Origin of the sequence: Microbulbifer sp. THAF38, assembly GCF_009363535.1 — a bacterium.
Taxonomy (GTDB): domain Bacteria; phylum Pseudomonadota; class Gammaproteobacteria; order Pseudomonadales; family Cellvibrionaceae; genus Microbulbifer.
Map to the genome: position 1 here is coordinate 1,375,001 of NZ_CP045369.1, position 57,671 is coordinate 1,432,671.

Annotated in this window: 41 protein-coding genes, 1 tRNA gene, 2 rRNA genes, 1 pseudogene and 1 riboswitch (2 of these 46 running past the window's edge); of the genes and pseudogenes, 26 read left to right on the top strand and 19 right to left on the bottom strand. The window is 51.3% G+C overall.

What is annotated here, in order from left to right; translation table 11 throughout:
- The 3 genes from FIU95_RS05830 to FIU95_RS05840 all read left to right on the top strand — a co-directional run.
- Positions 1 to 1,085, top strand: a 23S ribosomal RNA gene (locus FIU95_RS05830) (it extends 1,797 nt beyond the left edge of the window).
- Between the two features lie 204 nt (positions 1,086 to 1,289).
- Positions 1,290 to 1,405: ribosomal RNA gene (gene rrf, locus FIU95_RS05835) — 5S ribosomal RNA — on the top strand.
- Positions 1,406 to 2,276: 871 nt separating this feature from the next.
- Complete coding sequence (locus tag FIU95_RS05840; RefSeq protein ID WP_152452372.1) at positions 2,277 to 4,484, top strand: hypothetical protein; 2,208 nt, start codon at positions 2,277 to 2,279, stop codon at positions 4,482 to 4,484.
- A 187-nt stretch (positions 4,485 to 4,671) separates the two neighbouring features.
- Here FIU95_RS05840 and FIU95_RS05845 read toward each other — a convergent pair whose 3' ends face one another.
- Positions 4,672 to 6,330: an acetolactate synthase large subunit gene (locus FIU95_RS05845; RefSeq protein ID WP_152452374.1), complete on the bottom strand. Its 1,659-nt coding sequence runs from the start codon at positions 6,328 to 6,330 to the stop codon at positions 4,672 to 4,674.
- Positions 6,331 to 6,575: 245 nt separating this feature from the next.
- On the opposite strand from FIU95_RS05845, the gene FIU95_RS05850 reads away from it, so the two are divergent.
- Positions 6,576 to 8,126, top strand: coding sequence for a thioredoxin domain-containing protein (locus FIU95_RS05850; protein WP_152452376.1), 1,551 nt, complete (start codon positions 6,576 to 6,578; stop codon positions 8,124 to 8,126).
- Positions 8,127 to 8,219: 93 nt separating this feature from the next.
- On the opposite strand, the gene FIU95_RS05855 is transcribed toward FIU95_RS05850, so the two are convergent.
- A complete protein-coding gene (locus tag FIU95_RS05855) occupies positions 8,220 to 9,146 on the bottom strand; it encodes an SGNH/GDSL hydrolase family protein (protein ID WP_152452378.1) in 927 nt (308 codons plus the stop codon).
- A 273-nt stretch (positions 9,147 to 9,419) separates the two neighbouring features.
- A riboswitch (TPP riboswitch) is annotated at positions 9,420 to 9,518 on the top strand.
- Between the two features lie 85 nt (positions 9,519 to 9,603).
- Here FIU95_RS05855 and thiC point away from each other — a divergent pair.
- The 7 genes from thiC (at position 9,604) to FIU95_RS05890 (ending at position 16,754) form a co-directional block, all read left to right on the top strand.
- On the top strand, positions 9,604 to 11,514 hold the full coding sequence (thiC, locus tag FIU95_RS05860; protein ID WP_152452380.1) for a phosphomethylpyrimidine synthase ThiC: 1,911 nt from the start codon (positions 9,604 to 9,606) through the stop codon (positions 11,512 to 11,514).
- 107 nt (positions 11,515 to 11,621) lie between these two features.
- Positions 11,622 to 12,698, top strand: a complete 1,077-nt coding sequence (thiO, locus tag FIU95_RS05865) for a glycine oxidase ThiO (protein ID WP_152452382.1) — start codon at positions 11,622 to 11,624, stop codon at positions 12,696 to 12,698.
- On the top strand, positions 12,698 to 12,898 hold the full coding sequence (thiS, locus tag FIU95_RS05870; RefSeq protein WP_152452384.1) for a sulfur carrier protein ThiS: 201 nt from the start codon (positions 12,698 to 12,700) through the stop codon (positions 12,896 to 12,898). Before thiO ends, thiS begins: the two co-directional genes overlap by 1 nt.
- A gap of 5 nt (positions 12,899 to 12,903) precedes the next feature.
- Entirely contained in the window at positions 12,904 to 13,710 is an 807-nt protein-coding gene (locus FIU95_RS05875; RefSeq protein WP_152452386.1) for a thiazole synthase, read from the top strand.
- Between the two features lie 7 nt (positions 13,711 to 13,717).
- Positions 13,718 to 15,271 (top strand): thiamine phosphate synthase, encoded by a 1,554-nt coding sequence (gene thiE / locus FIU95_RS05880; protein WP_152452388.1) that lies wholly within the window; start codon positions 13,718 to 13,720, stop codon positions 15,269 to 15,271.
- Positions 15,265 to 16,014 (top strand): HesA/MoeB/ThiF family protein, encoded by a 750-nt coding sequence (locus tag FIU95_RS05885; protein ID WP_152452389.1) that lies wholly within the window; start codon positions 15,265 to 15,267, stop codon positions 16,012 to 16,014. The genes thiE and FIU95_RS05885 overlap by 7 nt, the downstream gene beginning before the upstream one ends.
- Before the next feature lie 269 nt (positions 16,015 to 16,283).
- Positions 16,284 to 16,754, top strand: coding sequence for a Dps family protein (locus tag FIU95_RS05890; RefSeq protein WP_152452391.1), 471 nt, complete (start codon positions 16,284 to 16,286; stop codon positions 16,752 to 16,754).
- 40 nt (positions 16,755 to 16,794) lie between these two features.
- Here the strand turns inward: FIU95_RS05890 and FIU95_RS05895 are convergent, their stop codons facing one another.
- Positions 16,795 to 17,709 carry a LysR family transcriptional regulator gene (locus FIU95_RS05895; protein WP_152452393.1) on the bottom strand — a complete coding sequence of 305 codons (915 nt, stop codon included), beginning with the start codon at positions 17,707 to 17,709 and terminating at the stop codon, positions 16,795 to 16,797.
- A gap of 190 nt (positions 17,710 to 17,899) precedes the next feature.
- On the opposite strand from FIU95_RS05895, the gene FIU95_RS05900 reads away from it, so the two are divergent.
- The 4 genes from FIU95_RS05900 (at position 17,900) to FIU95_RS05915 (ending at position 26,439) form a co-directional block, all read left to right on the top strand.
- Entirely contained in the window at positions 17,900 to 19,879 is a 1,980-nt protein-coding gene (locus FIU95_RS05900) for an acetoacetate--CoA ligase (RefSeq protein WP_152452395.1), read from the top strand.
- Between the two features lie 128 nt (positions 19,880 to 20,007).
- Positions 20,008 to 20,400, top strand: coding sequence for a hypothetical protein (locus FIU95_RS05905; protein ID WP_152452397.1), 393 nt, complete (start codon positions 20,008 to 20,010; stop codon positions 20,398 to 20,400).
- Between the two features lie 220 nt (positions 20,401 to 20,620).
- Complete coding sequence (locus tag FIU95_RS05910; RefSeq protein WP_152452399.1) at positions 20,621 to 22,426, top strand: autotransporter assembly complex family protein; 1,806 nt, start codon at positions 20,621 to 20,623, stop codon at positions 22,424 to 22,426.
- A complete protein-coding gene (locus FIU95_RS05915; RefSeq protein WP_152452401.1) occupies positions 22,426 to 26,439 on the top strand; it encodes a translocation/assembly module TamB domain-containing protein in 4,014 nt (1,337 codons plus the stop codon). Before FIU95_RS05910 ends, FIU95_RS05915 begins: the two co-directional genes overlap by 1 nt.
- A gap of 631 nt (positions 26,440 to 27,070) precedes the next feature.
- Here FIU95_RS05915 and FIU95_RS05920 read toward each other — a convergent pair.
- The 4 genes from FIU95_RS05920 to FIU95_RS05935 all read right to left on the bottom strand — a co-directional run bounded on the left by FIU95_RS05920 (position 27,071) and on the right by FIU95_RS05935 (position 29,988).
- Positions 27,071 to 27,673, bottom strand: a complete 603-nt coding sequence (locus tag FIU95_RS05920) for a hypothetical protein (RefSeq protein ID WP_152452403.1) — start codon at positions 27,671 to 27,673, stop codon at positions 27,071 to 27,073.
- A 355-nt stretch (positions 27,674 to 28,028) separates the two neighbouring features.
- Complete coding sequence (locus FIU95_RS05925; RefSeq protein ID WP_152452405.1) at positions 28,029 to 28,607, bottom strand: HD domain-containing protein; 579 nt, start codon at positions 28,605 to 28,607, stop codon at positions 28,029 to 28,031.
- 107 nt (positions 28,608 to 28,714) lie between these two features.
- Positions 28,715 to 29,572, bottom strand: a complete 858-nt coding sequence (locus FIU95_RS05930; protein WP_152452407.1) for a zinc-dependent peptidase — start codon at positions 29,570 to 29,572, stop codon at positions 28,715 to 28,717.
- Complete coding sequence (locus FIU95_RS05935) at positions 29,569 to 29,988, bottom strand: DUF4440 domain-containing protein (RefSeq protein ID WP_152452409.1); 420 nt, start codon at positions 29,986 to 29,988, stop codon at positions 29,569 to 29,571. The genes FIU95_RS05930 and FIU95_RS05935 overlap by 4 nt, the downstream gene beginning before the upstream one ends.
- Before the next feature lie 339 nt (positions 29,989 to 30,327).
- On the opposite strand from FIU95_RS05935, the gene FIU95_RS05940 reads away from it, so the two are divergent.
- A complete protein-coding gene (locus FIU95_RS05940; RefSeq protein ID WP_152452411.1) occupies positions 30,328 to 31,092 on the top strand; it encodes an ABC transporter substrate-binding protein in 765 nt (254 codons plus the stop codon).
- A gap of 236 nt (positions 31,093 to 31,328) precedes the next feature.
- Here FIU95_RS05940 and FIU95_RS05945 read toward each other — a convergent pair.
- A tRNA-Arg gene (locus FIU95_RS05945) sits at positions 31,329 to 31,405 on the bottom strand.
- A 371-nt stretch (positions 31,406 to 31,776) separates the two neighbouring features.
- Here FIU95_RS05945 and ftsH point away from each other — a divergent pair.
- The 3 genes from ftsH to FIU95_RS05960 all read left to right on the top strand — a co-directional run bounded on the left by ftsH (position 31,777) and on the right by FIU95_RS05960 (position 38,037).
- Positions 31,777 to 33,729 (top strand): ATP-dependent zinc metalloprotease FtsH, encoded by a 1,953-nt coding sequence (ftsH, locus tag FIU95_RS05950; RefSeq protein ID WP_152452413.1) that lies wholly within the window; start codon positions 31,777 to 31,779, stop codon positions 33,727 to 33,729.
- A gap of 792 nt (positions 33,730 to 34,521) precedes the next feature.
- Positions 34,522 to 36,816, top strand: coding sequence for a TonB-dependent receptor (locus FIU95_RS05955; RefSeq protein ID WP_152452415.1), 2,295 nt, complete (start codon positions 34,522 to 34,524; stop codon positions 36,814 to 36,816).
- 243 nt (positions 36,817 to 37,059) lie between these two features.
- Positions 37,060 to 38,037, top strand: a complete 978-nt coding sequence (locus tag FIU95_RS05960) for an NAD(P)H-quinone oxidoreductase (RefSeq protein WP_152452417.1) — start codon at positions 37,060 to 37,062, stop codon at positions 38,035 to 38,037.
- A 24-nt stretch (positions 38,038 to 38,061) separates the two neighbouring features.
- On the opposite strand, the gene FIU95_RS05965 is transcribed toward FIU95_RS05960, so the two are convergent.
- Positions 38,062 to 40,377, bottom strand: a complete 2,316-nt coding sequence (locus tag FIU95_RS05965; protein ID WP_152452419.1) for a transporter substrate-binding domain-containing protein — start codon at positions 40,375 to 40,377, stop codon at positions 38,062 to 38,064.
- Between the two features lie 70 nt (positions 40,378 to 40,447).
- A complete protein-coding gene (gene xseA / locus FIU95_RS05970) occupies positions 40,448 to 41,800 on the bottom strand; it encodes an exodeoxyribonuclease VII large subunit (protein ID WP_152452421.1) in 1,353 nt (450 codons plus the stop codon).
- Between the two features lie 172 nt (positions 41,801 to 41,972).
- Between xseA and guaB the strand changes: the two genes are divergently transcribed.
- Together guaB and guaA are read left to right on the top strand one after the other, a co-directional pair.
- Entirely contained in the window at positions 41,973 to 43,460 is a 1,488-nt protein-coding gene (gene guaB / locus FIU95_RS05975; RefSeq protein ID WP_152452423.1) for an IMP dehydrogenase, read from the top strand.
- An 87-nt stretch (positions 43,461 to 43,547) separates the two neighbouring features.
- Positions 43,548 to 45,125 (top strand): glutamine-hydrolyzing GMP synthase, encoded by a 1,578-nt coding sequence (guaA, locus tag FIU95_RS05980; protein WP_152452425.1) that lies wholly within the window; start codon positions 43,548 to 43,550, stop codon positions 45,123 to 45,125.
- Positions 45,126 to 45,509: 384 nt separating this feature from the next.
- On the opposite strand, the gene FIU95_RS05985 is transcribed toward guaA, so the two are convergent.
- The 7 genes from FIU95_RS05985 to FIU95_RS06015 form a co-directional block, all read right to left on the bottom strand.
- Positions 45,510 to 46,286: an RNA methyltransferase gene (locus FIU95_RS05985; RefSeq protein ID WP_152452427.1), complete on the bottom strand. Its 777-nt coding sequence runs from the start codon at positions 46,284 to 46,286 to the stop codon at positions 45,510 to 45,512.
- Positions 46,283 to 47,152, bottom strand: a complete 870-nt coding sequence (locus FIU95_RS05990; protein WP_152452429.1) for a Rossmann-like and DUF2520 domain-containing protein — start codon at positions 47,150 to 47,152, stop codon at positions 46,283 to 46,285. The genes FIU95_RS05985 and FIU95_RS05990 overlap by 4 nt, the downstream gene beginning before the upstream one ends.
- Positions 47,152 to 47,910 carry a pyridoxine 5'-phosphate synthase gene (locus FIU95_RS05995; protein WP_152452431.1) on the bottom strand — a complete coding sequence of 253 codons (759 nt, stop codon included), beginning with the start codon at positions 47,908 to 47,910 and terminating at the stop codon, positions 47,152 to 47,154. Before FIU95_RS05995 ends, FIU95_RS05990 begins: the two co-directional genes overlap by 1 nt.
- A 3-nt stretch (positions 47,911 to 47,913) precedes the next feature.
- Positions 47,914 to 48,507 (bottom strand): peptidylprolyl isomerase, encoded by a 594-nt coding sequence (locus FIU95_RS06000; RefSeq protein ID WP_152452433.1) that lies wholly within the window; start codon positions 48,505 to 48,507, stop codon positions 47,914 to 47,916.
- A 123-nt stretch (positions 48,508 to 48,630) separates the two neighbouring features.
- Positions 48,631 to 49,311, bottom strand: a complete 681-nt coding sequence (locus FIU95_RS06005) for a TIGR04211 family SH3 domain-containing protein (protein ID WP_172975330.1) — start codon at positions 49,309 to 49,311, stop codon at positions 48,631 to 48,633.
- Between the two features lie 26 nt (positions 49,312 to 49,337).
- Positions 49,338 to 49,637 (bottom strand): YciI family protein, encoded by a 300-nt coding sequence (locus FIU95_RS06010; protein ID WP_152452435.1) that lies wholly within the window; start codon positions 49,635 to 49,637, stop codon positions 49,338 to 49,340.
- 46 nt (positions 49,638 to 49,683) lie between these two features.
- Entirely contained in the window at positions 49,684 to 50,403 is a 720-nt protein-coding gene (locus FIU95_RS06015; RefSeq protein WP_152452437.1) for a VC0807 family protein, read from the bottom strand.
- Between the two features lie 249 nt (positions 50,404 to 50,652).
- On the opposite strand from FIU95_RS06015, the gene FIU95_RS06020 reads away from it, so the two are divergent.
- The 5 genes and pseudogenes from FIU95_RS06020 to rluB all read left to right on the top strand — a co-directional run bounded on the left by FIU95_RS06020 (position 50,653) and on the right by rluB (position 55,504).
- On the top strand, positions 50,653 to 51,567 hold the full coding sequence (locus FIU95_RS06020; RefSeq protein WP_253868889.1) for a PHP domain-containing protein: 915 nt from the start codon (positions 50,653 to 50,655) through the stop codon (positions 51,565 to 51,567).
- A gap of 117 nt (positions 51,568 to 51,684) precedes the next feature.
- On the top strand, positions 51,685 to 52,308 hold the full coding sequence (locus tag FIU95_RS06025; RefSeq protein ID WP_152452439.1) for an L-threonylcarbamoyladenylate synthase: 624 nt from the start codon (positions 51,685 to 51,687) through the stop codon (positions 52,306 to 52,308).
- Between the two features lie 54 nt (positions 52,309 to 52,362).
- A pseudogene (locus FIU95_RS06030) lies at positions 52,363 to 53,259 on the top strand (ScpA family protein); the annotation flags it as partial.
- 212 nt (positions 53,260 to 53,471) lie between these two features.
- Complete coding sequence (gene scpB, locus FIU95_RS06035; RefSeq protein WP_152452441.1) at positions 53,472 to 54,650, top strand: SMC-Scp complex subunit ScpB; 1,179 nt, start codon at positions 53,472 to 53,474, stop codon at positions 54,648 to 54,650.
- The gene (gene rluB / locus FIU95_RS06040) at positions 54,647 to 55,504 is read left to right on the top strand and encodes a 23S rRNA pseudouridine(2605) synthase RluB (RefSeq protein WP_152452443.1); all 858 of its coding nucleotides are present in this window, start codon (positions 54,647 to 54,649) and stop codon (positions 55,502 to 55,504) included. The genes scpB and rluB overlap by 4 nt, the downstream gene beginning before the upstream one ends.
- A 73-nt stretch (positions 55,505 to 55,577) precedes the next feature.
- Here rluB and FIU95_RS06045 read toward each other — a convergent pair whose 3' ends face one another.
- Positions 55,578 to 56,297: an SRPBCC family protein gene (locus FIU95_RS06045; protein WP_152452445.1), complete on the bottom strand. Its 720-nt coding sequence runs from the start codon at positions 56,295 to 56,297 to the stop codon at positions 55,578 to 55,580.
- Positions 56,298 to 56,387: 90 nt separating this feature from the next.
- On the bottom strand, positions 56,388 to 57,671 hold the 3' portion of the coding sequence (locus FIU95_RS06050; RefSeq protein ID WP_152452447.1) for an ATP-binding protein. 93 nt of this gene lie beyond the right edge of the window; only the last 1,284 of its 1,377 coding nucleotides appear in the window; its start codon lies off the right edge, out of view; its stop codon occupies positions 56,388 to 56,390.

Here is a 57,671-nt window from a genome sequence, read left to right on the forward strand (position 1 = left end):
TACGGTGTGACGCCTGCCCGGTGCCGGAAGGTTAATTGATGGGGTTAGCTTCGGCGAAGCTCTTGATCGAAGCCCCGGTAAACGGCGGCCGTAACTATAACGGTCCTAAGGTAGCGAAATTCCTTGTCGGGTAAGTTCCGACCTGCACGAATGGCGTAACGATGGCCACGCTGTCTCCACCAGAGACTCAGTGAAATTGAAATCGCTGTTAAGATGCAGTGTACCCGCGGCTAGACGGAAAGACCCCGTGAACCTTTACTACAGCTTTGCACTGAACTTTGAGCCTACTTGTGTAGGATAGGTGGGAGGCTTTGAAGCAGTAACGCTAGTTACTGTGGAGCCGTCCTTGAAATACCACCCTGGTATGTTTGAGGTTCTAACTCTGGTCCGTTATCCGGATCGAGGACAGTGTATGGTGGGTAGTTTGACTGGGGCGGTCTCCTCCCAAAGAGTAACGGAGGAGTACGAAGGTGCACTCAGCATGGTCGGAAATCATGCAATGAGCATAATGGTATAAGTGCGCTTGACTGCGAGTCAGACATGACGAGCAGGTACGAAAGTAGGTCATAGTGATCCGGTGGTTCTGTATGGAAGGGCCATCGCTCAACGGATAAAAGGTACTCCGGGGATAACAGGCTGATACCGCCCAAGAGTTCACATCGACGGCGGTGTTTGGCACCTCGATGTCGGCTCATCACATCCTGGGGCTGAAGCCGGTCCCAAGGGTATGGCTGTTCGCCATTTAAAGTGGTACGCGAGCTGGGTTTAGAACGTCGTGAGACAGTTCGGTCCCTATCTGCCGTGGGCGTTGGAGATTTGAGAAGAGTTGCTCCTAGTACGAGAGGACCGGAGTGAACGAACCTCTGGTGTTCCGGTTGTCACGCCAGTGGCATTGCCGGGTAGCTATGTTCGGACGGGATAACCGCTGAAAGCATCTAAGCGGGAAGCCTCCTTCAAGATAAGATCTCCCTGACTCCTTGAGAGTCCTAAAGGGCCGTGGAAGACTACCACGTTGATAGGCTGGGTGTGGAAGCGCTGTGAGGCGTTGAGCTAACCAGTACTAATTGCCCGTGCGGCTTGACCATACAACAGAGATGGTTACTAACGACTAGCTAAGCTAGCGGATTGTGAGCAAGAGACATACAATCGCTTGCGGTGTATTACTACAGATTTTTTCACCGACCTTATTTGGGTTGACTGTTAACTGAGAAAAACTCAGTGGCAAACGGACAGTCAAACGGCAGCGCAGGGCAAACGCCCATAAGACCAAGCCAACCCAAGCCAGTTTGCCTGACGACAATAGAGTTGTGGAACCACCTGATCCCTTGCCGAACTCAGAAGTGAAACGCAACATCGCCGATGGTAGTGTGGGGTCTCCCCATGTGAGAGTAGGTCATCGTCAGGCTTCTAATCCGAAAGGGCCACCCAATGGGTGGCCCTTTTTTTATGTGCGAAAAAATAGTTAATAAAAATAATAAAAGCAGAAAATAAAAAATAGAGTTGGAAGAAAAGTGTGCTCTGGAGGAAAAATAAAACTCCGGCCAACCTCCAACCGAATTTTTACTCGCAACACTCCCGCCGAAAAATCCAACTCTACGAAAACCCCAGAAAAACACAAAGCTTCCACAAAAGTTCGAACGGCTTCCAATCCTTTAAACAAGGTGTTTTTCTCAATATTTACGTAAGGTAAAAAATAAGAAATACAGAAAAATACGCCACGTTATTTAATCCGCATCTCACATACCGCAAAAAATTACTCCGAAATTAAAAATTAATTTCCAGTACATAAAAACCCTTGCACTAAAAAAACTGACACAGAAATACCAATAAAAAGTCCGGTGATTTTTTGCACGTTTTGGTGATCCCGAGCAACCACGGGCCCTGGCGCGGATATACCGCAGTTATACACAAGTCTATCCAGGCTTTCTGTTAGTAAAGCAAGCCTGTGCTGATTCATAGGGCTCTTATAAGAAATTTTTTGACCTAAATCTCATCCTGACCATATTTTTGTGGAACAGTCGTACGGTATAGGCATAAAGAACTTGATTTTATTACAGCGATTCAGGATAGTCGCTCGTTGCATTTTCTTGTGTGTTGAAGAGTTTTTTAACTGCTCTTATGCAAAACACGACAGACGTACCTTAAGGCTTCTCACTCGCAAGAGTGGTAGACGATAGCTAAAGACGTGTTCAGCCGTGTCGAGGAAGACTGTACATACCCAGTTGGACAACAAAGGCTGTTGCCATTGGGCGCTAAAGATATTGAAGGATAGTTAGATGCACATTCTTACGCTGTACCAATCAATTGCGCGATGGTTTCTATTGCTGACCATTGCAGTTTCACTGGCTGCCTGTGGTGGTGGAAGTGGTGGAAGCGATGACGATTCCACTCAGGATCCAACTTCACCAGAAGCAGATCCCTCTTATAGCATTAATGTAGAGCTGCGTGACCTGAATACCGATGAGTTGGTTGCAAATCCCAACCCTGAAGAACCGGTACGAGTTCATGTGACGGTTAAGCGTGACAATGGTGATCCTGTTGCCTCTGATAACGTAACTGTCACAACAACTTTGGGTGAGTTGACTCCTAAAAGCGGAATAGTTAAGACCAATGATAGTGGTGTCGCTACTCTGGAACTGAGTGTTGAAGGATTGGAAATAGGAAGTGCCGGAGAGGTTATTGTTGCCTACGATAGTGTTAGTACTGATCAGGCACCTTACTCGCCTCTGCGATTCAGTATCGAAGAGCCTTCTCTGAAGCTTGGTTACTTGGATAGCAATCAGCAGTTTGTGTCGGGGAAACTGGAGGTGCTTGCTCAGAATTTATCTTCTAAGGGTACTACGCCAGTTAGTGTCTATGTGCAAGGCCCTGACGGCAATCTTTATTCTAAGAAGATACAAGTAGAATTTTCCAGTAATTGCAGCTTGAGCCAACCAGCGGTTGCTACTCTTGATTCTCCGGTTACTACGACAGAGGGTAAGGCAACTTCCACATATACTGCGGAGGGCTGTGAAGGTCAGGATAGTATCACTGCAGCATTAGTGACTTACCCAGGTATATCCGCCAGCGGCCAGCTTACTGTAATGCCTCCAGAAGTAGGTTCCATTAAGTTTGTGAGCGCTGAGCCTGAGATAATCAATATTCAAGGTTCTGGAGGAAAGGAAACATCAGAAGTGCGTTTTCAGGTCTTCAGCAAAGATGGCTTGCCAATGAGTGGGGTGGAAGTTAACTTCACTTTGGAAAACGGAGACGGAAACGTCAACCTTGCTAGTAGCTCTGGAACGACCGATGCTAATGGTGAAGTAATCGCTTTGGTTTCTGCTGGAAGAGTAGCGCTGCCAGTTCGCGTTAAAGCCATAATTACTGATAGCAACGGGAACAGTTCTCATACCTTTTCTAGTGATTTAGTGGTTTCAGCAGGCATTCTTGATCAGGATTCGTTCTCTTTGGCTGCTAGCGTCCTTAGAGTGAATGGTGATGCCTATGATGGTGTCACGTCCGAAATCACTATTAGGGTTGGTGACGATGACAATACAATTCCAGATGGTACCGCTATCTCTTTCAAAACTGAGTATGGACGCATTGCCGGCTACTGTACTACTGTCGATGGGGATTGCTCAGTGGATTGGAATAGCCAGAATCCCCGAGCACCTCTGGATTATAAATTCATTGGTGATGATGGTGTGGAGCACTCTCTTCGGACTATCTTTAACACGACCTGTCCGGTTACTGGCCGAATGGGCGGCTTTCCATGTCCACAGTCGCTAGGCCAACCTTATGGCGGCCGCTCTACTATCCTCGCTTATGCGCTGGGGCAGGAAAGTTACACTGACGCGAATAGTAATGGGCAATATGACACCGGAGAAACGTTTATAGATTTACCGGAAGCATTTTTAGATCACAATGAAGATGGGGCCTTTGGGAACCCGGGGAGTATTGGTAGTTGCTCTCCCAATTGCCCACAAGTGGCCGGTGATGAAGAGCTATTTATCCCACTAAATAACAACGGAAAGTACGATAGTGGCAATGGTATTTATAACGGCCTTAACTGCTCTGAGGCAGCTGAAGCAGATGGTGCTTGCTCGAAAGAACTTGTCCATGTGCGTGAAGAGCTCGTAATTCTTGTGGCAGGAAGTGAACCCTACGGAATATTTAGAACTTTAGATGATGATTATACTTCCAGTCCTGAAGTTGAAGTTGAATTAGGGGGCGCGACTCACCTTTATTTTTACCTTTCCGACCTTTACAACGGGCTCTTGCCTGAGGGTACGACCGTAAAGACTAGCTCAGAAAACTGTAAAGTTAGTCACGGTTCTGATGAGATTGATTTTGGCCCGGAACTAGTTGAATTTACTATCGTCGCGGCCAATGACGCTGAGTTGGGTCCAGAGTACGTGAAAGTTGAGGTTAACGTCCCTGCTCCAGGCGGTGATTCGGATAGCGGTGTTACTAAGACCTGGCAGTTTAAGTGTACTGTTAAATAGTTTAGCCTGATCAAGTAAGAATCTAGGTTCTTGAGCTGATTTTGACACTTACCGGGCCACATAAGTGGCCCGGTTTCGTTTTGATCAGTAAATTTCAGGCTTGTCTACAGGTTGTTGTATGCAAGTAAAAGTGTGAGTGATACTTCCAACTAAGTTTGTTAACATCTTATAAATTCAAGTCCAGTGCTCAGAAATATTCGACAAGTTCACCCAAATGATCGGTCAACTTATCATTTTCAGAATAGTCTACAGGGCAGGCAATCACGGAAACTGTGTGCGCTGCCAAGGCTTGTTTTAGTGTTGGTAAGAGTTGATCGCTCTCTTCGATTAAATAAGCTGTTGCGCCAAAACTTTCAGCATATTTAACAAAATCTGGGTTCTGGAAGTCGACATGGCTGTGATGCTTGAGCTCTAGATCCATTTTCCATTTGATGAGCCCATAGCTGCTATCAACAAAAATTAAAATAACAATGGGAATACTCTCACGGATTGCGGTTTCAATTTCTTGAGAGTTCATCATAAAGCTGCCGTCACCCATCACCGCGAGTACCCTGCGCTCAGGATAGGCGAGCTTGACACCAATAGCGCCGGGTAGGGCAAAGGCCATGGTGGCAAGCCCGTTGGAGATCAGACAGGTATTGGGCTTGTATGCTGGATACAGGCGTGCCATCCACATCTTCACTGCACCGGTATCGGTGAGCACGATATCATCTGCCTCCATAGCTTCCCGAATATCTGCAACAACCCGTTGGGGTTTCATTGGGCAGGCATTAGACGCCTTACCGTTGTCAATCTCTTTGCTGAGTAGTTTTTGTATTTTGAAATCTTCGCTAGTCAGATTTGGCTTGGCTTTTACATGTTTGGTTAATTCTTTTAGGGAAAGGGTTATATCTCCTTCTATACCTTGTGCGATATTGAAATTGGCATCGACTTCCGCTGGAAAATTATGAATGTAGATGATTTTTTTGTCCGCCCTTGGATTTATACGTGCTGGTGGCATCTCCTGGAGTTCATAGCCTATACAGACAACAACGTCGGCGGTATCAAAGCCAAAATTGGCATAGTCGTGGACCATAAAACCCATCACACCCAGCGAGTTTGGGTGATTCTCTGGCATGGTACCCTTTCCATGAAATGTGCTGGCTACTGCTACATTTAAAGCCTCAGAGAATTGAACCAAAGCCTCCTGAGCATTAGCTCGGGCCGCCCCATGACCAACAAGAACAATAGGTCTTTGCGATTGGTTTAATATTTTTGCCGCACTCTTGATTTTCTCCATAGATGGAGCGGGGTTCTGCATGGTGTTAACAGGCAGTGGATGTTTATTAGTGGAAACTTCTATAGCCGCTATGTCTTCTGGAACACATAAGTAACAGGCTCCGGGTCGCTCCTCTTGAGAGATCTTGAATGCTGCACGTACCAGTTCGGAGGTGGACTCTGGATTTATGATCATCTTTGATGACTTAGTGACAGGCTCAAACATCTTTACTAGATCAATATACTGATGGGTTTCTTTATAAAGCCTATCGATACCTGCCTGGGCACTAATTGCTACGAGGGGAGTGCTATCGGCATTGGCATCGGCCACTCCCAGTAGGAGATTGATGGCTCCCGGACCAAGGGTTGCACAACACACGCCAGCTTTGCCTGTAACCCGGCCATACATATCTGCCATAAAAGCGGCAGCCTGTTCCGAGCGGGCAAGGATAAATCGTAAGCGGGAGCCATTTATGGCATCGATAAAGAGAATATTTTCTTCTCCGGGAATTCCAAATATAAATTCAACCCCTTCATTCTCAAGGCAGGAAACCACCAGTTCTGAAACATTTGTTAGAGTGTTATTCATAGATATTTCCTTGGCATGAAATTCGACTATCTATCAAATAAGCGGAGACTTTAGTCGAAGGCGTTACCAAGAATAGGTGGTAATTCATTTGTTTTGTTAAGCCGCTCCTTTTTAATGAAATTACTGTCAGAATACCAAAATAGGATCACAATTTTAGAGGGATTTTGGCGCTTATTCTTTATTTGTTAGGTTGCCTGCTAATCGCTTGTTAGGATCGCTATAAAAAGAAAAAGAGAGTTTAATTCATGTGGCAGTTAAAGCTTCTATTGAGACTAATAATTTTGTTTTCTCTTGGTTGTGTCGCCGTTGGGTGTATGGAAAAGGGAGAGGAAATAACATCTAAGCAAATGCAAAGCTCTTCTTATGAGGCGGCTGCACGCATTGATGGCCGGGTAATTACTCTTCAGGAGCTAGATAGCACTTTAGAGTTGGCTTTGTATGATATAGCAGAGCAGGAATATGAATTACGCTTGAATAAACTCAATGCTTGGATAGATAAAAAAGACGGCAACAATGCATCCGGTAAAAAAATTGAGATTCTTCTGACTGCCCCTGAGCCACCGAGAATTACTTTACCCACTGCTAATCAGAATCTTCGTGGTAGTAGGGAAGCCCCTGTTACTTTAGCCGTTTTCTGCTCCTTTCAGTCCCCACACTGTAAAGCTATACAACCGGTTATACGTCGCCTTATGTCGACCTATAAGGGGTGGGTAAGCCAGGTACACTTTGATTTTCCACTTAAGTTTCACAGAGAAGGTCTCCGGGCTGGCACGGCAGCACGCTGTGCAGCTGATCAAGGCAGATTTTGGGAGTACCACGATGCATTATATGTATTAACACCAGAAATTAATGGGGATACCTATTCCCAACTAATCGGGCAGTTACAATTAGATGCTCAGAAGTTTGAAATGTGTTTATCCAGTGATACCCCCAAAGCATCTGTACTTGAAAATAGGGACTGGGCACTAGGTCTAGGGCTTAAAAATGTACCTGTTGTCTTTATTAATGGCTTTTATCTAAAAGGGCCGCGTAAATTTGAGCAATATGCCTATTGGATAGAAAAAGAGCTACGGTCTATGGGCATAAATCCAAAAGAAACCTATGTTTGGAAAGATGATGAGACTATTGATGATCGAGATTTACCAATCACCGGTTTGTCACTTACTTTACTGGGGGTTAGTGAATCCAGTGTAAAGAGCAAATCAAAGGCGTTGATCCAAGTAAAGGAAGCTGCGGCTAAATATTTTAATGTAGGGCAAGAATTGATAGCTGGTGCCTCCTTGCTCCGTCTTCACTCTAGTTATGCAGTTATTGAAAGCAAAGCAGGTCTGGAGAAGTTACCTTTGAAAGGGAAGGGGGGCACTGATGTTTTACAGACGCATTCCTATGAACAGAATGCTGAATTAAAGCGGCGCATTGAGCAGCCTTTGGGGCCCGGGAGCCGCCAGCTGATAGCTTCTTCAGGAGTTCTTACCTTAGGGCAGTCTTGGCTGAGTAAGCAGTTGGAGCAACGGGAAGTTCTGGAAGCCAAATTTATCGAGGCCGAATTGGAGGTTGAGGGACATCACCTGATGCGACTCGAAGGTATCACAAATAATGAGTTCTTCACCGCCCTGGGTTTTCAAGAGAATGATGTCCTAATGAGAGTTAATGATAGCTGGGTACATAGTGGTCAAAATAACCTATGGGATGCTCTTACCAGCGGTCAGATTATCGATGTAGCTTTTATGCGAAAGGGGTTGCCCCAGCGAATACAATATGTTGTTGAAGAGCAGGGCTATTTTGAGAAAGATTGAAGATAGCTTAAGAGAGGTAAAGAAAGGTAAATAGTTATGGGCCCACTGAGGAAGTTTTCAGGAGGGCCCAATGTTCACCGAATGGACAGCTAGTTATTTATCTGGATTGCCCTGCCAAAGTAGATCGGCAACGATGTTTTGGCCCTGAATACTGGGGTGGAAGCAGTCTCCACCACCAATGTCATCTTTGCCAAACTGGAAGGTACCAGCATTTACCTCACCTTCCCCAGTATACTCGGCTATCACTTCAACACCGTTGGTGCCGTTATAGCTCTCCGCTTCCTCAACGAGAATTTCATTGTAGCGACGTTGAGCTGCAGTAATTGCGTTGTAGCGAGTGGCAAAGTCTTCTCCATTTAAACTGCCGCCATTAGTGGCTATTTTGCAAATCCCAAAGGTTGACCAAACATGTTCACAATTTACCCGGGAGTTGCTTGACTGCTTGGCTAAGCCGGCTGCTCGCAGATCCTGCACCCTTGGTACTGAGCCTAAAAGAATGGTAGATCCATTGGGAAGACCATCGACGAGTTTATCTAAGCCTGCTTGAATTGCTGAGCGCCACTCACTTTCTGTGTATAGAGGATCATCACAGTTATTGGGATCGGTACAATCCCGGTTACAAATATCGTTTCCTCCAAGAACAACTTCGACGTGGTCGGCGATATTTGATTGGGATAAAATTCGATCAGCCTGAACAGCAAAGTTCTTCTTTCCTCCACGCATTTCTGCCCCTGATTCAGCAGCTTTTTTATTCGCAGCCATGTTGGGTGAAATGATCTTGTACTTATCGTAAATACTCTCAACGGAGTTTTTATCACCATCAAACCAGGAGTGTTCCGGTTGGTCTCCACCGAGGAGACAAAACAAATCCCAGAAATACTTGTTACGGGTACAGTCTGCTCCGAATGCCATGGTAATACTGTCACCAGCAGCAACGGATTTAGAAGGGGCAGCTAAAGCTGTCGGTATCGACATAACACTTAAAACGAGTGCTGTTATAACTCCATATCTATTCCACATTGTATTTTCTCCCACACCGACTTTCGTCGTAGTTCATTATTGTTTTAAAACTGGATCGGTGAACCTGTGCAGTTTAGGTTGAGGTGGAATGAGTGCCGGTGGGAATGATATCGACCGCTGGGTCAGTTTCAAATAAGTTGAAGCGTGTTGAATTTTTGTCGCCTAGAACATCGAGATTTTTTTGGTCGTAGCACCATGGAGAGGGTTATTTAGAGTCTGTTGAAAGTTGAGATCGACAATCTGTTCATATTCGAGAGCTTCCACTATACTGCGCTCTACTTGTCGGAGTGCCTGTGGGCTGAGATCGCTATTGCGAGATCCGTTGAACCTGATCGGGGTAACCCCCGCGTAGGGAACAAGATCTGAAGTCGCCTGTTTTTTTACAGTTTGGCGGCTTTTCTCTTTGCGTGTGCCCTGGACGCTGCGACCTTTAAATCCTCAAGCTTTAAGGTTACGCATGTCCGAGATCATTGAACAATCCGGCAAAGCCGGAAAATCCACCCGCGCTGCCAGCCGCGATTCTGCTAAAGCATTTCTTGAGAACCTTACGGTTCAATCTTTTCCCAATTCACGAAAGGTGTATTTACCTGGGGAAACGCCGGATATTCAGGTTGGTGCTCGCCAAATCTGCCTGGGGGATAGCGTGGTAGGTGGAGATGCAGATAATCCCCTTCTGGAGCCCAATGAACCGCTCACCGTATACGATACATCTGGGCCCTATTCTGAACCTGGTTTCAAAGTCGATGTACGCCAGGGGCTACCCAAGTTGCGTCAGGGCTGGGTAGAGGCTAGAGGAGATACAGAGCTGCTGGATTCCCGCCAAGCCGCCTACAGCCAGAAACGTATGGCAGACCAAGGTCTGGATCATATCCGCTTTGAGAATCTTCCCAGCCCACGTCGGGCCAAACCGGGAAGTAATGTATCGCAAATGCACTATGCTCGCCGCGGTATCATCACGTCGGAGATGGAATTTGTTGCTGTTCGTGAAAATATGGGGCGCGCCAAACTCGCTTCAGAAATGAGTGAAAGCCAATATCAAAAAGCGCGCGATAGTATTTTTATTCCCGAGCAAATCACTCCCGAATTTGTTCGCAGGGAAGTCGCCGAAGGTCGGGCGATTATTCCCGCGAATATCAATCACCCGGAAGTGGAACCGATGATTATCGGGCGCAACTTCCTATGTAAGGTGAATGCAAATATTGGTAATTCTGCGGTGACTTCTTCTATTGAAGAGGAGGTGGAAAAGCTGGTTTGGTCCACCAAGTGGGGTGCCGATACCGTGATGGATCTCTCCACCGGCGCCAGTATTCACGAAACCCGTGAATGGATTTTACGAAATTCTCCGGTGCCTATTGGTACAGTACCGATTTATCAAGCGCTGGAAAAAGTGAACGGTATCGCCGAAGACCTGAACTGGGATGTCTATCGCGATACTTTGATTGAACAGGCGGAGCAGGGGGTGGATTATTTTACCATCCATGCTGGCGTGCTGTTGCGCTATGTACCGCTTACAGCGAAGCGTATGACCGGTATTGTTTCGCGGGGTGGTTCTATCATGGCCAAATGGTGTCTGGCACACCACAAAGAGAATTTCCTCTATACCCACTTCGAAGAAATCTGTGAAATCATGAAAGCTTACGATGTGAGCTTTAGCCTCGGTGATGGTCTGCGCCCAGGTTCCATCGCCGATGCCAATGATGAGGCACAATTTGGAGAGCTGCATACTCTTGGCGAGCTCACAGAAGTTGCATGGAAGCACGATGTGCAGACCATGATCGAAGGACCGGGGCATGTGGCTATTCACAAAATCAAAGAGAATATGGATGAGCAGCTAAAGCACTGCCACGGCGCGCCTTTTTATACCCTCGGCCCGCTGACTACGGATATTGCCCCCGGTTACGACCACATTACCTCCGGTATAGGCGCAGCATTAATCGGCACTTACGGTTGCGCCATGCTCTGCTATGTGACGCCTAAAGAGCATTTGGGTCTACCCAATAAAGAGGATGTTAAAGAGGGCTTGATGGCCTATAAGATTGCGGCTCATGCCGCAGACTTGGCCAAGGGACATCCACGAGCACAAAAGCGCGACGACGCCCTGTCAAAAGCCCGCTTTGAATTCCGCTGGGAAGATCAGTTTAACCTCGGTTTGGACCCGGAGCGGGCACGAGCCTATCACGATGAAACCCTGCCTAAAGAATCCGGCAAGGTAGCGCACTTCTGTTCTATGTGTGGACCAAAATTCTGCTCCATGAAAATTACTCAGGATGTGCGCGATTACGCGGCCAAACAGGAAGCAGAGCGGGGAATGGAGGAGATGTCGATTAAATTTAAGGATATGGGTAGCGAAATTTATCACAAGGGCTGATGCGATTCTGGGGGAGGGTAGCTCCCCCAATCTTTGTATGAGTGTGGTGGAGTAAAGGGAGTTTGCTATCGCCAGTATCTATTTGATTTTGTGAAGATAGGTGATCTGTGACAGGCAAAACCAAAGCCAGTATAGCTATTGCCGGTGGCGGTCTTCTGGGGCGGCTACTCGCCTGGCGGCTCAGTCGGCGAGACCTGGATATAACATTGTTTGAGGCCGGCGATTTGTCGGCATCGGAAGGGGGTGCCTGCTGGACGGCGGCGGGGATGATCTCGCCACTATCGGAGTTGGTGCACAGTGATAAGCGAGTCTACCAACTGGGACTGCAAAGCCTCGAGCTATGGTCTGACTGGTCCAGGCAACTGGAGCAACAGAGTGGGTGCAAAGTGGAGTACCGCAGAGCGGGCTCGATTCTGGTGGCACACGGTAAAGACAGGAGTGAGTTATTGCAATTCCTGAGGGAGTTGCAGGGTAAGTTGGGCGAATCCGCGGGGGAGCAGGTGCAACCGCTGGATGTCAATGCACTGGCTGAGTTGGAGCCTGCCCTGCAAAGCTTTGAGCAGGGGCTTTACCTGCGGGGTGAGGCGGATATCAATAATCAATGCCTGTTACCCATATTGCTGACCATATTGCGCCAGCAAGGTGTGAATTTAAGAGACCACAGTAAGGTGAGTTGTGAAGCGGGACAAATTTCTCTTGCTTCAGGGGAAGAGAAATTCGACTGTGTGATCGACTGTCGTGGCCTAGGTGCCAAGGGGCAGGTGGAGGGCTTGCGCGGTGTCCGCGGTGAGGTGATGGTCGTGGAATCCCGAGAGGTGGTTTTACAGCGTCCAGTGCGCCTACTTCATCCCCGTTACAAACTCTACGCCGTGCCCCGCAGTAATGGCCGCACTGTGATTGGCGCTACAGAAATTGAAAGTGAAGATCTGTCCCCGATTTCGGTGCGCTCTAGCATGGAACTCTCCTCTGCCCTTTATTCCCTTAATCCGGCATTTGCCGAGGCTCGTATTGTGGAGACTCGAGTGAACTGTCGCCCTGCCACTATGGATAATCTGCCATATATACACAATGAGGATGGGCTGGTGCGGGTAAATGGCCTCTATCGCCACGGCTATCTTTTAGCGCCGGCGATGGTAGAGCAGGTCGTGAATCAAGTAACGCAACAACGGTTACAGGTGGTTTGATGCAAGTATCAATCAATGGGGAAGCTCACAGCCTCGAATCTCCCATAAAACTCACTGCACTTTTACATCAACTGGGGTATCGCGGAGAAACATTTGCCGTTGCGGTTAACGGTAGTTTTGTCAGCCGCTCGGAATATGGTAATACACAGATTAATAGCGGCGATAGCCTGGATATTGTTGCGCCAGTAGTAGGGGGTTAGAAAAGGTGAGTGATCTATTAACGCTCTACGGAAAAACATTTAATAGCCGGCTTTTGGTGGGAACGGCTCTATACCCATCCCCTGCCATTATGCGTGAGTCGGTGCAAGCCTCAGCATCAGAAATTATTACTTTGTCTCTGCGTCGACAGAATCCAGCGCAGCAGCGGGACAATAGTTTTTGGAATTATATTCGCGAGTTTGGTTGCCAGTTGTTGCCCAATACTGCCGGCTGTAAATCCTCCCGTGAGGCGATCGAGCTGGCAAAAATGTCCCAGGAGATTTTCCAGACTGACTGGATCAAACTGGAAGTCATTGGCGATGACTACAACTTGCAACCTGACCCTTTTGGTTTGGTAGAGGCGGCGAGGGAGCTAGTTCATCTCGGCTTTAAAGTCTTGCCTTACTGCACTGATGACTTGGTCTTATGCCGCAAGCTACTAGATGTGGGCTGTGAGGTATTGATGCCTTGGGGGGCACCGATTGGCACTGGGCAGGGACTTCTGAATAAGTACAACCTGCAAACTCTGCGTGATCGCTTGAGTGATGTGCCACTTATTATTGATGCTGGCATCGGTGCGCCATCGCAGGCTGCCGAAGCTCTGGAGATGGGATTTGATGCGGTATTACTAAATACTGCTATCGCCAAAGCGCAAGATCCCGTACGGATGGCGCAGGCCTTTAAGTTGGCGGTGGAGTCTGGGCGCATCGCCTTTAATGCGGGCCTGATGCTCAGGAGACAAACTGCCAGCCCCAGTACCCCAACCCTGGATATGCCATTCTGGCAGCAGGCAGAGAGTATGCTGCAGGATTAGGATGTTTATGCGAGATCAATTTCTAACAAAAAAACCTATCACCTGGACCATTGCTGGCAGTGACTCTGGGGGAGGTGCCGGTATACAGGCAGACTTGCTGACGTTTGCCGATTTTGACTGTCACGGTTGTAGTGCTATCACCGCCAACACCGCACAAAATACGGTGGAAGTGACTGCGATTAATGCAGTTTCTTTAGAGGTACTGGATTCCCAGCTACAGACTTTACAGCGGGACTTATTCCCCGCTGCGATTAAAATTGGCCTGCTGGCCAATACCGGTCAAGTCTTGTTGGTTGCTAATTTTTTACGCAAATTAAAAACGATACAGCCGGTTCCCGTTATTTACGATCCGGTTGCCATTGCCACCAGTGGAGCAGGACTTACTGAGGATGATATTACTGCGGAAGTCTTGGCTCAGTTATTGCCGCAGTGTGACCTGGTGACCCCCAACTTACATGAATTGGAGTGGCTTACCCGGGCGAGTACCGGGGATGCGAAATCTATTTTAGAGGCTGCGCGACAGCTGCACGCCTTGGCAGGTACTGCGGTTTTGGTGACCGGTGGCCACACGCAGTTGCGGCCAGGTGAGGTTTCTGACTTGTTTTGGGACGGTGAAAAGGCCGACTGGTTTATTGGCAGGCAAGTGCCGGGTAATAATAGCCACGGAACCGGCTGCACCTTATCCTCTGCTATTGCCGCCTGTTGTGCTCTCGGTTATCCCATGAGAGATGCCTGTGTCGTTGGTAAGGCCTATGTACAACGTGGTTTACGCCTTGGGGAGAATTCCCATATCGGCGTTGGTGCCAGCCCGGTAGGGCATTGTGGTTGGCCACTAGACTTGGCGGATTTCCCAGAGATACTGGTAGCGGGTGAAGAGCGCGCGCAAGATTACGGCCTTAGCTCTACCCAGCCATTCGTTCAAGGATTTGCTGCAACCGATTCCCAAGCTTTGGGTTTATATCCGGTGGTGGACACTGTGGAATGGTTGCAACGCCTCGCTGAACAGGGCGTGCGCACCTTACAGTTGCGGATAAAAACACCCGGTGAGGATCTACGTGAGCAAATTAAGCGTGCGGTCGCTATCGGTAGGACTTATAACTTGCGCCTGTTTATCAATGATTACTGGCAGCTAGCGATTGAATGCGGTGCTTATGGTGTTCATTTGGGGCAGGAGGATTTACAAGAGGCGGATCTTGCTGCAATCCAATCTGCGGGCCTTAAGCTGGGTATCAGTACCCACGGTTTCTTCGAATTATTGCTGGCCTATCGATATCGCCCCAGTTATCTGGCGATCGGTGCTATTTACCCCACCAATACCAAGGATATGTCTGATCAGTTACAAGGGGTAGAGAAGCTGACGCGGATGGCTGCACTTCTACCCAATTACCCACTGGTTGCGATTGGTGGCATTAATCAGCAGTGCGCACCAGAGATTATTGCTACCGGTGTGGGCAGTATCGCTGTGGTCAGTGCAATTACCAAGGCAGAAAATTATAAGCGGGCGGTTGCCGAATTCAATGCCCTCCTGGAAGACAAGGGTACGGAAGTCGAGCCATGTTAAGCAGTAAGGAGCTACAGCGGTACAGTCGCCAGATGATACTGCCCCAGGTGGGAGAAGAGGGACAGGAAAAACTGGCGGCAGCACGGGTAATGATCATTGGTCTCGGTGGCTTGGGTAGTCCGGCAGCACTTTACCTCGCCGCTGCAGGCATCGGTGAATTGCACTTAGTAGATGGCGATCATATTGATCTTTCTAATTTGCAGAGACAGGTGCTGTACAAAACCAATCACCAAGGTAAATCAAAGGCGCAGGTGGCGGCACAGCAGTTAACCGCAGCAAATCCCAATATTCGAATTTATGCGCATCCTCAAATGGCCGATGAAATCTGGCTTAGAGATCATGTTGCACAGGTGGATCTGGTGCTGGATTGCACGGATAACCTCAAAATACGCTACCTGATAAATCGAGCTTGTCACGACATCGGGCGACCAGTAGTGATGGCATCAGCCCAGGGCTTTTCCGGACAGTTGATTAGTTTTGATTTTTCTAAGAATAAAAATCCCTGTTACGCCTGTCTGTTTCCACCCCAACAGCAGGAAGATGTTCATAATTGCTCAACGATGGGGGTGATTGGTCCGGTTTTGGGTGTTGTTGGAAGCGTTCAAGCTTTGGAGGCATTGAAAATTTTACTCGGTTTGCCGGCATCCAGTCTTGGTCAATTGTATTTAATTGAGGGGGAGACCCTGGCTATGCGGACACTAAAGCTAAATAAATCTGAGAATTGTCCGGTTTGTTCTGCATAGAAGTTGGCATAATTATGCAACAAATAATAATTTTTTAAATTTCTCAGGGTGTCGGATATTTTTTTTGTGGTTTTTTTTGAAGGAAAGTTTCGAATTTGGGGGGTAGGCGTGACACATCTTCCTGATATTGTTAATGTGTAATCGAAAGCTGTGTATTTATAGATGTTGAATTTTGTGTCTTGGCTTTCATAGGCTCAATATTTGTATCTTTTTCAATACATGGACTTTTTTACAAAAACCCAACTCTTATACACGAGGGGCGCGTTGTTATGAAGAAAATTGACATTGGTATTAGTGAAAGTGACCGGGAAAAAATCGCTGGTGGCCTCAAACACTTATTGGCAGACAGCTATACCCTATACCTGCAAACGCACAATTTTCACTGGAATGTCACAGGCCCGCTGTTTCGTGAATTACATCTGATGTTTGAGGAACAGTATACGGAGCTTGCAGAAGCGGTTGATGATATCGCCGAGCGTATCAGAACCTTGGGAGTTCCCGCCCCAGGCACTTACCAGGCATTTGCTCAATTGAGCTCAATTGAGGAAGTGGTAGAAGTTCCTGCAGCCGAGGATATGGTAAAAATATTAACCGAAGGCCACGAAAAGGTCATTAAGACTTGCCGGGAAGTATTAAAGTCTGCGCAAAAAGGGGAGGATGAATCCACCCTGGCATTAGTGTCTGATCGCATGCAGGTGCATGAAAAAACTGCCTGGATGTTGCGGGCTACCAGTCAATAAGGCTGTCTTCAGTGCGGGCGTTTCGCCCGCACTGAATAACTTATTTCGGTAAGTATCCAGGATGTAAGTTCCCAGGGTCTTGTTGAATACTTCGCAGAAAAGCGCTGGCCGCAGCAGAGAGCGTGCCACGGCTTTTCATCAATATACCGACCTCCTGATATACAACAGGAGCGGATAGAGGATGGCAGTGCAAACCGTACTCGCGCATCTGCCCTTCGCACAGACTCGGTACCGCACTTACCCCCATATTGGCCCGAATCAATTGCCCGATAGTACTGAGCTGATTGGCTTCACACAGGTAACGGGCCACCTTGCCACAGTCTGCAAAGGCCTGCTCTGTCCAACGACGCACAGCTGATCCCCTATTCATAGAAATAAACGGGTAGTCCGCCAGGTCGCGCCAGTGCAAGGCCTCTTTGCTGGACAGAGGGTGTTGCGGAGGAGTGACCGCGATAAAGCGATCCCGCTCCAGGGGGGTAAACTCTAAGCCGCCCAGATCCTCCGGGCGGAAACTGATGCCCAGCTCTACGCGCCCCTCCTGCACTGACTGCACAACACCCTCCATCACAATATCTTCCAGCACAATGTTGATTTGGGGATTGTCCCGGTGAAAGCTGGACAATAATTCGGGGAGGCGATTTAGGGCGAAGGCCGGGATTACCGCCAATAACAACTGCCCACGATTGAGGCGAAAACGCTGCTGAATGGCATCAAGAGACTGGTCCCAGTTGTTAAGCAACTGCTCTGCGCGGGTTAGGAATTCACGGCCCTCTGGGGTTAGCACGAGTTGGCGACCATCGCGACTGAACAGCGGTCCCCCGGTGGCGTCTTCCAGGTTGCGAATAGCCACCGACAGCGCCGGCTGGGAGGTATGTAGTTGTGCGCTGGCCTGCGCCAGGCTGTGGCTGCGCGCAACGGCTACGAAGGCGCGGAGCTGTTTTATAGTGGCACTCACAGGGGCTCCAGACTGATAACCGGGTTCCCGGCAGGGTTTCAGAAATACTTTCAAAAAAGTTAAGATTTTTTTAACAAACCTTCGAAAGATTAAAATAGTTTAAAGTTGTGGGGCAAGGCATGATTGCCCCTTTCGCCCAGAAAATGGGTGGAGAAACATCGAGAATAATGAACCCATAAGGCCTGCTGAAATGAAGGACAACACACAACCACTCTGGCAACCGAGCCTCGAGGCTATTGCCGCTACCCAGATGGATGAGTTCCGCCGCCTGATCAACGAAAGGCACCAGCTGCAGCTGCAAGACTACAGCGCGCTCTACCAGTGGTCTGTACAGGAGAGGGAAACCTTTTGGCGTGACTTATGGGATTTCACCGAAGTACAGGCCAGCGCGCGCGGTGAAGAGGTATTGGGCCGTGACAATATGCCGGGCGCAGAGTGGTTCCCCGATGCCCGTCTCAACTTTGCCGAGAATCTTCTGCGTTTCCGCGACGATAAACCGGCCTTGGTTGAGCGCCTGGAGAACGGCAGCCGCCGTCAGCTCAGTTATGCGCAGCTGCACAGCCGGGTAGAGCGCCTTGCCGCAGCCCTGGCGGATCAAGGGGTTTGCGAAGGGGATCGGATCGCTGGCTTTATGCCGAATGTGATCGATACCGTAGTGGCCATGTTGGCAGCCACCAGCCTCGGGGCGATTTGGACTTCCTGTTCGCCGGATTTTGGTATCAACGGGGTATTTGACCGTTTCGGCCAGGTGGGGCCAAAAGTACTGTTTGCCTGCGAAGGCTATTTCTATAACGGCAAGGTGATTGATTCCCTGCCGCGCCTGCGTGAAATTATCGCCCGTATCGATTCCATCGAGAAACTGGTGGTGGTACCGGTTGCCCGCTCCCAGGAGGAAACCCGCCAGGTATTGGTGGCGGAACCTCTGGAGAAGGCAGTCATACTGCAGGATTTTGAAGCAGCGGCCCCCGAGCGCGAACTCTCTTTTGTCCAGACTGCTTTCGATCACCCCCTCTACATTATGTACTCCTCCGGTACCACTGGGGTACCCAAGTGTATTGTGCATGGCGTAGGCGGCACGCTGCTGCAACACCTTAAGGAGCACCGCTTGCACTGCGATCTCCGTCGCGAGGATACGCTATTCTACTTCACCACTTGTGGTTGGATGATGTGGAATTGGCTGGTAAGCGGCCTGGCCTGCGGCGCCACCCTGGTCTTGTTTGACGGTTCACCTTTCTTCCCAGAGGCAGAGAGCCTGTGGGATATGGCAGATGAAGAAGGTATCAGTGTATTCGGTACCAGCGCTAAGTATATTGCCGCATTGGAGAAGAGCGGCTGTAAACCCCGTGAGAGTCATAAGCTGCAGCGTTTGCGCGCAGTTTTATCGACAGGATCGCCCCTGGCCCACGAAGGCTTCCGCTATGTGTATCGGGATATCAAGGAAGACCTGTGTCTATCCTCTATCTCCGGTGGCACCGATATTGTGTCCTGCTTTGCCCTGGGCAACCCAACCCTGCCGGTTTATGCGGGAGAGTTGCAATGTCGCGGTTTGGGTATGGCCGTGGAAGTTTGGAATGATGAAGGGCAGGCGGTCACAGAAGAAAAGGGCGAACTGGTGTGTGCCAAGTCTTTCCCCTGTATGCCAATTGGTTTCTGGAATGATCCCGACGGGAAGAAATATAACAGCGCCTACTTTGAAAACTGGCCCGGTGTTTGGGCCCATGGGGATTATGCGGAGATCACCGCCCATGAGGGTGTGGTTATTTACGGTCGCTCCGATGCGGTTCTGAATCCCGGTGGCGTGCGAATCGGCACCGCCGAAATCTATCGCCAGGTAGAGAAAGTAGAAGAGGTGCTCGACAGCATCTGTATCGGCCAGCAGTGGCATGACGATGTGCGAGTGGTGCTGTTTGTGGTGCTGCGTGAAGGAATTGAGCTGGATGAGGGGCTGGTACAGAAGATTCGCTCCACCATTCGAGCCAATACTACCCCGCGCCATGTACCGGCCAAGGTGATTCAGGTGGGCGATATTCCGCGAACCATTAGTGGAAAAATTGTCGAGTTAGCCGTACGCAATGTGGTGCATGGCAAGGCGGTTAAGAATAAGGAAGCTCTTGCCAATCCCGAAGCACTGGCTCTGTTCGAAAACCTTCCGGAACTGGAGGAAGACTGAGGCCTTCAGGGTACTGAGGAGCTACGCATTGTGGTGAGGGTACGTAGGCGGGCGTCATTTTGTTTATGCCGGTTCTGCGCTACTCTTGCCCTCTAGTAAAACCCATAAATTCACGGCGAAGAACAAGTATGGTTACATATCTCTATTGGGCAGCGGTTATTGCCCTGGTTATTCTCTCTCTCTTTATCGGTAGTCGTATGGGAAGCCTTAAAATTGGCGCCATCGCGGCCGCTGTTTTCTTCCTCGCCGGGTGGCTGGCGTATTACTTCCATTACGAGCAGGTTTTTGTGAAGCGTTTTGGCGGCGTAATGAGTATTTCTGTGCCCGAGGGCTTCCGTCATATCGGCGCCACCTGGAAAGAAGATAATCTATGGGTTGAGAATTACGACCCCAGAACCAACCAGTGTATTTTCACTGAGTATTCGAAGGGGAATATCCTCAAGGGGCGGGTCATTATCAAGGACTGTAACCCCCTACTTGGCAGCCCTAGCTCTAGCCCGAGTTCCAGCACCCAGCCATAAATCGTATATAGATTTTGGTCCGGCACGAACCTGAGAAAAAGCCAGCAGGTTCGCACACTTACGTCAGTATTTTGTGATCGACCATAAAATACCTCAGTTTATGAATTGTTTGTGCCGACAAATTTCCCCTGAGCATTGGTTGTTCGGGGAAAAACCAGATGTTAAGGGAATGGACTCCCGGTAGTAGGCGGAGTAACCGCTGTGGACAACGGATAAAATTTTGCGAATCCTCAGTACATGTCTGCTTGTCGCTTTTGTTCTGCTTCCCCTGCTGCAGGCGCAAGCGGTGACCATTCCTTTTTTTTCCAATCTGCCCAGTTTTACCCTTTCTGTACAAGGGGACAAAAAATTACAGGCCACCCTGCGAAAAGAGCTTGAAGAGCTGCGTAAAAATAGCAGTGCTCTCGAAAGCTACGAGTCCCCGCGCGATATCGCCCACTACGAGCGCGGCAACCTAGAAAAGTTGCTGCGCTCCGAGGGGTACTACGATGCTATTGTGCGTGAATCTGTAGAAGGTCGAGAGATAAATTATCAAGTGATACCCGGCCCTCGCTATTTAATAAAAAGCCTGGATATCATCATGCCTGCCGACTTAAGGGCGGGCTTCCCAGGATTGCCGATTGGAGTTGGAGACCCGCTGCAGGCAGATGAGGTACTTGAGGGCGTGCAGACTATTACCCAGTATCTCAATAACAATGCCTGCCTGCTCAACGTGGATGTCACCTATCAGGCCACAGTGATTCACCAGGAGGCCGCCGCTCGCCTGGAGTATCGGGTGGCCCCTAGCCCAGAGGTGATGGTAGGGGATGTACAGGTTCTTGGGGCGACTTCGGTAGAAGAGGATTACCTGCGGGATAAATTGAATATCAATCCCGGAGACTGTTTTAGCCGCAGTAAACTGGATGCGGCTCAATTACGGCTGCTGCGCACCAATCTGGTCTCCAATGTTACCAGTCAGGTATCTGAGCCATACGGTGGTATTGTTGATATTAATTTTATTGTACAGGAGCGCAATCATCGCACAGTGACTCTGGGCGTGGGCTACACCTCTGATGAGGGCGCCGGAGTTTCCGCCAGCTGGGAGCACCGCAACATATTTCACCGTGGTGAGAAGCTGGAAGTATCAAGCAAGGTGAACAAAGTAAAACAATCCCTGGAGAGCAAGCTCAGTATTCCGCGCTTTTTCAATGATAAGCAGCGTTTTACCGGTAGCGTGGGTTTGACTGGTGAAGATGTGGATTCCTACACTTCCAGGGCCTTGACGCTAAAAGGGTTGGTGTCCCGCAAGTTGAGTAAGCACCGCACCATCAGTGCAGGGGCAGAGTTGAAATTCAGTCGCGTCGATGAAAAAGTGGATGGCGCAGTGGAGGGTGGAGACCCGGATGAAAATTACCATTTGTTGGCATTTCCCCTCGGCTTTAAATTAAACACCACGGATAAACCCCTGGATGCCCGCCGCGGCGCTACCACAGCACTGGAAGTAAAGCCCTACCTGGACCTCAAAAATAACAGCACCTCCTTTGTCAAAAATATCCTGCAATTAACAGCCTATAAAACAGCGGAATCGGCGCGCTACGAGCCGACATTGGCGCTGCGTATCAAGGCCGGGGCTATTACCGGCGCCCCCAATTTGGAGCTGCCCGCGGATGAGCGCTTTTATGCCGGTGGCGGTGGCTCGGTGCGTGGTTATGGCTACCAGGAGTTGGGCCCAAGGCTCGTGGAAATTGATGCGAATGGCCAGGAAAGCCTGTCTGATGCGATTGGTGGCCGCGGTCTCAGCGAAGTTTCCATTGAAGGGCGTTTCCGCTTTAGTGAAACCTGGGGCGGGGTTCTGTTTCTCGATGGGGGCAACGCCTATGAAAACCCGCGCCCCAACTTTTCCAACCTCTTTTGGGGGGCGGGCTTTGGTGTCCGTTACAACACCTCCTTTGCACCCATCCGCTTTGATTTGGCTTTTCCCCTGGATCGACGCGACGGTGTAGATGATCACTACCAGGTTTATGTCAGTTTAGGGCAGGCTTTCTGATGTCCAAATTGAGAGGGGTTATTCTGGGCTTACTTCGTGCCCTTGGCGCTTTTCTACGGGGCTTGTGGCGCTCCCTCAGAGCAGGGGGGGCAGCAATCACGGGCTTGTTGCTATTTATTCTGCTTACACTGTTCTATTTTCTTGGCACCGAGCAGGGTAGGGTCAATCTGACCCGCACAGCTTTTTATGGTGCGGAGCAGGCGATTGATGGTCTGACTATTGAGGCCGAAGGAATTGCCAGTGAGCGCCTTGGGGCCTGGTTTTTTGAGCGTTTACGGATCAATTTTGATAGCAACACCCTAGCCGATGGAGAGCGGTTGGAATTCAAACTACAGAGTTTTTCCCGCAATCCCATCAATATTGAGCGCATCGCCGCTAAAGATTTTTTGTTGAACCTTGATGTGCTGGATGAGCTACTGAGCTCACTGGCACGGGCGGAAGAAGATGCAGTCCAAGTTGTGGACGAAAGTGATAGCGGCATCGCTAGCAGTTGGGAAGCTCTGTTACCGAGCTTTCGCCTGGGAGAATTAAAACTTGAGCGCTTGCAGTTAATCAGTAGCAAAGTACCCGATATTCCCACGGTTTCGGTGTTTGGTAATACTCTGTATCGATGGGAGGGACAGCCCACCCAGCTGCAATTGAAAATTCGCGAAATAAATGGTGGGGAACTGCAATTTGTTGCCGAGGGGCGCGAACAACAACCGGGCCGATTTGTTCTGGATTTTTCTGCCAGTGAGAAGGCTCAGGGATTTGTTGGCCGTCGGTTGCAATTACCACAAGGGCAGGCCCTGGATGCGCAAGGTAAAATTTCCCTGCGCCGCCACGATCAGCAGTTACTGGTAGATATTGAATCTCTTTCCACTCCACTTTCCCAGCATCAATTAGGATTGACCGGTAGCGTACAAATAGACCTTTTCCCTTGGCGTTTATACACAGAGGGTATCTGGTTACAAGTAGATGGCCGACGCAGCACTTTGTCTGGCAATGTTAGTGCCGATGATATTAATGCTGAACTCCACCTCAATCGCTTGCCGATCACTCTTTCTCGTCCATGGCAGGATGTACTAAATAGTGGTTGGCTCAGTGCAGAAGTCACCGTTAGCGGCGCATTTGCACGGCCTAATATCTCCGGTCAGGTAAAGCTTAACAGCAGCTACCGGGATCAGCCCCTGAACTTGGTAGGAGAAGTGAATACTACCCAGGGTGTTATCCAGCTGGAGTCTTTACAGCTGGAGTTTGCCGGTGCAGAGATTCGCACAGCGGGCACTATCGATACTGAAAATAAAACTCTGGATTTGGATGTGGCAGCGCAAGAGCTGGGCGTAGAAGAGATACGTCGGCTGCTGTCTTCCCTGCCGCAAACAGACAAAATAAATATCCCGAATGACTTTTCCGGCACCCTGCATCAGTTGCAGGCGCGAGTCAAAGGACCCTGGAATAAACCCGATTTTGAAGGGGACCTGAGCGCCGTTACCGCCTATCGGGATTTACACAATGAGTTGACGGCCAAAATCGATGGCAACTTGCAGGGACTAACAATTACAGATCTGAGCCTGGTGGGCGAAAAGCTGAATGTCCTCGGCGGTGGCACGGTGGATATCGAGGCGAAAACGCTAAATTTGCAGCTCAAACTGGATATTCGAAATCTCAATCCCTATGAAGATCTGGACCTGACCTCGGCGCAGGGCGTAACCCTGAGCCTGCAGGGCCAGGTCGGCGTGGAGGGTCCCTGGTCCAATCCACGCCTGAATGCCAGTCTGGAGTCTGATGGCTTGGTTCAAGAATATCGGTATAACTTGAAAGGCGATGCCAGCGGAGATCTGGAAAAAATAGACCTGCAGGGTTTGCGCTTGGAGCTCTTTGCCAACGGCACCTTAAACTATTTTGGCTCGAGACAGTTTCGCGGGCCCCAGTCGCCTGTGATTATTCCCGGGATTGAGAAGGGAGCTGTACAACCCGCACAGAGCGAGAGTCGACTGACTGCCTTGGCCGAGGAAGCTCAGCGTCTGGGGCGGCAGGGTGTTGTACTGGTAGAGGCGCAGGGAATAATCGAGCCAAAGAAAGACCGGCTCCAGGTGGGGGTAAATGTGCGCAACTTGCCCCTGAGCCTGGTGGAAGTGGTTGGGTTGCCACTACCCAATACCCTAGAGGGTGAGCTGAGCCTGGATGGTGAAGTTAACGGATCACTGACCAACCCTGAGGTGCGAGCTAGTGTGTTGGCCCAGGGTGGCTACCGCTATGAGCCCTGGAAATTACAGGGCGCATTGGATTATGCCGACAAGAGTTTGGTTGTCGAAGGCCTGGAGTTTTTGTGGGCGGGGCGCAACCAGTTGTGGATTCACGGCAGCCTAGATGAACAGCGCCTGGACTTACAAATTCAGGGCCGGGCCTCTCTGGAGGATCTCTCCCAGGAGGTGCCCTTTACTATGCCCAACCAAGGTGATGTCACTCTGCACGCGAGTGTCACTGGCAGTCCACAGCAGCCCGAGCTTGATGGCGATCTACGCCTCAGCGGCTATATGCCTGGTAGGGAGAAGGGGAGGGTTCAGGTACAGCCGCTCTCTATGGGCCTGGAATGGCATACCGAGGGTGGTGAGTTGCAGGTGTCCCTGGTGGCTGATCACGGTAATCGGCGTGCGATAGATAGCAGCGCCAAACTGCAGATCGCTCCAATCGTTGAGCGACTATTCGCCGATAACCCCACTGAGCCGATGAGCGAAGTACCTCTGCAATTGGTTAGTGGCGGTACTGCAGACTTGTCGGTGGTGGCGGAATTTATGGACCCCAGGGTTAATGTTTTGCGAGGGTTGTTGAGCTTTTCTGCTGATGGCACCGGCACTCTGGGCAATCCCCGTTTAAATGGCGAAATAGAACTGAGTGGGGCCAGCTACGAACACCGTCCCAGCTATACCCGTATATCGAATATTGATTTTTATGCGCGCCTGACTCCACAGGAGTGGCGCATTGAGAGGGGGAGTGCCACTGTTGTCGATGGCGGTAGCATTAATCTGGGCGGGGCCATATTTTTCCCTGGGCAGGTCCCGGCGAGGATGGACCTCAGCCTGAATTTAAAGCGGGCGCATTTACTGAATACTCCTGGGGTACGCGGCGCTATTAGCGGGCAGGCAACTCTGACTGGTACAACGGAGAGCGCCGAGGTTGCCGGCCGCTTCACTCTACGTCCTTTATCTGTACAAATTGAACAGTGGATCGGCAGTAGTGTGCCGGAAATACAGGTGACGGAAGTCCAAGTGGATGGTGAACAAGTGGAACGCGCACCGCCGCTGCTCAGTAAATTGGGTTTAGCTGTGGAAGTGATTTTGGATCAGCAGTCCTATGTGCGTGGCCTGGGGCTCAATTCTCAGTTGCGCGGCCAGGTAAATATTCAAGGAACTGCAGCCAAGCCTGAGGCCTCTGGTAAATTGACTATTGTGCGGGGCAGTTTCGATTTGCTCGGTAAGAAATTTGATTTGCAAGAAGGGGAGATACGCTTCGAGAATAACGAAGTCGCCGTTAATGTCGAAGGGGTATACGAACACAGTGATGGAGAGATTACCGCAACGATCTCCGGCAACACCTCCGACCTGGATATTAACTTCAGTTCCGATCCTTCGGCTTCCCAGGATGAAATCTTGGCGCAACTGCTTTTTGGCAAGTCTCTCTCAGATATTTCCCCGCTGCAAGCCGTGCGTTTGGTTAGTGTAATACGAAGCCTGCAGACTGGCCGTGCAGCTCTGGATCCCGTGGCCAAAACCCGTGAATTATTACGTTTGGACACCCTCAATATCGAGCGAGAGGAAAGCGATGGGAGGGATGAGTATGCCCTGAGCTTGGGTAAATATATCACCAACCGGATTTATGTGGAGTTGCAGCGTAGTACCGACCCGTTAAGTCCCTGGCAGGCTGAGATGCAGATAGAAATTCGCGATAATCTCAATCTTGAGTTTAAAACGGCTGATGAGGGTGATAGTGGTTCTGGTAGTGTGGAGCTGCAGTGGAAGAAGGATTATTAATGTTTATTGTTTTTAATAGTTACCAATAAGGTGAAGTTGGGTTTGCTTTCGATTTGGTGATTAATAACCTGCTTTGTTAACTTCTTAAAGAAATTTTTTGACTGGATCACAGGATGATCCAGTCATTTTGCCAAAGTGCAGCAGAAGATTGTGCTAGGTCGAGAGCCATAATAACCACTAAAACACCTCTGGTGATATCTATTGCTGGGTACCTCAAGTTCTTGTCTCCTGACTGATGATCTGTATTTATCGGCTATTTTTAGAGGTGTCCTCCTCTCGCTGCTATCTTGTTGTGGGGAATTTTACGCGAATGTCTGAAATTCCTACTTTGAGAGTTCGAAGCTTCGGTAAAAGCTGTTATAAGACTTCTATAAAAACCTTTGCCGCTTAGTGGTTTAATTCATCGGAGTAGCTTGCTTCTAAATTTACATCAAGTCACTGGCATTGGTTGATTGTTGTAAGTCTATTCAGTGAAGTTTTCTCAGTCAGACTATTGTTCCAGGTGGAGTCATTCTGGGTATTTTCAGATCTTGGTTTTTTAATGTTTAGATATTCCTTCGTAAGTATAAATTTTGATAGCTATTGTCTGGCTTTGTTTTCGAAATTTTGGCAATTTCAGTTGAGACCTATTCTACTCTTCAGGAGACCTCAATTGTTTTGTGATTACCATATCTGTAATCTCTAAAACACACCCTTTTTGGGGAGGATCATTGACTCCCCAATTATCGACAACAATCATCATGGATTCGTCGAAAACAATAGGACCTTTCTCGCGATAGGCATGCCAGAGTTGATTGGAACTGTCACAGCTTGTTTCTGTAGCATCACACACCCGGATATCCCATTGGTAGGTACCGCTATTCGGCCCCAAGAGAACCTGGCTGGAAGTGAACGTGATATGCTGTTTAGTGCCGTTATTTACTCTGATAGCACCCTGTTGATTAACCCACCCTGCTTGCTTGGGACGGTCTCCCCAGTTAGAAGCGAAACCGCCGGGACCATTGGGGCCTTTGGTTTCTACAAAGTCCACTTCACGGTCCCCACCATCCCAACAGCCCCCCGGTTGCCCACACCAGGGAAACATGTATACGGCAATCCACTCCCTCGGGCCACATCTACCTGCAGGGACAGTAACCTTAAAGTCAATCGCGGCAATATCCCCCATCCGGATATCTTCATCACCACATTGAACCGCAGTGGTATAAACGCAAGCGCCTTTAGTATCCCGATTCATTGTGATCGTTGCTGATCCGGCGTTAAGGCTTGGCTGAAAATCGATTAAGGTGCAGCGGTTGTATTGAGCAACCTTGTCATCTTGGTGATTAAATAGGGGTTGGCACCTAGTAGGAGAAGTGGCTGATGTTGTGTGGAGAAAAAAAAGACTGAAGATACTGAGGAGTGGTGGGATTACTTTTGGCACGATATTAACTCCTGATGAGCTGGAACTGATCAAGATATCGGAGGCAGTAAGGGCGAAGCTTCACAAGGAATATAATTGATTGTAGAACAGGCTTAGGTGAATGATTGTTTTCTTAGGAGGTAGGTTCACGACCCTAATTTAATGCACTTGAATCAGTCTAGGCTAGATCCTACTTGAGGATGCCATCTTTGACTGCGCCCTCTAGTTTGCTTCTAATTTCAGACCAAAGTTCTTCACTGCCTTTCCCAATACGTGCGTTTAAAGAAAATACTTGTTCCTTGGTGATGCCATACTGCTTCCAGCTGTGTCCCCCGCCATAGATGTTATGGAGTAGGGGAGGAATACGATCAATGGCCTTGGCAAAGCGAGCATCAGCTGTTTCTCCAGACTCGAACTCCTCCCATAGGCTCACCAACTCTTTATTCATATCTCCAGGTAATGGTGAAACCAGGCGTTGCAAGCCTTCCTTTTCTTTTGCTTTTGCCGCGTTTGTTTCACTTGAATAGATTATGGTATCCCCTGCATCAATCTCCCCAAGATCATGTATAAGCAACATTTTTATAACCCGATCTATATTTATTGGGTCATTTGAATAATCTTTCAGAATCAAAGCACATAGGCAGGCATGCCAGCTGTGTTCTGCGGAATTCTCGAAGCGTTTCAGTCCCACAGGTTTTGTTTTTCGTTGTACGTTTTTGAGCTTCTCTATTTCAACAATAAAGCGGAGCGCTTTTTCAATATCTTTCATTACAATTTCCTGGGCTTACTTGTGTGGGATTATTTCTTGGTGTTTGTCGTGGCCAATAGGCAGGGAATGTCATATTGCGCTTCAATATAGAGTTTAAAATGTATGATTTACAATCCTGGCTTTATTCTCCTATTTCCACCGATCAAGCTTGCTGGGTCTAGCCGATAGAAATTACTCAGTTCATTGTACAGTTCTGGGTGTAGGGAGCGCATGGCAACGGGGATGGTATAAAAACTCTCAGTGGCTACAGCAAAGAATTCAGCTGGAGATTGTGCTCCATATAAATCCAATACCGAGGGACTATCGCCGGGAAATTGACCAAATTCGGCTCTTTGCCGTAAACGGTGGAATTCCCGGCTCATTACTTCGGCCCAGTTGGCGCCATCGTTGGACTTCTCAAATAATGGGCGGCCATCAAAGTAGCCATCTTCTTCATCTACTTTGTGGGCAAACTCGTGCAGGGCAACATTGTGGCCTCGTTGGGGATTCTCAAGATCCTCATCCAAATCTCCCCAGGAGAGCACCACTGGTCCGCGGTAATGTGCTTCACCTTCCCGCGCACTGTGTCTGGCCGTTTCTATATAGCCTTCCCTGTGGGTTTCATGGGCAACATAGGTGTCAGGGTACAGGAGTATGGTGTAGAGATTGGGGTAGCACTCGTTTTTGCGGCCCAACAACAGCAAGCAGGCATGGGCGGCGATGGCGACTTTCATTTTTTCATTGACTTGTAAGCCGTCACAACCGACAAATTCTTTGTCATGAAGGAAAAGGGCAATATTACTGCACAGCTCTTGTTGTTGATTGCTGTTGAGATGCTGATATAGCGGGAGTGTTTCTTTTAGCAGTTGTAACTGTTCTTGTGTGAGCGCTTGTGCACGTCGGTAATTGATACGCCAGCGGCGATAAAAAATAGGTACAAGCCAGACAGCTAAGGCGAGTAGGATAATTGCAAGGAAAGCGCTCATAGGCTATTTGCCGACTGTTTAGCTGAAATATTCTCGCTTATTGAAAAGGTCTCACAGGGCATGCCCTGGTGGTATGGCATCTGCCAGCGACCTTTGTTGAACAACCAAATAGAGGAGCGTTTGCAAAAATCAGAGTAGTTTCCCTGCTGGTTGCGGTGTGCGGATTGATACAGTAGTAATTGAACAGATTCAGAGAGCGTTATACATTGGTAATTCTGGCTGTGAACTGTCCATTCACTATCTTTCTCTGACTGCATTTGTGTAGTTATCAATTTAAAGTCAAAGCTGAGGCCAGATTTTTCCACCTCTCTAAAGTCTGGGCTTAACAATTTTTCCAGTATTTTTTGATTGCTGCGGGTGTTTTTGTCTTGCAGCATGGTTTCATACTCAATGATGCGATCCAAATCTGATGCCATTTTAACTGGCTCCTTACTTGAGTCTTTCCGGTTTTTTGCGTGGGGTATATAGCAAGTCGAGCATAATGCAAGTTTGACCCTGCAGTTTTTCGAAATTATATCGATTGGAAAAAAGTGGTTTATTCACCGAGGTTTTAAATTCGCCCCCTTTAATAATTTCATGGTTGGGGAATTGCGCGCCCTTTTCAAGCTCCTTGATCCAAAAAAACATTGGCTATCGATGTGTGGCTAATGGGCAGGCGGTTTCTCGCTTGGTGGAAATATGCGACTTGATTAATCAATGTTCGATGCCAACACTTAGGACGTCTAGGTGATTTTTCTATCGCTTTGGAGATAGTTATGCTTATACGCTCCCTTATTGCTTTTTTAGTTTTAATGTTCGGTGTTATTGTTCCGGTGGTTGCTCAGTCGGGTGGTACGCCCTTAAAGGTGGCGATAGCTGGTGATGCCCCGCCCTATGTGATTAATAAGGCTTCCAGTGGTTTGGAGGTGGATATTGTACGGGAAGCGCTTCCCGGTTATGTCGTGCAGTTTGAACAAATGGGTTTTGCAGAAACGGCTTCAGCACTTGAGGAAGGCAAAGTGCAGGCGGCGGTTAATGTGATGAAGAAGGATGATAGTCTTTTTTATTCTAATAATATGATCAGTTTTGCCAACTATGCCGTTACCAAAGCTACCGATAAAATGAAAATTGATAGCATTGCAGATCTTGCTGGTAAGAAGGTGATTACTTGGCAGGGTGGACCCATGGACTTGGGGCCGGAATTTGAAAAAATGTATGGACCCAATGGCACACAGCGCCAGAATCTGATTCAAGCTCCGACGGCTCCCGATCTTGTAGCGCAATTTTGGAAGATGAAAGATGTTGTGGCAGTTGTGGACATGGAGTTATTCAAGAGCTTGAGTAATAAAATGGGGCACAAAATGGATCAGGTTAACCTTTTTCCGATTTTTGCTCCGATGACTGATTTTCGCGTAGGGTTCCGTGACCAGAAAGTACGTGATGACTTTAATCGCGGGCTTGCCAAGCTGTGTAGCAGTGGTCGCTATAATGAACTACTGAAAAAATACGATGTGGTACAGAAAGAAAATATCTGCAAGTAAGCCAATGCGCTAACTTCCTTTCTGTAAAAGTATCAGTAGAAGTCAGCATCAACAGTAGGAGAAAGGGGCCTGGGTTGTTACCTAAGTCCATTTCTTTCTTGAGGAGGCTACTAGCCTGTTCTTAGCTAAGCTGAACGGTCACTAGTAGGCTCAGGCTCAGAAAGTAAAAGGGTAAGGTAAAAAGGTAAGCTAGAAATAAAAAGGGCCTGTAACTTGCGTTACAGGCCCTTTCTGTATGGCGCGCTCGGGAGGATTCGAACCTCCGACCGCCTGGTTCGTAGCCAGGTACTCTATCCAGCTGAGCTACGAGCGCGTTATGGGTGCGAACTATAGTCAGTTGATTTGTTTAAGTCAACTAATTTTTTCAGGAAAACCCTTTAAAAATCCGCAACTTATCAAACTTTCTCGGCCCCCGGTTCGGAGCACAGCAAGTTCGACAGGGCGCGAATTCTGCCCTGCAGGAGGCGACTTTGCAAGCCTTTTTAAAAAATAGCTGCTCCTGGCCTTGAGGTGAGATTGAACGGCGCTGTAAAAGCGCCTGTTCCGCTGGTAGGTCTAATGCCCATGAGTCATTACGCACAGTAGTTCAGCACAGTTGGCGGAGAACTATACTGTTTGTTCCAGTACAAAGTGCCTGCCTTACAGCACGTGGAGGGCAGCTTATCCCAAGTACAGTGAGATTCTATGGCAATTGGGGATGACGAAGAAAAGGGGAAGAAGCCGTCTCCGGAGGAGCCTGGCTCCCCACTGACAGGCCAGTCCCAGCAAAGCCCGTTGGGCTGGTTGCAATATGTTGTTCTTCTCTTCCTGGTTATCCTCACTCTTCAGTACTGCTCGAGCGGGCAGTTTGGGGCAGAAAGAAAGGTCTTGGCTTACAGTGACTTTAAAGAGGCTCTCAGCAGGGGAGAAATAGCCAGTGTCCTCTTTGAAGGGCAGCGTATTACCGGAGTTTTTAAGCGGCCCACAAATTCCCAGCCCGAGAGGAAGAACGGTGTAAAGGAAAAGACCGATAAACCAGAAGAAAAGCGCTTTGCCACCACTTTGCCCCCGGTCCAAGATCCCGAGTTACTTCCTCTACTGGAAAAACAGAGCGTAACTATCCAGGCAGAATCGTCACAGGGGGGATTTTGGCAGAGGATGGCGATACTGCTGTTGCCATGGGTTCTGATAATAGCGCTGCTGGTCTGGTTGGGTCGACGAATGCAGGCCCGCATGGGTGCAATGACTCCCGGCAGCCCTTTCAGTTTTGCCCGATCACCGGCTAAACGCTACGAACGCAGTGAATCCCAAGTAACTTTTGATGATGTGGCCGGTCTTGCCAATGCCAAGAGGGATCTACAGGAGATTGCCGGCTATCTAAAAGATCCTGATCACTACCGCAAACTTGGGGCAAAGATCCCTCGTGGGATTCTGTTAATGGGGCCGCCGGGTACAGGCAAAACACTGATGGCCAAGGCCTTAGCGGGAGAGAGTGATGCGCCTTTTTTCAGTATCAGCGGCTCAGAGTTTATCGAGATGTTTGTTGGCGTTGGGGCATCTCGGGTGCGAGATATGTTTGCCGAAGCTAAGAAAGAAGCCCCTGCGATCATTTTTATCGATGAGATCGACTCGGTGGGACGAGCGCGTGGTACTGGTCTGGGCGGGGGCCACGACGAACGTGAACAGACCCTCAACCAGATCCTTGGGGAAATGGACGGTTTTGATCCCCAGGAGGCGGTGGTAGTGATTGCCGCAACCAACCGCCCGGACGTGTTGGATGCGGCACTGCTTCGTCCTGGACGCTTCGATCGCAAGATCACTCTGGATTTACCGGATAAGCCCGCTCGCCAAGAAATCCTGCGAATTCACTCAAAAAATGTCCCGCTACACGGAGAAGTTGATCTGGAGCATCTCGCCGCCCTGACCGCGGGCTTCGCGGGTGCGGACCTGGAAAACCTGATTAATGAGGCTGCTTTACTGGCGGGTAGGCAAAACAAGGAGGCCGTGGATATGGATTGTCTGCTACAGGCCAGGGACAAGGTCGTACTCGGCGGAGAACGGGAAGTCATAATGGGGGAGGATGATCGAAAAACGGTTGCCTATCATGAGGCTGGTCACGCCCTCACGGCGGTGTTGCTACCCCATGCTGACCCATTGGAAAAGGCCACCATTATTCCCAGAGGACACAGCCTTGGGGCAACAGAACAAATTCCAACTGAAAATCACCACAACATGAAGGTGAGTTACCTGCGTGATCGTATCGGTGTGATGCTCGGTGGCAGGGTGGCCGAACAGGTGGTATTTGATGAAGTCAGCAGCGGGGCAGAATCTGATCTGAAGCAGGCCACCCGATTGGCCCAACATATGGTGACGCATTGGGGGATGAGCCGGAAACTGGGGCCGGTGGCCTTTCGACGCGGAGAGGAGCATATCTTTCTAGGTAAGGAAATGGCACAGCAGAAAGATTTCAGTGAACATACCTCTGAAATTATTGATGATGAGGTGATCGCTCTGGTCAGTGAGATCGAGAAGGAAGTTCAGAATCTTTTGCAGAGTCATCGCAAGAAGCTCGATGCTTTAGCTGAAGCATTGCTGGAGAAGGAGACTCTGGACGCGGTAGAAATCCATAAAGTGATCGCCCTGGAGGATAAAGGATAACCTCAATCTGTAAGCCATGAACTTAAGGCAGCTTGGGTATTTGGGAATATCGTAGGATAGACTTGTGATTGTCGAGCCGATAATAATTTACCGATCAACTTTATCGTCATCGTCCGATAACTCGTGACCTGCTAACCAATCACTATTACCTTGTTTATTTTGGCAGTTAAGCAGTTGGACTTGGTGGTCAACTCCAGGTTTTCGCAAATGTAAGAAATTTGTAATTGGCGTCTTAATAAAATATTCATAAGTACCATTTACTGGTGGTTTTACTTGAGTAATTTTACTGACTGCTAGGTCTTTCCTCGTGTCTAATTTATTTAGGTATGAAGACGCTTTTATGTTTGGCTGTATTTTGTCTTTGTATCTCGAGGTGAGGGGCTGATGCCTCTTTTCCCTCGCTGATTGCGACAAGCACTCATTTCAATCCCCTCTTTTTTTAAAGGATTTTCCAGTGTAGGGGAATTATAAATCCGCACTTAAATAGTGCATATTCAGCTTTATTTTTTCATCATTTTTTAGCTTTCGCTTTTTTAACGAACTTTCCAGACAAATTGAGTTATTTTTATGGTTATCCACGATAAATTGACTTCCACCGGGAGTGGCTAGCCTGTAATCTGTTTGCGTCACAGAAAACATGCGAATTCTGTGTCTCTTTATCAGCGCGGTCTTGGATCGGAATCTCGCAAAGTCGGAATCTCCACAGAGAGAGTAGAGCGGCGGGATAAGGCAGTACCGATTGCGATAAGTCCGTTGTTGTAGATAAAAACAATAAAACAATGGAGAGAAAACATGGGAAGTCCGTCAAAACTTAAGCAGCACTCCGCTCTGCTTTCCGCCTGTTCAGTAGCGACTCTTTGGTTGGCCAGTGGTGCTACCCCTAGCTTTGCTGCTGAGGGTTCGGTTGGTACCCTTATGGAAGAGGTACAGGTCACCGCCCGTAAACGTGCCGATGCCGAAATTCTACAGGAGGTGCCCGTAGCGGCTACCGCCTATTCCGGTGATCAGCTAGAGGCCCTGCACACCAAGGATCTGCAAAGCCTTTCCTTCAAAATGCCCAACGTCCAGTTAGAAGATGTGGGCACTGTTAAAAACACCGCTAACTTTACCGTGCGAGGTCTGGGGATCAATAGCTCTATTCCCTCTATTGATCCTACAGTCGGTGTGTTTGTGGATGGTATGTATCTGGGTGTGAATGCCGGTGTGGTGACAGACCTGTTCGACCTGGAGGGGATTGAGGTCTTGCGGGGCCCGCAGGGGCTACTGTTTGGTCGCAACGTTACCGGTGGCGCAGTGGTTATAAAGACCGCCCGCCCCACAAATGAATTTTCCTCGCGTTTTAAACTATCCACGACTGACAATCTCGATACTGTTGCAGCTGGCACCATTAACGGCGCTATTTCCGATACCGTCAATGGCCGCTTAACGGTGTATTACAACGATGACAGGGGCTGGTTCGAAAATGTGTATACAGGTAACGATAATGCCGGTGCCTCCGATAGCTGGTTTATTCGCCCGAGTTTTAGTGTTCAGCTGAGTGACACGGCTGAGCTACTGGTGCGCATGGAGCACGGCCGGATGGATTCCGATGGTGTGGTAGCGCAAAACCGTGGTTATGAATCGACCTATGTCCAGACTAGGGAAGGTATGCAGTTTGCTCCAAGTGCCCCTCTCATTGCTGCGTCAGTTGGCATCGATGATTGGGATAACGGCAGGGACTCTTTTGAGGTGGCCCAAAATGAGGAAGGTTACCAGAAAGATGAGTGGAGCCAGGTTATAACCGAGTTCAACAAGGATGTCGCCTTTGGTGATGGCACCATCACCAATATTCTCGCCTGGAGGGAATATGAGGCAAAAGGCCTAGGAGATATCGACTCCCTACCGGTCACGCTTTTCCATGCGGATTCCAGTGTGGACCAGAGCCAGCTTAGTAATGAGCTTCGCTATGCTGGTCGCTTTGGCCGCACCGCCCTGACCACTGGTGTTTACTGGTTTAGCCAGGATGTCACCTATTTGGAAAATCGTCTTTTACGATTCGGGGCAATTGACTGGACGGGAGGTGGTGAGCAGGATCACCGCACTTATGGCGTGTTTGCCCAGGCGGATATCGACCTAAATGAAGCCTGGGTTTTGACCCTGGGTGGGCGCTATTCCAGTGAGAAAAAAGATGCCAAGATCGCCTCTATTCCCCTGAATACCTGTACTCTTAGTGGATGTTCCTCCTATGACGAAAACGGTATAGATAGTCAGAGTTGGAGTGCTTTCACACCTAAGGTGGGCCTGCAGTGGACGGTCTCCGATGATACCCAGCTGTATACTTTCTGGACTAAGGGCTTCCGAAGTGGTGGCTATAACTTCCGCAATGCTGGTATCAACCCTCTAACTGGAATGCCTTATGCACCGAAGGCTACCGATCAGGAGGAGCAGAGCAGCTTCGAAATCGGTGCCAAAGTGGATTGGCTGGATGGACGTCTACGCACCAATATGGCGGTGTTCCACAATACCATTGATGATATGCAGCGCGAGGAAAACCTTCCTGATGCAGTAACTGGGGTTGCGCAGATAATTCGTAACACTGCCGATGCCACCATTCGCGGGGCTGAGTTGGAGGCGATGGCGGCGTTGAGTGAAAACCTGCTGTTTACTTTCAATGTTGGTTATGTCGATGGTGACTACGACAAGGTACTAGGCGACCTGAATGGCGACGGCCTTGTAGATGGTACCGATCTCGGTCTTGAGATTCCTCGTCTGGCCCCCTGGACCTACGGTGTGGGCTTTATTCACGATTTGCAGTTGGGTGCCTATGGCACTCTGACTTCCCGTGTGAATTTTAATCATCGGGATGAAGCCCCTTACACCGATGATAACCGCGGCATGTTGTCAGAAGTGGATATGGTGGATTTCAGTATCGGCTATACACCGGATAATGGCAGCTATACCGTTTCACTATTCGGTAAGAATATGCTGGATGAGATGGCGGAGGGTAACAATACCCAGTTACCTGCTGTTATGGGAGGGGTTGGCGCAAGCTTTACGCCACTTAACAAGGGACGTGTTATGGGGGTGGAGTTCCTTTACGAGCTTTAACAGCGCGGCATACCCTCTTCATTAACTGGGGCCTTGCTCAAAGTTAATGGACTTTATGTGGCTGGGGCCACTTGCACACTGGATCGGCGAGTGAATTGTGCGAGTGTCCCCGGCCATAATCGTTTTTACCTACCTGTAATTTCCCCTCATTAGCGGTACAGTAGTGCCCAGTATCCCTCTGATGGTATTTAGAGTTTGTCGCCATCGCTTAACCGGGTCGTGAAGAATTTAAAGGAGTGAATCATGCGCGCTATAGATCTGCCGGAATATGGCGGCCCCGAAGTCATGCGGCTGGCGAACCTGCCCAAGCCTGGACCAGCTCCTGGGGAAGTGTTGATTGAAGTAGCCGCTGCGGGGGTCAATCGCCCCGATATTGTTCAGCGCAAGGGCCATTACCCACCGCCTCCGGGCGCCTCGCCGATTCTTGGGCTTGAAGTGTCCGGGCGGGTGGCTGCGGTGGGGGATGGTGTTGAGCGCTGGAAAGTTGGCGATAAGATCTGCGCACTGGCTAATGGCGGTGGCTATGCGGAATTTGTCGCCGTACCCGAGGGGCAATGTCTACCAATACCCGGCTCTATATCCATGGTAGAGGCTGCGACTTTACCGGAGACTTTCTTTACAGTTTGGGCCAATGTGTTCGACCGGGCTAGGCTAAAAAGCGGTGAAATTTTTTTGGTGCATGGTGGCAGCTCGGGTATTGGCACTACCGCTATTCAGTTGGCACACCAGTTGGGTGCTAGGGTTTTTGCCACCGCCGGCTCCGCAGAAAAGTGCGCAGCCTGTGAGCAACTCGGCGCTGAGCGGGCGATTAATTATCGGGAAGAGGATTTTGTGCAGGTAGTACAGGAAGCTACCTCTGGCCACGGAGCGGATGTCATTCTGGATATGGTGGGCGGCAGTTATATCGAACGGAATATTCAGGTAGCGGCTAATGACGGGCGCATAGTGAATATTGCCTACCTGCAGGGAGCTAGCGTCGAGGTGAATATGTTGCCGGTTATGTTGAAGCGACTTTCCCTAACCGGATCGACACTGCGGCCGAGATCTACACGAGTCAAGGCCAATATTGCCCACGCCCTGGAGTCCCAGGTTTGGCCATTTATTGCAGCTGGTAAAATTCATCCGCAGATTGCTGCGCGCTTTCCCTTGGAAGAGGTTGCCGAAGCACATCGGCTTTTAGAATCCGGCAAGATCGTTGGGAAAATTGTGCTGACCCTGTGACCTTTAGCGAATGTAGGTAGTTGGCTAAGGTGCGGAGTAGTTGGGTATCTGCTGGATAACCCCTTCTGGAGTATTGTGTGGAGAGCAGTAATTCTCGCCCGATGATTTGCGCAAAGGCACTGCTGCAGTGGGATCGTCACTCATCATTTCCACATAGGCCTTATAGAGATTGCTGATATTACGCACATACTGCACAGGCTCTGAGCCTCGCACATAGCCGTAACGCGCTCGCTTGAAATACTGGGGTTGAGCCAGTTTCAACATGGCTACCTCAACATTGTCGAACCAGACGTTAGGGTCCAGGCCTAATTGTTTGGCGAGGCGCTGCGCATCGAGAAGGTGGCCGTAACCGGCATTGTAAGAGGCGAGGGTGAACCAAAGCCTGTTTACCGTAGGCAGGGAGGGATTAAATCTGTCCCGCACCCAATCCATATATTTTACTCCGGCTTTAATACCGCGTTCCGGTTCAAATAGGGGCGGTGGGAAGCCCATTTCCTCTGCGGTTGCCGGCATTACCTGCATCAAGCCCTGGGCACCTACCGGAGAGACGGCTTTGGGATTAAAGTTACTTTCCTGCCACATCTGCGCAACGATCATGCGCCAGTCAAAGTCATATTTAAAAGCGGATTCTTTTACCAAATTATCGTAGGGCGAGAGGTTTTCGCCTGGGATCACCCGGCTGCTCACCCTCTGCATAAAGCGTTTATTGGGCTCAAAGTAGGCCGCATAATCTTTCTTGTATTGTGCTGTTTTTCGGTAGCTTTCTATAAATTTATTCAGGTTTTTCAGCAGGTGCCAGTTCTGGCGTAGAACCAGCCAACCTTGAGGCTGGGGGTCACCAAGTAAAGTTCCCAGCACCAAGTTGGGCTGCACGGAGGATTCTATTTTTGCCCGACCCGAACTGGAGATAGTTGCATCGATCAATCCATCCGCTATGAGTGAGAAAATTTGTGACTGGGACATATCCGGTGGTGCCACCTGAATTTCCACATTAATACCAGCATCGCGCAATGTTTTTGCAGTATCGATAAATGAAGAGTAAGCGCGCAAAGTGAGTTTTCGACCGCTCAGATCCTGAATTTTCTCAATTGGAGGTTTATCCTTGCTGCTTACTATCTGGTCTGCTGATTCCACATAGGGCTTGGTAAATACCATCCCCTTATCTTCATAGGAAGTAGTGATATTGAGTTCCGCCCCGGCAAAGTCGCCCCGACCAGCTCTGAGCCAGTCCGCCAAGTCTTCTTCATAGGGTACTACGATAATTTGCAACTGAAGTTTGTGTTTGTCGGCGAAGGCTTTTGCCAAGTCATAGTCAAACCCCATTAGCAGACCCTTCCATAGGAAATAAGTTGTAGGGCCGTTATAGGTGAGCAAACGGATAACCCCCGTTTTTTTGATGCCTTTCCAGTCGGTAATACGCTCTTCCTGCGCCTTAACCAAATTGCGGGTAAGGAAGTTATCTACCGTCGAGTTAAGGCGCCTGGTGTCTTTGCGCATTCCCCAGGCAATATTTTGTACTTCACTGACATAGGCCCCTAAGCGCAAGTCATCCCGATAATTACGTAAATCCTCCGCGGAAAAGTCTTCCAGTATTGCCACTCGATTACTTTTCATGTTGAGCATATCGACTAAGCCGTCGCGATTACCGTGGATAATAAATTCCCTAACCGTGAGGTTTGCATCAGGGTATTTGGCAATTAACTGTTTTGCCGTTTCCATATTGGCTGAACCCTGCGGCACGATTAACTCAACATCGCTTAGTTTGCTCGGGTCACTAATGTCTGGACCAGATGCACCGGTGACAAGCTGTTGGCGGGAGTGGCGAATGGGGACACTGAAATCGATGATTTTTTTGCGGTCATCAGTCACTGTCAGGTTATAGGCAATGACATCGGCCTCACCGGCAATCAACATCTCCACTGCTTTATTGGGGGTTGGGGCCTTGATCCACTTGGCCTCCAGTTTGAGTTGGTTAGCGAGTTTATTACCCAGCTCGAAGTTACGCAGGCTGACTACCCCGTCTCGGGGAAGCAGGTTTTCCGAAGCGCCTGTCAGGTTTACAAAGCGAATCGTACCGTGTTTTTTTATTTCCTTGAGATCACCGGTCTCGATGTAATTGACCTGTTGTTCTTTTGCAGGCGTAACGGGAGGACCTTTTTTCCCTTGTGTTTGGGTGTCTGCCTTGGAGCTACTTTCAGAAGTGGCAGTGGATTGGATTGCACTTCCATTCTCAGTGCTCTCGGGTGCTTTTGGGGCGCACCCGGCGAGCGCGAAAATTAGTACGAAAAGGTATATTAAAACCCAGCAATAGGGGCTGATAGCTTTATAGCGACACCTCATAGATAGCTCCAAAAGCTCTCTACAGGTGGATTATAGTGTCGTGCCCCGATAGCCCATTCGCTGGTTTTTTTTAGTGGTCGATGCTCTCCACCTTGGCAGAGAAGTGACCGCGGGCCAGTTGAACTTCAATCTCCTGGTTAATCTCCAGTGCGCGGCTGTCTTTCAAGGCGCGTCCCTGTGAATCTTTGGCGATGGCATATCCCCGCTGTAAAACTGCTAGGGGGCTTACATGATGAAGTAACTGCGCCTGGTGATTGAGCCTGTCAGTTTTTTGCAGTAAAAGGCGTTCCGCCGCTCGCTCTAAGGCATTTTGTACCTGCCTCAGTTGCTCGCCTTTTTCCTGCAGTTGTCGCTGGGGTTGGCAGTGGGCGAAGGCCCGCAGGGTCGATGTCAATTGGCTGCGGCGTAGCTGGATTTGCTGCTGCCCTGCTGTTAATAGGCGCATCTCCAGGTGGTCGAGGCGTTGTGAGCGGTTTTGTAGTTGCTCACGGGGGTGGCGCAGCCGATTTCGATTCAGCGTAACTTGCTGTTGTAAATGACGCACCTGGTGCTGGATGGCCCGATATAATCGAAGCTTGCTGTTTTCCAGGCGTTGAAATAACTCAGCGGCATTTGCGCTGGCAATTTCTGCAGCCGCAGAGGGGGTGGGTGCACGCACATCGGCGGCAAGGTCAGAAACCGTCGTGTCGGTCTCGTGACCTACGGCGGAGATTGTGGGGATAGGGCAAACCGCTAAAGCCCTCGCCACAACTTCTTCATTAAAGGGCCAAAGATCCTCCAGAGAGCCGCCGCCGCGACCCACAATAAGCAAGTCGTGGCGTCCGCTGCGCCCTGCCTTTTCGATAGCGTCGGCGATTTGCAGTGCAGCTCCCTGGCCCTGTACGGCCACTGGCCAGAGTTCAATTTGCGCTCCAGGGTGGCGGCGCTCCAACACATGGATCATGTCGCGGATAGCGGCGCCGGTGGGGGAGGTGATAATACCGATATTGGTGGGTAAATAGGGCAGGGCGCGTTTGCGGGCGCTATCGAACAGCCCTTCGGCTTGAAGCTTGGCCTTGAGCTGTTCCAGTTGGCGCATCAGGGCGCCAAAGCCAGCCTCCTCCATATGCTCCACGATCAGCTGGAATTCCCCGCGGCCCTCGTAGAGGCTTACCCGTGCACGGATCAGCACTTCGCGGCCGTTTTGTGGGCGAAAGGCCACACTGCGGTTGCGTCCGCGGAACATGGCACAGCGCACCTGGGCGCGGGCGTCTTTCAAACTAAAATACCAGTGGCCTGAGCTGGGCACGGTAAAATTGGAGATCTCCCCACCGATCCACAGTAAGGGTACGCTGCCCTCCAGCAATTGTTTCACCTCCCGGTTGAGGTCGCTAACCGAGAGGACGCTACGCTTGGTGTTGGGGGCTGCGGAGCTGGATTGCATCTGTGCTTCTCAAGTGAAAACTGGCGGAGCAATATTGCAGCATCCCCCTTTTAGGTAAAGTGCTTTGCTCGTTTAATTCGATTTTCTGTAAATTGTCATTTGCGCTTTTTTCCTTGAGAGGTATAATCGCGCCGATACCCAATCCCGCCTATTCGAGGTTTGAGTGTCAACAATGTCTGAATCCAATCTGCGCATCGCGCGCGAAGCCCTCACTTTCGACGACGTCCTACTTGTGCCCGGTTATTCCGAGGTGACTGCCAAGGATGTCAGCCTTAAAACCAAACTGTCCCGTAACATCACCCTGAATATTCCCATTGTCTCCGCCGCCATGGATTCAGTGACGGAATCGCGCCTGGCTATTGCCCTGGCTCAGGAAGGTGGTATCGGCATTATCCACAAGAGTATGTCTATCGAAGAGCAGGCTCTTGCGGTGCGCGCCGTGAAAAAATTTGAAGCCGGTGTGGTTAAAGACCCGATCACGATCGAGTCGGATGCCACCGTTCGCGAATTGATCGCCCTGACCACCCATCACAATATTTCCGGGGTTCCGGTGATGGATAGAGGAGATTTGGTGGGTATCGTCACCAGTCGCGATGTCCGCTTCCTTACCGACCTGGATGTAAGTGTTGCCAGTGTGATGACGCCAAAAGAGCGCCTGGTAACTGCCCACGAAGATGCTTCTTCTGATCATGTGCGTGAATTGCTGCACAAGCACCGCATCGAAAAGGTGTTGGTGGTAAACGACAATTTCGAGCTGCGTGGTCTGATTACTGTAAAAGACTTTAACAAAGCTGAGCAGTATCCAAACTCCTGTAAAGATTCCGATGGCCGTCTGCGTGTTGGTGCCTCAGTAGGTACCAGCCCGGATACCGATGACCGCGTGGCGGCATTAGTAGAAGCCGGTGTCGATGTACTGGTAGTGGATACCGCCCACGGCCATTCCCGCAACGTGATTGATCGTGTGCGTCGCATTAAAGAGATGCATCCCCAGGTGGATGTGATTGGCGGCAATATTGCAACCGGCGATGCCGCGCGCGCACTGGTGGAAGCCGGTGCGGACGCGGTGAAAGTCGGTATTGGCCCGGGTTCTATTTGCACCACCCGAATCGTAACGGGTATCGGTGTTCCCCAGGTCACTGCAATTGCCGAGGTTTCCTCTGCGCTTGAAGGTACCGGTGTGCCCATGATCGCCGATGGCGGTATCCGCTACTCCGGTGATATCTCCAAGGCAATTGTTGCCGGTGCTTCCTCTGTAATGATGGGCTCCATGTTTGCCGGTACCGAAGAGGCGCCGGGCGAGGTGGAGCTTTACCAGGGGCGTACTTACAAATCCTATCGCGGTATGGGCTCCCTCGGCGCTATGGCGCGCACACAGGGTTCCTCTGATCGCTACTTCCAGGATGCCAGTAAGGGCGCAGAAAAACTGGTTCCAGAGGGTATCGAAGGGCGTGTTCCTTACAAAGGTCCTCTGTCTGCCATTGTGCATCAGATGCTGGGCGGCCTGCGCTCTGCTATGGGCTATACCGGCAGTGTGGATATCGAAACCATGCGCACTCGCCCGGAATTTGTGCGGGTAACCTCCGCCGGCATGGGTGAATCCCATGTGCACGATGTGCAGATTACCAAAGAGGCGCCCAACTACCCGGTGGGCGGACGCTAAGCCTCTCGGTGAACAACTTTCAGTACCAAGCCGCAAACGGACCTTTCAGGTCCGTTTGCCGTTATTTATTCTGTTAATGAGTCAATCATGAGCCAAGATATCCACTCCAGCCGAATCCTGATCCTCGACTTTGGGTCCCAGTACACCCAGTTGATCGCCCGCCGTGTGCGCGAGCTGGGTGTTTTCTCTGAAATTCGCGCCTTCGATATGAGCGATGAAGAGATCCGCGAATACAACCCGAAAGGTATTATTCTGGCTGGCGGGCCTGAGTCCGTACCGGAAGAGGGTTCTCCCCGTGCGCCAGAAGCGGTTTTCAATTTGGGCGTGCCGGTATTGGGCATCTGCTATGGCATGCAAACCATGGCACATCAACTCGGTGGTGCCGTACAGGGCAGTAACATCCGCGAGTTTGGCTACGCCCAGGTAAAAGTCGAAGGCAGCTCCAATCTACTGCGCGATATCAAAGACCACCTCAACGAGGAAGGGGAAGCGCTGCTGGATGTATGGATGAGCCATGGCGATAAGGTTGTGCAGATGCCGGAAGGCTTTGAGCTGATGGCTTCCACCGATTCCTGCCCCATCGCCGGTATGTACTCCGCCGAGAAGAATTTCTTCGGTGTGCAGTTCCACCCGGAAGTTACCCACACCCTGCAGGGCATGCGGATCTATGAACACTTTGTTATCGATATCTGCGGCTGTGAAAAACTCTGGACGCCGGCCAATATTATCGAGGATTCCATCGCCAAAGTGCGCGAGCAGGTAGGTGAAGGCAAAGTGTTGCTGGGTCTTTCAGGTGGTGTCGACAGCTCTGTGGTGGCGGCACTGCTGCACAAGGCGATTGGCGATCAGCTGACCTGTGTTTTTGTGGACAACGGCCTGTTGCGCAAAAACGAAGGTGATCAGGTAATGCAAATGTTCGCCGACAATATGGGTGTACGGGTTGTTCGCGCCGATGCGGAAGAAGACTTCCTCTCGCGTCTGGTGGGTGTGGATGAGCCTGAAGCCAAGCGCAAAATTATCGGCAATACCTTTATTGAAATATTCGATCGCGAAGCTTCCAAGCTGCAGGATGTTAAGTTCCTGGCTCAGGGCACTATCTATCCGGATGTGATCGAATCCGCCGCCGCCAAAACCGGCAAAGCCCATGTGATTAAGTCGCACCACAATGTGGGTGGCCTGCCGGAAGATATGCAGTTCGAGTTGGTGGAACCGCTGCGCGAACTGTTCAAGGATGAAGTGCGCAAGATCGGCCTGGAGCTGGGCCTGCCCTACGATATGGTCTACCGCCACCCCTTCCCGGGACCGGGTCTGGGGGTGCGTATTCTCGGCGAAGTAAAGAGAGAGTACGCCGATATCCTGCGCGAGGCAGATGCGATCTTTATCGAGGAGTTACACAAGGCCGATTGGTATCACAAAACCAGCCAGGCGTTTGTGGTGTTCCTGCCGGTGAAATCGGTTGGTGTGGTGGGTGATGGTCGCCGTTACGAATATGTGGTGGCACTGCGCGCAGTGGAAACCGTGGACTTTATGACAGCCCGTTGGGCGCACCTGCCTTACGAGCTGATTGAGAAAGTCTCCAATCGCATAATCAATGAGATTGAGCATATCTCCCGCGTAGCTTACGACGTATCGAGCAAACCACCGGCCACCATCGAGTGGGAATAAGCGTTTAATCCCGCGGCTTAAATGGGGTGCAAGGCACCCCATTTCCCTATTTCTCCCGCCAAGCGTGCCACTTTCCACAGCTGTGATCTCTCACACTCGGAGGCGCTTATTTGGTTCGTCCGTCTCTGATCAATCTCTTGTAATCCGCTGTAACTCGTTGATTTTTTAAGCGTTTCAAAAGCTGATCATTTTTTCCTCAGATTGTCACACTGGCGCAACCATGGGCCTTTGCGCCGGGGAGGGAATAGTTATCCTCGGAGTTATCCACAGAATCTGTGGGTAGCCTTTCGATGAGGGGAATGGGGTGGATATCTTGCTGGCGGGAAGTATCTGCGGGGCACCTTTATTCAAGGCTACCCCATTCAAGGCTACCCAGGTGGCCGATTAGAATTGTTGGCGAAAGCTGATCAATGCGGCGGTAACTGCCACGTTGAGGCTCTCCACACCGTTTTGCATGGGGATACGCACTAACTCATTGCACTGTTTGGCGACGGCGTCGCTGACACCGTGAGTTTCGTTGCCCAACACAAAAATGGTTGGCTTGTTACCGGTAATCTCTGCCAGAGTCACTGAGGCGTAGGAGGACAGGCCACAGATGCGTGCGCCAGACTCGCGAAAGTCTGCCAGTGCATCTGCCAGCGTTTCGCAACGGAGTATCTGAGTTTTAAACAGGGTACCGGTGCTGGCTTTGATAACCAATGGATCTATTTGTGCGCAGCCTTTCCTGGGCAGGATGATTCCGTCCACGCCGCCAGCACAGGCAGAGCGGATAATCATGCCGAGATTCTGTGGGTTGGTAATACCGTCCAGAGCCAAAAGTTCGTAGGTTTTAACCTCATTCCTGTGATTTTGTAGGAAGGCTTTATAACTACCGTAGTTGGGTAGGGCGAGATCCAGTGCCACCCCCTGATCCTGGCGGGAATTTTTCGAGATGCGGGAGAGCCCTTTGCGATCCCAAAAGGCGGTTTCTATCTGGCGCTCCTCGGCCAGGGCTTCCATGCGGCTGATCAGTTGATCGCGCCGGTTACTGCTCGCCAAGTGCAGTTTGTGTACCGGGAGGTCTGGGTCTTCCAGTGCTTCGAGTACCGGTTTGCGCCCGTAAATAGTTAGCAGGCTGTCGAAAAAAGCTCTTTTTTTCAGGTATTCAGAGGAGTCTTTCACCGCATTGGCTCACTCAATAATTCGATCAATTTGGCCGCGCTTTCATCGGATAGCTGGCCGCGCCGCGCCAACTCTACACAGGCGAGGCCCAGTTGGCGATAGTGGTGCGCAAGTTCTGGCGATACCGACGTTAAGTTTTTCAGCTGGTTGGCTACGGTTTCCAGGTCACCCCGGGCGATCGGGCCGGTGAGGGATGTCTCCGGCCCCAGGGCCATATTGTTCTGAGCAGTCTGCAGGACAATGGGCTCCAGTAACTTGAGGGCGCTGTCGCGGTCGATGCCCGCCGCGGCGAAGCTGTGCAGGCTGAGGTCGATCAACACGGTGAGATAGTTGCACGCGATCACCGAACCCGCATGGTATAGAGACTTATGTTGGGCTTCGATGGTGAGGGTCTTACAGCCTATGGCAGTGAAGGCTTCCTCTAAAGCTGCAGTGGCAGAGCTGTCGCCTTCTAGGGCAACACTGCTGCCAGTGAAGCTATCGAGGGAACGCAGCGGGTCGGCAAAGCTGTGTACCGGGTGGGCGCTGGCGATGGAGGCGGGGCGCAGAACTTCGAGCACTTGGGAGCTGAGGGCGCCGCTGCAGTGAAAGGCAACAATGCCTTCGCGCTTGCCAAGGTGGTCAGCGAGGCGATCGGCTGTTGCGGCAATTTCGCTATCGCCGCAGGCGATCAGCCAGAAGTCCGCCGGTTCCATGGATTTCAGTGCGGGAACTGCGCGCCCGGCGCCGATGAAATCTTCCGCTGCTTTTGCGTTATCGAAACTGCGATTAAGGATCGATTGAACCTGAAAAACTCCGGCCTGTTGCCACAGGCGCCCGAGCGTTTTCCCCAGGCGCCCGGCACCAATAATATTGAGTGTCTTCATTAGTTGCCGGCGAGGCAGCTCAGGTAGGCTTTAACGGCATTTTCTAAGCCCATGCCGATGGCATCCACGGTGAGGGCGTGGCCGATGGAGACTTCCTGCAATCCCGGCAGGGTGCGGTAGCGGGGCAGGTTGACCAGGTTCAGGTCGTGACCCGCATTCACCCCCAGTCCCAGCTGGCGCGCGTGCTCCGCGGCGGCACAGTGGGCGTTGAAGATGTCTTCTAGCTCTGCACTCTGCTTGGCGGCTGCCTCCGCATAAGGGCCGGTGTACAGCTCAATGCGGTCAGCGCCCACATCCTTGGCCAGGCTGATCTGCTCCAGATCCGGGTCCATAAACAGGCTGACACGGATGCCGGCGTCCTTGAGCTTGGCGATTATGGGCACTAAGCGCGGCCCGTCCAGCTTGAGGTTGAAGCCGTGGTCCGAGGTCAGTTGGTCGTTGCTGTCGGGAACCAGGGTGCACTGGTCCGGCTGGGTTTCCAGAGCGAGTGACATCAGGCCTGGGTAGTCCCCCTGGTGCTCGGCAAAAGGATTGCCCTCAATATTGAACTCAATACCATGGCGATCGCGACAGAGGGCGGCCAGTTCGCGCACGTCACGGGGGCGAATATGGCGTTGATCCGGGCGCGGGTGCACGGTGATCCCCTGGGCGCCTGCGTCCAGGCACATTCGGCCGTGGGCGGTAACATCGGGAAAGTTACCTTCGCGGGAATTGCGGATCAGGGCGATTTTGTTGAGATTAACACTGAGAGCGATCACAGCTTATTCTCCCTTACTGTTGTTGGCGACGGCGTTGTCACCGGTGTCAATACGTTTAGCCTCGAGGATGCGGATGGGCATGTTGGGGGCGCTTGGGTGCTGTCGATAGAGACCGCGAGGCTGCGCTACCATTTTTTCCACCACATCCATCCCATCGACTACCCGACCAAAAACGGCGTAGCCGGGCTTGTCCTCTTGCGCGTCGAGCCTGGTGTTGTCGACCAGGTTGATAAAAAACTGTGAGGTGGCGCTGTCCGGGTCATTGGTCCTGGCCATGGAGAGCGTACCGCGCAGGTTTTGCAGGCCGTTGGTGGATTCGTTGACGATGGGATCTTGAGTTTCCTTCCTTTGGAAGTCGAATGTAAAACCGCCGCCCTGCACTACAAAACCAGGCACTATCCGGTGGAAGATGATTCCGTCGTAAAAGCCGCTATCGGTATAGGTGAGGAAGTTTTTTACGGTGACTGGAGCCTCTTTGGCGAAGAGCTCGATCTGAATAATGCCCAAGTCGGTTTTCAGCTCCACGCGCGGATTTTTGGCCAGTGCGGGGAGGGCAAGGGCTGCACAGAGTAGCATTGCAAAAAGTTTACGCATCATCCTTAGTCCTTTAGGTTTCACAGCGGCCTATGGGCGCCGCCGCTTTTGTGTTGGATGTGGGGCTCGGGGATACTAGGTTCCCCGGGGCTCAATAGTATGCGATTTCGGAGAAAGTGGGCGAAATCAGTTCGCCCACTCCGAGTGGCGTTTGCGAGGACGAAGGTGCGGGGCAAACATCGCGAGCAGGGCGCCCAACAGCACGGATAGGGCGCCATACATATACCATTTGTGGCTTTCACTACCGGATAAGCGCTGGATTTCTGCTTCTGCCATGGTTTTCTCCTGCTTGAGCAATTCGTGCTGGTGCAGGAGCTTCTGGTGGCGCTCATTGAGTGCCAGGGCGTCTGCCGATAACGCCTTGAGGGTTTTAAGCTCGGCTGCGAGCGTCTGGCTCTGCTGCTGGGCGGACTCCAGGGCGCTGCTCAGCTTGCCGTTTTCTTCCTCCAGGCGGCGAACTTCACCACCGAGGTTGCCTTCCATTTTTTCGAAGCGCTCCAGGTTTGCTACCGCTTCTTCCAGCTTGAGTTTCGCGACTGGCTCGGAGACCAGGTATTGGCGCCTCACCCACCCCTCTGTACCGCCCTGGGTGCGCACGCGGGTCCAACCTTCTTGCGGGGCATCTTCGAGGACGCTGAGCTGGGTGCCGCTGGGCAGGCCGCGATGCAGAATGCGGAACCCATTACCTTTGCCGGCGCGCATGGGAACATGTAGCTGGTCGGTGATATAGCGGGTTTCGGCGGCCGCAGTTGCTGGAACTGCGTTGAGCAGTGTGGCGGCGATCAGGCCGCACAGTAATTTCTTCATTGCGATACAGCTTGTGCTTGTTGTTATTAGGGCAGAACTAATTTGAATGGCTTAACGGCAACTGAGGCGTAGACTCCAGCAGCCACATAGGGATCGCCGTCGGCCCAGGCCTGAGCCTCCTCAAGCGAGGGAAATTCGGCAATCACTAAGCTGCCGCTAAAGCCGGCCTCACCGGGTTCCTCGCTATCAACGGCGGGGTGCGGCCCTGCAACCAGCAGGCGGCCCTCGTCTTTGAGACGGTTGAGTCGGGCTAAATGGTCGGGGCGCGCTTTTTTGCGCAAAGGGAGACTATCGCTAACATCTTCACTGATGATTGCGTACCACATTGTGAATTTTGCTCTTGTTAGTTGATTAGAAAACTTTTGTTTTTTGTTATTGGGCGACCATGACTTCTTCCAGCTTCAGCCCGGTTAGCTTGCCGATGCGGGAAAACAGGAAGAAGAGTGCAGTCATCAGAATTAGGGCTGATGGTATTGCGATAACTAGGTAGCCTAGTGCGGTCATCTCACCAATTTCTGAATTGTAGGCTTCGGTCCCTGGAGGGCTTATCACAATTGTCTTGGCGAGAATGTAATTGAGAGTTGATGAAAAAAAGAAAGAGCCTGCAACGATCCAGGAAGTTTGTTTAAGGGTTCTGTCGAACGCTGCTTGATTGCCATTTGATTGCAATGTCTTGGCAATTTTGGCCGTATCAAGGATTTGATCGTTATATAAAAGGGTCTTTACCAGAGGCCAGCGGGAATATGTAGAGCCAATTACCGCGATGCCTAGCAGGCCAGGAATAGCAGCTTCTTTAATGGCTATATATTGTGGATCTAACTCCAGTAGGCTGATACCACCGGTAAGTAATATGCCGATGATGCCTAAGGCGGAAAAGAAATTGACTTTGCCAAGGCGCAAAAGGTCGCGCAATCCATAGCCCAACGGAAATGCAAGAGCTACTACCATAGCCCAGGTGGCGCCCAGCCATTGATCCCCAGAGAGCTTTGTTAATATCAATGTGGGAATAATGACATTGAAGGCTAAATTGCTGAGAAGGCCTTCTTTCTTGGGGTTTTCACTTTTTGACAATGTCGAATTCGTTTCGCTCATACTCAATTCCGGTGATAATGCCCGCGGGAAGTTAGTTGAGAAGTCACATTACAATGGCCTTCCAGGAAAATTCTTCCCCACTGACAATACTGCTGTCAGACTCCGGTTCCTCGTGGCCGCCAAGGGTGACCTATGGTCCGGGCCCTATCCTTGAAAACACCGGTTGCGGCTATGACAGCCTCACCGGGTTATCGTTCCAAATAATAGATACTGCGACTTTTAACCCCCAGAGAGAGTGAGAGCCTGCTGTTGAGTTTCCTGCCAGAAGATCTAAATACAGACCTTGTAGACCTCCACTGTCACAGTACCGCTTCCGACGGTATTTTAAGTCCTACTGAGCTGGTGTCGAGGGCGAAATCCCAGGGTGTGACTCTGATGGCACTCACCGACCACGATACGGTGGGTGGTGTAGCTGAGGCACAGGCTGCAGGTGACCAGTTAGGCATCACTGTGGCGACGGGGATCGAATTCTCCAGTCTTTGGGGGCGACGCTCTGTCCATATTGTTGGGCTCAATATTGACCCGGCATCTGCACGCTTGCGAGAGGCAATCGCTCTGCGTGAGGAGTTGCGCGAGGAGCGCGCCGAGCGGATTGCCGAACGCTTACATAAGCGGGGTTTCGAGGGAGCCTTAAAGGGGGGGCGAGCTATTGCTGGAGATTCCGTGCTGGGGCGGCCGCATTTTGCCCGCTGGCTGGTGGAAGCCGGGCACGTTGAGGACACTGCGCGGGCGTTCAAACGTTATTTGGGTGCCGGCAAGATCGGCGATGTGCGCGTGGAGTGGCCACAATTGCGGGAGACTGTAGAAACCATTCAGTCTGCTGGTGGCACAGCCGTGCTGGCACACCCGCTCAAGTACGGCCTAACACGCACCCAATTGCTGCGCCTCCTAACTGAGTATCACCACAGTGGCGGCAATGCTGTGGAGCTGCTCTGTGGCCGGCAGAATCCCACCCAGACCAGGGAACTGCGCAGTTTGATGGCGCTGTCTGTTGGCGATTCCAACGCTGCCCCAATGCACAGCTCTTTGGGGAGTGACTTTCACCAACCGGAGCAGCCCTGGAGAGAGCTCGGCTGTGTGCGTTTGCCCGAAGACGTCGAGCCCGTGTGGAATCTGTGGCACACTCTGCACCGGGATCGACCGGGGGAAGCGATATCTGCCTAGTGGTGTGGCGTTCCATGCCGCGTGAGATGGGGGAGTGGATATTGGTCGACTCCAAATCCCCGGCGGGTATCTGAGCCCGTCGCAAGAGGTTTCAATTGATTAAAGCTTGGGGGCTTTGTGGCGCAGTTCTTTCAAATTCATCCGGACAATCCTCAAGGGCGCCTGATCGGTCAGGCTGCGGATATAGTAACCAGTGGCGGAGTGATTGTTTATCCCACCGATTCCGCCTACGCAATTGGCTGTCGGCTTGGGGAAAAACTGGCGGTTGAACGTATTCGCGTCCTGCGCCAGTTGGATAAAAATCACAACTTTACCCTGATGTGTCGTGATCTTTCCGAGTTGGCCACTTATGCCAAGGTGGATAATCAGATGTTCCGCCTGCTGAAAAACCATACTCCGGGTTCCTATACCTTTATCATGCCGGCTACCGCCGAGGTGCCGCGCCGCCTGATCCACCCCAAGCGTAAAACAATCGGCATCCGTGTACCCGATAACCCCATCGCCCTGGCACTTATTGAGGCGGTAGGTGAACCGCTGATGAGCTGCAGTCTGATTATGCCGGGCGACGAACAGCCATTGACTGACCCCTATGATATTCGCGACACCCTCGAGCATCAGGTGGAACTGGTGATCGACGGTGGTTTTTGTGGGTTGGAAGCGACCACGGTGATCGACCTTACTGGCGATGAGCCTCAGCTGATTCGTCAGGGCTGCGGTGCCATAGATGAAATACTGGGCTGATTGGCGCCGCGCTGGTGTATAATCGGCCGTTTGCGATTTTGAGGGTGGGGCAGGGTGTCCAGTGAAGAACTACTAGCCGAGGTGGAGGAGCAGGTACTCGCCGATGTTGCGGCTGCCGAAACCGACGCGTCTGCTGATCTCCCCTCGGAAAGCCCGAATACCCACGAGAGTGAGGAGGGCAAGGGCCCTCTCGCGCTCGTATTGGGGGAAGCCTTTACCGACCTTCCACCGGATCTTTTTATTCCACCGGATGCACTGGAAGTTATCCTGGAGGCCTTCGAGGGCCCTCTGGATCTGCTGCTATATCTGATCCGCCGCCAGAATCTGGATATTCTGGAAATTAACGTCTCCGACATCACCCGCCAATATATGGCCTATGTGGAGATGATGACGTCGATGCGTTTTGAGCTGGCGGCGGAGTATCTGGTGATGGCGGCAATGCTTGCCGAGATCAAGTCGCGCATGCTGTTGCCGCGTCCACCGGCAGCTGAAGAGGAGGAGGGCGAGGACCCGCGCGCTGCACTGATTCGTCGCCTGCAGGAATATGAGCGCTTCAAAACTGCCGCTGAGGATCTGGATGAGATCCCGCGCATGGGCCGCGATATCCATCAGGCCAGTGCCGAGGGGCCGGATCGCAATATCACCCGGCCCGACCCAGAGGTGGATCTCAAGGAAGTGTTGGTGGCACTGGCGGATGTCTTGCGCCGCGCCGACATGTTTGAGAGTCACCAGGTAGAGCGGGAAAGGCTCTCCACTCGCGAACGTATGACCCAGGTACTCGACCAGATTCGCCACGGGCAGTTTGTGCCCTTTGTGAGCCTATTCACTGCGGAAGAGGGGCGCCTCGGTGTAGTGGTGACTTTCCTCGCCGTGATGGAACTGGTTAAGGAGTCTTTGGTGGAGCTGGTGCAAAATGAGGCCTTTGGTCCCATTCATGTGCGCGCAGCCAGCCACAATCACGAAGCTGGCGATGATGAGTTCAACGAAAGTGAGCGTGACTTCGATACTGGAAAATTGGAGGAGGTACCTCTTTTATCCGGTGATGAGGGCACTCTGAACCGTGATTTAACCGATGGCGATTTGGTCGACGGTGATTTGACCGATAAAGAGCCGCTCACTGCGGGGCAGGTGGAGCCCAGAGAAGAAGAGTTGGAAACAATAAAATGACAATCGCTCCGGAGTTACTGCGCAGAATCCTGGAGGGTGCCCTGTTAGCCTCGGCACAGCCCCTCAGTGAGGAAAAGTTGTTGTCCCTGATGGATGAGGAGGAGCGCCCCTCCGCCACAACCCTGCGGGATCTGCTCGGTGAGATTGCTGAAAGTTGTGCCGGGCGCGGCTTTGAGCTGAAAAAAGTGGCCAGCGGCTGGCGCTTTCAGGTGCCGGAAGATCTGGCTCCCTGGGTGAACCGTTTATGGGAAGAGAAAGCTCAGAGGTATTCTCGCGCCACTCTGGAGACACTGGCGATTATCGCCTATCGCCAACCGGTCACCCGTGGTGATATTGAGGAAATCCGAGGGGTTGCGGTCAGCTCCCAGATTGTGAGGACACTGTTGGATAGAGGTTGGATCAAGGTGGTTGGCCACCGCGATGTGCCTGGCAAACCCTCACTCTACGCAACCACCAGGGATTTTCTCGATTATTTCAATTTGTCCTCTCTGGATGATCTGCCCACTCTGGCTGAGATCCGCGATATCGAGAGTTTGAATAAGATTCTCGAATCAGAGGGGCTCCCCCCCGAGGAAATCGCTGCCGCACTCGCCGCCGAGGGGAGCGAAGAGCTTCCGGAGGACGGCGGGATGAGAGAGGAAACGGAAGAAGAGTCCGGCGCAATCGAAGATGAAGGGCTCCAAGGGTCTGATGAATTTCAAGAGGATGTCGATGCAGCGGAGGATGCCCGAGTCGTGGCAGCGCTTGAGGAAATCGCAGCGGAGGCCGATATTCAAGTAGGGGGCGATGCAGAGCGGCCTGAGAAAGAGGCAGAAACTGCTGAAAGCGAAGAGTCGGCGGTCGCTGAGTTGCCCGAAGCGGTGCAAGAAGAGATCAGGGAAGAGGCGCCGGAAGATGAGTGGGAGTTGGTGCAGGCACAGCCTGAGAGCCCAGAGGTTTCTGAGCCTTTGAGTGCCACCGAGGAGGAACCAACCCCTAAAGAAGAACATGAAAGCGAAATTGAACAGGGCGTCGAATACGGGGAGCCACAAGCCCCTATTGCGGCAACACTGCCAAAGAGCAGCCTGTTTGGTGATATCGATACTGAGGCTGCCACCGATCAAGAGGAGCGGGGAAGCAGCGATGTCGATGAAGATTCCCAAGATGTAGTGCAAGCGGAAAACACCACCCCATGAGTGATGGCACCTCGCCAGCAGGCGAAAAATTGCAAAAAGTATTAGCGCGCAGCGGCCTCGGGTCGCGGCGCGAAATGGAGCGCGCGATCGATGCGGGTCGCGTGACGGTCAACGGAAAAGTAGCGGAACTCGGCGAGCGGGTTACCGGTGAAGATCATATCGAATTTGATGGCCAGGGGTTGCCCTCCAGTGCGGAAAACCGCTGCCGGGTAATTCTGTACAACAAGCCAGTCGGAGAGATTTGTTCACGCCACGACCCAGAGGGGCGCCCCACGGTTTACGATCGTCTGCCCCGACTGAAAACCGGTCGCTGGATTTCTGTGGGCCGCTTGGATTTCAACACCAGTGGCCTGCTGCTGTTTACCAATAGCGGCGAGCTGGCCAACAAATTGATGCACCCGTCGTCGGTGATCGATCGCGAATACCTTGTACGCATCCAGGGGGATGTGGACGAGGAGATGAAGCGACGTTTGCTGAAAGGCGTGCTACTGGACGACGGCTCCGCGCGCTTTACCGATATCGTCGAGAGTGGCGGTGAGGGCAAAAATCGCTGGTTTTACTGTGTGGTGATGGAGGGGCGCAACCGCGAGGTACGTCGTCTGTGGGAGTCCCAGGGCGTTCGCGTGAGCCGTCTAAAGCGGGTGCGCTACGGCAGTGTATTTATTCCCTCCCATGTGCGCGTGGGCCAATGGATTGAGATGGAGCCCAGGGAAATCGACGATCTGTGTATCACCGCCGGCCTGCCCAAGCTGGGGCAGCGCCCGCTGACCCAGGGGGAAAAGCAGACCCTGGAACGCCAGCGACGCAAGTTGCGCAAGTCTCCGGTACCGGCGCAGCGGCGCAATAAGTCCTGAGATTTTTTAGCGTTCTTTATAGAAAAAGCCCGCCTCGAGCGGGCTTTTTTTGTAGCTGGGTAAAAGTTTCGGCCTATGGCTGATTTTCCTTTTGCTGCTCCTTTTGATCTTCATTTTCTGGAGTTTCCCCGGCCTCTTCCTGCTGCTGGTTCTGCATCTCTGATTGCACCCCCTGGGGGCCTCCGCCCATGGCATCGTCCACATCGGAGGGGATATCGGATACCGAATTACTGGTGTCGCTATTTCCCCCTTCCTCGGCTCCCCCAGTCTTGGCGCTGGATTCCATCAGCTGTTTGAGTTTTGCCAGTCCCTGCTCATAGGACTCGCCCACCATTTTCTTTATGGCCAATCCCATCCAGCGCTCCCTGGGGCCACCTCCTGTATCGGTGTTAAAGCTCCAGACAACCTGGGTGCCGCCGTTTTTAGGGAGCAACTTGAACTCGGCTGTGGCTTCACTGCCATCGCCAAAATTCAGTTTGTTGAGCACTATGGAGTTTGGTGTGCTGGTGGTGATGGTCTGGGTTCCTCCGCCCTCGTTGGAGTTTTCCCCGCGCCAGCTCATGGTTGCGCCGACCCCCGTCTCTGGACCGCTGTATTGGTACTCCATGGCGGGGTCGATATGTCTCCAGGGAGACCAGCTGTTGAACTTACGATAGTTATTGACGTAGGGGAATACGTCCTGGGGCGGTCTGTCGATATAGACACTGCGCTCCAGCGAGACTTCGCGGGGAAACAGATAGCCGGCCAGGAACAGCAGTATCAGGAATACCAGGATATAGAGTATCCAGCGCATAGCGGGGCCCTTTGCAAATTTCGGGGCCAAAAACCCCGACCGCCGGCGAATTGCCGGCGCCAGTCAAGGTTATAGCAGTTTCTCTGCGGTTTAATCGTCGCTGAGATGGATAAGCGGCAGCTTGATTTCGACGCAGAGGCCGGCACCGGCATAGTTACGCGCAGTAATGCTGCCACCGTGATGCAGTATCGTGCGCTGCGCGATAGCCAGCCCCAGGCCAAAGCCGCCACTCTCGCGGGAACGGGCGCTGTCTGTGCGGTAGAAGGGGCGGAATATCGCCTCCAGATCGGTTTCGTCCACCCCGGAGCCAGAGTCGATCACGGAAATGTTGCAGCTGTCGGCGGACTCCTGTACCAGTACTCGCACCAGTCCATGGCTGGGGCTGTATTTGATGGCGTTGCGCAGGATATTTTCCAGTGCTGCGGTCAGGGAGCTGCCGCGAGTAGCGACTAGAAGCTCTTCGCCACTGGCACTCATGTCAAAGCCGAGGTGTTTTTCCGCCGCTTCGATATGCAGGTCGTCAATTAGGGCTGAGAGGAGGCTGTTGAGTTCGACTACATCATCCAGTGGGCGCTGCTCTTGATTGCTGACCGGCAGGGAGAGAACGTCGGCAATAATGTCTTCGAGATAGTCCGCCGCTTTGCCGATCTTATCGAGCTCAGTATCGAGCCCCGCCACCTGCTTCTGGCGGGCGATGGCCAGGGCCACTTGCAGTCGCGCCAGGGGGGAGCGCAACTCGTGGGAGACGTCTTTGATCAGGCGACGCTGCTCTGACATGGACTCCTGTAGCTGAGCGGTCATGGAATCGAAGTCCAGCGCCAGGTCGGTCAGTTCATCGTTGCGGCTGTGTAGGCTGGGAGCGACCCGGTAATCCAATTCACCGGCGGCAACCCGCTTGGTGGCGGCGCGCAGCTGTTCCAAGGGGCGGCTCAGGTAGGTGGCCAGCCAATAGCAGGCGATACCGGAGGCGATCATGGAGAGCAGCAACATAGGCCAGAAGTTGCGCCACAGGAATCGCAGCAATAGTCCCTCTTTGCTATCTCCGGCAACTAGGGCGATGCGCAGTGGGTCACCAGTGCGTAGTGGCAGGAAAAAGCCGACGGTGGGTTTGTTGTCCACCAGCATATGGGCCTCGCGATTGCGGTAATCGAGGCTGTTAATCAGCGGTGCCATACTCTGCGGCACCGGCCGCCCCAACAAGTCATTGCCCTCGCTGTCCACCGCGTAGACTCGCCGTTTGACTTTCTTGGGCGCGCGCTCCAGCCAGTGCTGAAATTGCTCGGGTCCGTGGCGGCGGGCGATACGCATGTTGCGCATCACCTCTCGAAACAGTGCGGGGCCTTCCCAGCGCTCCTCCTGGCGGGGGTCGCCAAA

Coding starts and splice junctions, on each gene's coding strand:
- FIU95_RS05955 (WP_152452415.1), top strand. CDS start 34,522: ATGGGAAGTCCGTCAAAACTTAAGCAGCACTCCGCTCTGCTTTCCGCC.
- FIU95_RS05840 (WP_152452372.1), top strand. CDS start 2,277: ATGCACATTCTTACGCTGTACCAATCAATTGCGCGATGGTTTCTATTG.
- FIU95_RS05930 (WP_152452407.1), bottom strand. CDS start 29,572: ATGAGCGCTTTCCTTGCAATTATCCTACTCGCCTTAGCTGTCTGGCTT.
- thiE (WP_152452388.1), top strand. CDS start 13,718: ATGCGAGATCAATTTCTAACAAAAAAACCTATCACCTGGACCATTGCT.
- rluB (WP_152452443.1), top strand. CDS start 54,647: ATGAGTGATGGCACCTCGCCAGCAGGCGAAAAATTGCAAAAAGTATTA.
- FIU95_RS05845 (WP_152452374.1), bottom strand. CDS start 6,330: ATGAATAACACTCTAACAAATGTTTCAGAACTGGTGGTTTCCTGCCTT.
- thiC (WP_152452380.1), top strand. CDS start 9,604: ATGTCCGAGATCATTGAACAATCCGGCAAAGCCGGAAAATCCACCCGC.
- FIU95_RS05935 (WP_152452409.1), bottom strand. CDS start 29,988: ATGGCATCAGATTTGGATCGCATCATTGAGTATGAAACCATGCTGCAA.
- FIU95_RS06015 (WP_152452437.1), bottom strand. CDS start 50,403: ATGAGCGAAACGAATTCGACATTGTCAAAAAGTGAAAACCCCAAGAAA.
- FIU95_RS05920 (WP_152452403.1), bottom strand. CDS start 27,673: ATGAATCGGGATACTAAAGGCGCTTGCGTTTATACCACTGCGGTTCAA.
- FIU95_RS05905 (WP_152452397.1), top strand. CDS start 20,008: ATGGTTACATATCTCTATTGGGCAGCGGTTATTGCCCTGGTTATTCTC.
- FIU95_RS05925 (WP_152452405.1), bottom strand. CDS start 28,607: ATGAAAGATATTGAAAAAGCGCTCCGCTTTATTGTTGAAATAGAGAAG.
- FIU95_RS05915 (WP_152452401.1), top strand. CDS start 22,426: ATGTCCAAATTGAGAGGGGTTATTCTGGGCTTACTTCGTGCCCTTGGC.
- FIU95_RS05990 (WP_152452429.1), bottom strand. CDS start 47,152: ATGAAGACACTCAATATTATTGGTGCCGGGCGCCTGGGGAAAACGCTC.
- FIU95_RS06045 (WP_152452445.1), bottom strand. CDS start 56,297: ATGCGCTGGATACTCTATATCCTGGTATTCCTGATACTGCTGTTCCTG.
- FIU95_RS05900 (WP_152452395.1), top strand. CDS start 17,900: ATGAAGGACAACACACAACCACTCTGGCAACCGAGCCTCGAGGCTATT.
- FIU95_RS05890 (WP_152452391.1), top strand. CDS start 16,284: ATGAAGAAAATTGACATTGGTATTAGTGAAAGTGACCGGGAAAAAATC.
- guaB (WP_152452423.1), top strand. CDS start 41,973: ATGTCTGAATCCAATCTGCGCATCGCGCGCGAAGCCCTCACTTTCGAC.
- FIU95_RS05850 (WP_152452376.1), top strand. CDS start 6,576: ATGTGGCAGTTAAAGCTTCTATTGAGACTAATAATTTTGTTTTCTCTT.
- guaA (WP_152452425.1), top strand. CDS start 43,548: ATGAGCCAAGATATCCACTCCAGCCGAATCCTGATCCTCGACTTTGGG.
- FIU95_RS05965 (WP_152452419.1), bottom strand. CDS start 40,377: ATGAGGTGTCGCTATAAAGCTATCAGCCCCTATTGCTGGGTTTTAATA.
- xseA (WP_152452421.1), bottom strand. CDS start 41,800: ATGCAATCCAGCTCCGCAGCCCCCAACACCAAGCGTAGCGTCCTCTCG.
- thiS (WP_152452384.1), top strand. CDS start 12,698: ATGCAAGTATCAATCAATGGGGAAGCTCACAGCCTCGAATCTCCCATA.
- scpB (WP_152452441.1), top strand. CDS start 53,472: ATGACAATCGCTCCGGAGTTACTGCGCAGAATCCTGGAGGGTGCCCTG.
- FIU95_RS05960 (WP_152452417.1), top strand. CDS start 37,060: ATGCGCGCTATAGATCTGCCGGAATATGGCGGCCCCGAAGTCATGCGG.
- FIU95_RS06010 (WP_152452435.1), bottom strand. CDS start 49,637: ATGTGGTACGCAATCATCAGTGAAGATGTTAGCGATAGTCTCCCTTTG.
- FIU95_RS05940 (WP_152452411.1), top strand. CDS start 30,328: ATGCTTATACGCTCCCTTATTGCTTTTTTAGTTTTAATGTTCGGTGTT.
- ftsH (WP_152452413.1), top strand. CDS start 31,777: ATGGCAATTGGGGATGACGAAGAAAAGGGGAAGAAGCCGTCTCCGGAG.
- FIU95_RS06005 (WP_172975330.1), bottom strand. CDS start 49,311: ATGAAGAAATTACTGTGCGGCCTGATCGCCGCCACACTGCTCAACGCA.
- FIU95_RS05885 (WP_152452389.1), top strand. CDS start 15,265: ATGTTAAGCAGTAAGGAGCTACAGCGGTACAGTCGCCAGATGATACTG.
- FIU95_RS06000 (WP_152452433.1), bottom strand. CDS start 48,507: ATGATGCGTAAACTTTTTGCAATGCTACTCTGTGCAGCCCTTGCCCTC.
- FIU95_RS05855 (WP_152452378.1), bottom strand. CDS start 9,146: ATGTGGAATAGATATGGAGTTATAACAGCACTCGTTTTAAGTGTTATG.